This is a genomic window from Bacillus sp. EA-CB0995 (assembly GCF_055814245.1).
On sequence record NZ_CP169269.1, the window covers coordinates 32501 to 90171 of the forward strand.

50 protein-coding genes, 13 tRNA genes and 8 pseudogenes (2 of these 71 running past the window's edge) are annotated in these 57671 nt (G+C 36.8%); 21 read left to right on the forward strand and 50 right to left on the reverse strand.

All coding sequences use genetic code 11. The features are described 5' to 3' along the window. From ACEWFJ_RS00145 to ACEWFJ_RS00210, 14 genes are all read right to left on the reverse strand, one after another. A tRNA-Gly gene (locus ACEWFJ_RS00145) sits at positions 1 to 37 on the reverse strand (it extends 34 nt beyond the left edge of the window). 1 nt (position 38) lies between these two features. Beyond that, positions 39 to 115 (reverse strand) — tRNA-Pro (locus ACEWFJ_RS00150). Positions 116 to 119: 4 nt separating this feature from the next. Next, positions 120 to 196, reverse strand: a tRNA-Arg gene (locus ACEWFJ_RS00155). Between the two features lie 84 nt (positions 197 to 280). Next, positions 281 to 366, reverse strand: a tRNA-Leu gene (locus ACEWFJ_RS00160). Positions 367 to 369: 3 nt separating this feature from the next. Further along, positions 370 to 450: transfer RNA gene (locus tag ACEWFJ_RS00165), tRNA-Leu, on the reverse strand. A gap of 13 nt (positions 451 to 463) precedes the next feature. Further along, a tRNA-Lys gene (locus tag ACEWFJ_RS00170) sits at positions 464 to 539 on the reverse strand. Positions 540 to 544: 5 nt separating this feature from the next. Next, a tRNA-Gln gene (locus ACEWFJ_RS00175) sits at positions 545 to 619 on the reverse strand. A gap of 131 nt (positions 620 to 750) precedes the next feature. Then, positions 751 to 826: transfer RNA gene (locus tag ACEWFJ_RS00180), tRNA-Asp, on the reverse strand. A 2-nt stretch (positions 827 to 828) separates the two neighbouring features. Next, positions 829 to 905 (reverse strand) — tRNA-Met (locus ACEWFJ_RS00185). Between the two features lie 20 nt (positions 906 to 925). After that, a tRNA-Val gene (locus ACEWFJ_RS00190) sits at positions 926 to 1001 on the reverse strand. Between the two features lie 4 nt (positions 1002 to 1005). Next, positions 1006 to 1080 (reverse strand) — tRNA-Glu (locus ACEWFJ_RS00195). Positions 1081 to 1087: 7 nt separating this feature from the next. Beyond that, positions 1088 to 1178, reverse strand: a tRNA-Ser gene (locus ACEWFJ_RS00200). A gap of 8 nt (positions 1179 to 1186) precedes the next feature. Continuing rightward, a tRNA-Asn gene (locus ACEWFJ_RS00205) sits at positions 1187 to 1261 on the reverse strand. A 129-nt stretch (positions 1262 to 1390) separates the two neighbouring features. Beyond that, on the reverse strand, positions 1391 to 1831 hold the full coding sequence (locus ACEWFJ_RS00210; protein ID WP_473690027.1) for a SprT family protein: 441 nt from the start codon (positions 1829 to 1831) through the stop codon (positions 1391 to 1393). A gap of 110 nt (positions 1832 to 1941) precedes the next feature. On the opposite strand from ACEWFJ_RS00210, the gene cmpA reads away from it, so the two are divergent. Next, on the forward strand, positions 1942 to 2061 hold the full coding sequence (gene cmpA, locus ACEWFJ_RS00215) for a cortex morphogenetic protein CmpA (protein WP_377882326.1): 120 nt from the start codon (positions 1942 to 1944) through the stop codon (positions 2059 to 2061). A 122-nt stretch (positions 2062 to 2183) separates the two neighbouring features. Here cmpA and ACEWFJ_RS00220 read toward each other — a convergent pair whose 3' ends face one another. From ACEWFJ_RS00220 to acpS, 6 genes and pseudogenes are all read right to left on the reverse strand, one after another. Continuing rightward, the gene (locus ACEWFJ_RS00220) at positions 2184 to 4352 is read right to left on the reverse strand and encodes a Tex family protein (protein WP_473690028.1); all 2169 of its coding nucleotides are present in this window, start codon (positions 4350 to 4352) and stop codon (positions 2184 to 2186) included. A gap of 65 nt (positions 4353 to 4417) precedes the next feature. Then, the gene (gene ndoA / locus ACEWFJ_RS00225) at positions 4418 to 4768 is read right to left on the reverse strand and encodes a type II toxin-antitoxin system endoribonuclease NdoA (RefSeq protein ID WP_020063273.1); all 351 of its coding nucleotides are present in this window, start codon (positions 4766 to 4768) and stop codon (positions 4418 to 4420) included. A gap of 6 nt (positions 4769 to 4774) precedes the next feature. Beyond that, positions 4775 to 5059, reverse strand: a pseudogene (locus ACEWFJ_RS00230) (antitoxin endoai); the annotation flags it as partial. Between the two features lie 247 nt (positions 5060 to 5306). Continuing rightward, positions 5307 to 6476 carry an alanine racemase gene (alr, locus tag ACEWFJ_RS00235; RefSeq protein ID WP_473690029.1) on the reverse strand — a complete coding sequence of 390 codons (1170 nt, stop codon included), beginning with the start codon at positions 6474 to 6476 and terminating at the stop codon, positions 5307 to 5309. Between the two features lie 202 nt (positions 6477 to 6678). Continuing rightward, positions 6679 to 7626, reverse strand: a complete 948-nt coding sequence (locus ACEWFJ_RS00240) for a LolA family protein (RefSeq protein ID WP_473692294.1) — start codon at positions 7624 to 7626, stop codon at positions 6679 to 6681. 156 nt (positions 7627 to 7782) lie between these two features. Beyond that, the gene (gene acpS / locus ACEWFJ_RS00245) at positions 7783 to 8142 is read right to left on the reverse strand and encodes a holo-ACP synthase (RefSeq protein ID WP_473690030.1); all 360 of its coding nucleotides are present in this window, start codon (positions 8140 to 8142) and stop codon (positions 7783 to 7785) included. An 88-nt stretch (positions 8143 to 8230) separates the two neighbouring features. On the opposite strand from acpS, the pseudogene ACEWFJ_RS00250 reads away from it, so the two are divergent. Then, positions 8231 to 8787, forward strand: a pseudogene (locus tag ACEWFJ_RS00250) (rhomboid family protein). Positions 8788 to 8799: 12 nt separating this feature from the next. On the opposite strand, the gene uvsE reads toward ACEWFJ_RS00250, so the two are convergent. The 11 genes and pseudogenes from uvsE to ACEWFJ_RS00305 form a co-directional block, all read right to left on the reverse strand. Next, a complete protein-coding gene (gene uvsE / locus ACEWFJ_RS00255) occupies positions 8800 to 9762 on the reverse strand; it encodes a UV DNA damage repair endonuclease UvsE (RefSeq protein WP_473690031.1) in 963 nt (320 codons plus the stop codon). Between the two features lie 104 nt (positions 9763 to 9866). Further along, the gene (gene cshA, locus ACEWFJ_RS00260) at positions 9867 to 11414 is read right to left on the reverse strand and encodes a degradosome RNA helicase CshA (RefSeq protein WP_473690032.1); all 1548 of its coding nucleotides are present in this window, start codon (positions 11412 to 11414) and stop codon (positions 9867 to 9869) included. 714 nt (positions 11415 to 12128) lie between these two features. Further along, positions 12129 to 13505, reverse strand: coding sequence for a UDP-N-acetylmuramoyl-tripeptide--D-alanyl-D-alanine ligase (locus ACEWFJ_RS00265; protein ID WP_429714834.1), 1377 nt, complete (start codon positions 13503 to 13505; stop codon positions 12129 to 12131). Positions 13506 to 13564: 59 nt separating this feature from the next. Continuing rightward, a complete protein-coding gene (locus ACEWFJ_RS00270) occupies positions 13565 to 14653 on the reverse strand; it encodes a D-alanine--D-alanine ligase (RefSeq protein WP_429714908.1) in 1089 nt (362 codons plus the stop codon). A 156-nt stretch (positions 14654 to 14809) separates the two neighbouring features. Then, complete coding sequence (locus ACEWFJ_RS00275) at positions 14810 to 16084, reverse strand: MDR family MFS transporter (protein WP_473690033.1); 1275 nt, start codon at positions 16082 to 16084, stop codon at positions 14810 to 14812. A gap of 104 nt (positions 16085 to 16188) precedes the next feature. Next, a complete protein-coding gene (locus ACEWFJ_RS00280; RefSeq protein WP_429720442.1) occupies positions 16189 to 17604 on the reverse strand; it encodes an amino acid permease in 1416 nt (471 codons plus the stop codon). A gap of 388 nt (positions 17605 to 17992) precedes the next feature. Further along, positions 17993 to 19168: a homogentisate 1,2-dioxygenase gene (locus tag ACEWFJ_RS00285; RefSeq protein ID WP_141525037.1), complete on the reverse strand. Its 1176-nt coding sequence runs from the start codon at positions 19166 to 19168 to the stop codon at positions 17993 to 17995. Next, positions 19128 to 20083, reverse strand: a pseudogene (locus tag ACEWFJ_RS00290) (fumarylacetoacetate hydrolase family protein). The gene ACEWFJ_RS00285 and the pseudogene ACEWFJ_RS00290 overlap by 41 nt, the downstream one beginning before the upstream one ends. A 181-nt stretch (positions 20084 to 20264) precedes the next feature. Further along, a complete protein-coding gene (gene hppD / locus ACEWFJ_RS00295) occupies positions 20265 to 21383 on the reverse strand; it encodes a 4-hydroxyphenylpyruvate dioxygenase (protein ID WP_253628393.1) in 1119 nt (372 codons plus the stop codon). Positions 21384 to 21698: 315 nt separating this feature from the next. Next, positions 21699 to 21809, reverse strand: coding sequence for a DUF3948 family protein (locus tag ACEWFJ_RS00300; RefSeq protein ID WP_141525038.1), 111 nt, complete (start codon positions 21807 to 21809; stop codon positions 21699 to 21701). 89 nt (positions 21810 to 21898) lie between these two features. Further along, a complete protein-coding gene (locus ACEWFJ_RS00305) occupies positions 21899 to 22009 on the reverse strand; it encodes a DUF3948 family protein (protein WP_154709425.1) in 111 nt (36 codons plus the stop codon). Positions 22010 to 22335: 326 nt separating this feature from the next. Here ACEWFJ_RS00305 and ACEWFJ_RS00310 point away from each other — a divergent pair, with 326 nt between their 5' ends. Beyond that, positions 22336 to 23205 carry a Cof-type HAD-IIB family hydrolase gene (locus ACEWFJ_RS00310; protein WP_473690034.1) on the forward strand — a complete coding sequence of 290 codons (870 nt, stop codon included), beginning with the start codon at positions 22336 to 22338 and terminating at the stop codon, positions 23203 to 23205. A 148-nt stretch (positions 23206 to 23353) separates the two neighbouring features. Further along, positions 23354 to 23554, forward strand: a complete 201-nt coding sequence (locus ACEWFJ_RS00315; RefSeq protein WP_473690035.1) for a hypothetical protein — start codon at positions 23354 to 23356, stop codon at positions 23552 to 23554. A 105-nt stretch (positions 23555 to 23659) separates the two neighbouring features. Here ACEWFJ_RS00315 and abc-f read toward each other — a convergent pair whose 3' ends face one another. From abc-f to ACEWFJ_RS00330, 3 genes are all read right to left on the reverse strand, one after another. Then, positions 23660 to 25543, reverse strand: a complete 1884-nt coding sequence (abc-f, locus tag ACEWFJ_RS00320; RefSeq protein ID WP_473690036.1) for a ribosomal protection-like ABC-F family protein — start codon at positions 25541 to 25543, stop codon at positions 23660 to 23662. Between the two features lie 132 nt (positions 25544 to 25675). After that, positions 25676 to 25810, reverse strand: coding sequence for an RAxF-45 family protein (locus ACEWFJ_RS00325; protein WP_098309333.1), 135 nt, complete (start codon positions 25808 to 25810; stop codon positions 25676 to 25678). A gap of 314 nt (positions 25811 to 26124) precedes the next feature. Next, entirely contained in the window at positions 26125 to 26265 is a 141-nt protein-coding gene (locus tag ACEWFJ_RS00330) for a hypothetical protein (protein WP_473690037.1), read from the reverse strand. Positions 26266 to 26470: 205 nt separating this feature from the next. Between ACEWFJ_RS00330 and ACEWFJ_RS00335 the strand changes: the two genes are divergently transcribed. Both ACEWFJ_RS00335 and ACEWFJ_RS00340 read left to right on the forward strand, forming a co-directional pair. After that, positions 26471 to 26710, forward strand: a complete 240-nt coding sequence (locus ACEWFJ_RS00335; protein ID WP_473692297.1) for a YciI family protein — start codon at positions 26471 to 26473, stop codon at positions 26708 to 26710. Between the two features lie 34 nt (positions 26711 to 26744). After that, complete coding sequence (locus tag ACEWFJ_RS00340) at positions 26745 to 27512, forward strand: DUF4931 domain-containing protein (RefSeq protein ID WP_473690038.1); 768 nt, start codon at positions 26745 to 26747, stop codon at positions 27510 to 27512. Positions 27513 to 27530: 18 nt separating this feature from the next. Here the strand turns inward: ACEWFJ_RS00340 and ACEWFJ_RS00345 are convergent, their stop codons facing one another. The 4 genes and pseudogenes from ACEWFJ_RS00345 to ACEWFJ_RS00360 form a co-directional block, all read right to left on the reverse strand. Continuing rightward, positions 27531 to 28064, reverse strand: a complete 534-nt coding sequence (locus ACEWFJ_RS00345) for a transglycosylase SLT domain-containing protein (RefSeq protein WP_473690039.1) — start codon at positions 28062 to 28064, stop codon at positions 27531 to 27533. A 473-nt stretch (positions 28065 to 28537) separates the two neighbouring features. Continuing rightward, positions 28538 to 29296 (reverse strand): TatD family hydrolase, encoded by a 759-nt coding sequence (locus ACEWFJ_RS00350; protein ID WP_440604646.1) that lies wholly within the window; start codon positions 29294 to 29296, stop codon positions 28538 to 28540. 723 nt (positions 29297 to 30019) lie between these two features. Further along, a complete protein-coding gene (locus ACEWFJ_RS00355) occupies positions 30020 to 30628 on the reverse strand; it encodes a lysophospholipid acyltransferase family protein (protein WP_429709613.1) in 609 nt (202 codons plus the stop codon). Between the two features lie 448 nt (positions 30629 to 31076). After that, positions 31077 to 32034 (reverse strand): annotated as a pseudogene (locus ACEWFJ_RS00360) (substrate-binding domain-containing protein). Positions 32035 to 32170: 136 nt separating this feature from the next. Here ACEWFJ_RS00360 and modA point away from each other — a divergent pair. The 7 genes and pseudogenes from modA to ACEWFJ_RS00395 all read left to right on the forward strand — a co-directional run bounded on the left by modA (position 32171) and on the right by ACEWFJ_RS00395 (position 38351). Next, positions 32171 to 32974, forward strand: coding sequence for a molybdate ABC transporter substrate-binding protein (gene modA / locus ACEWFJ_RS00365; protein WP_473690040.1), 804 nt, complete (start codon positions 32171 to 32173; stop codon positions 32972 to 32974). A gap of 5 nt (positions 32975 to 32979) precedes the next feature. Next, positions 32980 to 33647 (forward strand): annotated as a pseudogene (gene modB / locus ACEWFJ_RS00370) (molybdate ABC transporter permease subunit). A gap of 259 nt (positions 33648 to 33906) precedes the next feature. Continuing rightward, positions 33907 to 34395 carry an NUDIX hydrolase gene (locus ACEWFJ_RS00375; RefSeq protein WP_473690041.1) on the forward strand — a complete coding sequence of 163 codons (489 nt, stop codon included), beginning with the start codon at positions 33907 to 33909 and terminating at the stop codon, positions 34393 to 34395. Positions 34396 to 34836: 441 nt separating this feature from the next. After that, on the forward strand, positions 34837 to 35688 hold the full coding sequence (locus ACEWFJ_RS00380) for a GRP family sugar transporter (protein WP_098309303.1): 852 nt from the start codon (positions 34837 to 34839) through the stop codon (positions 35686 to 35688). Between the two features lie 176 nt (positions 35689 to 35864). Continuing rightward, the gene (gene proC / locus ACEWFJ_RS00385; protein WP_473692299.1) at positions 35865 to 36626 is read left to right on the forward strand and encodes a pyrroline-5-carboxylate reductase; all 762 of its coding nucleotides are present in this window, start codon (positions 35865 to 35867) and stop codon (positions 36624 to 36626) included. 1 nt (position 36627) lies between these two features. After that, the gene (locus ACEWFJ_RS00390; RefSeq protein ID WP_473690042.1) at positions 36628 to 37461 is read left to right on the forward strand and encodes an aldo/keto reductase; all 834 of its coding nucleotides are present in this window, start codon (positions 36628 to 36630) and stop codon (positions 37459 to 37461) included. Between the two features lie 431 nt (positions 37462 to 37892). Continuing rightward, complete coding sequence (locus tag ACEWFJ_RS00395) at positions 37893 to 38351, forward strand: YusW family protein (RefSeq protein ID WP_253628385.1); 459 nt, start codon at positions 37893 to 37895, stop codon at positions 38349 to 38351. Positions 38352 to 38582: 231 nt separating this feature from the next. Here the strand turns inward: ACEWFJ_RS00395 and ACEWFJ_RS00400 are convergent, their stop codons facing one another. The 3 genes from ACEWFJ_RS00400 to ACEWFJ_RS00410 form a co-directional block, all read right to left on the reverse strand. After that, positions 38583 to 38807 carry a hypothetical protein gene (locus tag ACEWFJ_RS00400; RefSeq protein ID WP_098309307.1) on the reverse strand — a complete coding sequence of 75 codons (225 nt, stop codon included), beginning with the start codon at positions 38805 to 38807 and terminating at the stop codon, positions 38583 to 38585. Between the two features lies 1 nt (position 38808). Next, on the reverse strand, positions 38809 to 39132 hold the full coding sequence (locus ACEWFJ_RS00405) for a YbjQ family protein (protein ID WP_098309308.1): 324 nt from the start codon (positions 39130 to 39132) through the stop codon (positions 38809 to 38811). Positions 39133 to 39329: 197 nt separating this feature from the next. Then, the gene (locus ACEWFJ_RS00410; RefSeq protein ID WP_473690043.1) at positions 39330 to 39863 is read right to left on the reverse strand and encodes a hypothetical protein; all 534 of its coding nucleotides are present in this window, start codon (positions 39861 to 39863) and stop codon (positions 39330 to 39332) included. A 307-nt stretch (positions 39864 to 40170) separates the two neighbouring features. Here ACEWFJ_RS00410 and ACEWFJ_RS00415 point away from each other — a divergent pair. Then, positions 40171 to 41177 (forward strand): annotated as a pseudogene (locus tag ACEWFJ_RS00415) (alpha/beta hydrolase). 296 nt (positions 41178 to 41473) lie between these two features. Here the strand turns inward: ACEWFJ_RS00415 and dctP are convergent. The 3 genes and pseudogenes from dctP to ACEWFJ_RS00430 all read right to left on the reverse strand — a co-directional run bounded on the left by dctP (position 41474) and on the right by ACEWFJ_RS00430 (position 45158). Next, positions 41474 to 42751, reverse strand: coding sequence for a C4-dicarboxylate transporter DctP (gene dctP / locus ACEWFJ_RS00420; RefSeq protein WP_473690044.1), 1278 nt, complete (start codon positions 42749 to 42751; stop codon positions 41474 to 41476). A 119-nt stretch (positions 42752 to 42870) separates the two neighbouring features. Continuing rightward, positions 42871 to 43567 (reverse strand): annotated as a pseudogene (locus ACEWFJ_RS00425) (response regulator). Then, entirely contained in the window at positions 43557 to 45158 is a 1602-nt protein-coding gene (locus ACEWFJ_RS00430) for an ATP-binding protein (RefSeq protein ID WP_473690046.1), read from the reverse strand. The pseudogene ACEWFJ_RS00425 and the gene ACEWFJ_RS00430 overlap by 11 nt, the downstream one beginning before the upstream one ends. Before the next feature lie 88 nt (positions 45159 to 45246). Here ACEWFJ_RS00430 and ACEWFJ_RS00435 point away from each other — a divergent pair, with 88 nt between their 5' ends. From ACEWFJ_RS00435 to ACEWFJ_RS00450, 4 genes and pseudogenes are all read left to right on the forward strand, one after another. After that, positions 45247 to 46314 carry a TRAP transporter substrate-binding protein gene (locus ACEWFJ_RS00435; RefSeq protein WP_473690047.1) on the forward strand — a complete coding sequence of 356 codons (1068 nt, stop codon included), beginning with the start codon at positions 45247 to 45249 and terminating at the stop codon, positions 46312 to 46314. Between the two features lie 378 nt (positions 46315 to 46692). Beyond that, positions 46693 to 46842 carry a six-cysteine ranthipeptide SCIFF gene (gene scfA / locus ACEWFJ_RS00440; RefSeq protein WP_230575902.1) on the forward strand — a complete coding sequence of 50 codons (150 nt, stop codon included), beginning with the start codon at positions 46693 to 46695 and terminating at the stop codon, positions 46840 to 46842. Between the two features lie 103 nt (positions 46843 to 46945). Beyond that, positions 46946 to 48351 (forward strand): annotated as a pseudogene (gene scfB, locus ACEWFJ_RS00445) (thioether cross-link-forming SCIFF peptide maturase). A gap of 385 nt (positions 48352 to 48736) precedes the next feature. Beyond that, positions 48737 to 49243 (forward strand): mismatch-specific DNA-glycosylase, encoded by a 507-nt coding sequence (locus ACEWFJ_RS00450; RefSeq protein WP_473690048.1) that lies wholly within the window; start codon positions 48737 to 48739, stop codon positions 49241 to 49243. Between the two features lie 138 nt (positions 49244 to 49381). On the opposite strand, the gene ACEWFJ_RS00455 is transcribed toward ACEWFJ_RS00450, so the two are convergent. The 4 genes from ACEWFJ_RS00455 to ACEWFJ_RS00470 all read right to left on the reverse strand — a co-directional run bounded on the left by ACEWFJ_RS00455 (position 49382) and on the right by ACEWFJ_RS00470 (position 53091). After that, on the reverse strand, positions 49382 to 50311 hold the full coding sequence (locus ACEWFJ_RS00455) for a putative protein N(5)-glutamine methyltransferase (RefSeq protein ID WP_473690049.1): 930 nt from the start codon (positions 50309 to 50311) through the stop codon (positions 49382 to 49384). 240 nt (positions 50312 to 50551) lie between these two features. After that, complete coding sequence (locus ACEWFJ_RS00460) at positions 50552 to 50974, reverse strand: VOC family protein (protein ID WP_473690050.1); 423 nt, start codon at positions 50972 to 50974, stop codon at positions 50552 to 50554. 257 nt (positions 50975 to 51231) lie between these two features. Continuing rightward, positions 51232 to 51597 carry a VOC family protein gene (locus ACEWFJ_RS00465; protein WP_473690051.1) on the reverse strand — a complete coding sequence of 122 codons (366 nt, stop codon included), beginning with the start codon at positions 51595 to 51597 and terminating at the stop codon, positions 51232 to 51234. 309 nt (positions 51598 to 51906) lie between these two features. Further along, positions 51907 to 53091 carry an FAD-dependent monooxygenase gene (locus ACEWFJ_RS00470; RefSeq protein WP_473690052.1) on the reverse strand — a complete coding sequence of 395 codons (1185 nt, stop codon included), beginning with the start codon at positions 53089 to 53091 and terminating at the stop codon, positions 51907 to 51909. Between the two features lie 507 nt (positions 53092 to 53598). Here ACEWFJ_RS00470 and ACEWFJ_RS00475 point away from each other — a divergent pair. Next, positions 53599 to 55035, forward strand: a complete 1437-nt coding sequence (locus ACEWFJ_RS00475; protein ID WP_473690053.1) for an APC family permease — start codon at positions 53599 to 53601, stop codon at positions 55033 to 55035. A gap of 214 nt (positions 55036 to 55249) precedes the next feature. Here ACEWFJ_RS00475 and ACEWFJ_RS00480 read toward each other — a convergent pair whose 3' ends face one another. Both ACEWFJ_RS00480 and ACEWFJ_RS00485 read right to left on the reverse strand, forming a co-directional pair. Further along, a complete protein-coding gene (locus ACEWFJ_RS00480; RefSeq protein WP_473690054.1) occupies positions 55250 to 55546 on the reverse strand; it encodes an RNA polymerase alpha subunit C-terminal domain-containing protein in 297 nt (98 codons plus the stop codon). Between the two features lie 229 nt (positions 55547 to 55775). After that, positions 55776 to 56654 carry a LysR family transcriptional regulator gene (locus ACEWFJ_RS00485; protein ID WP_473690055.1) on the reverse strand — a complete coding sequence of 293 codons (879 nt, stop codon included), beginning with the start codon at positions 56652 to 56654 and terminating at the stop codon, positions 55776 to 55778. Between the two features lie 193 nt (positions 56655 to 56847). On the opposite strand from ACEWFJ_RS00485, the gene ACEWFJ_RS00490 reads away from it, so the two are divergent. Next, the gene (locus ACEWFJ_RS00490; protein ID WP_473690056.1) at positions 56848 to 57456 is read left to right on the forward strand and encodes an MFS transporter; all 609 of its coding nucleotides are present in this window, start codon (positions 56848 to 56850) and stop codon (positions 57454 to 57456) included. After that, on the forward strand, positions 57420 to 57671 hold the 5' end (the start) of the coding sequence (locus tag ACEWFJ_RS00495) for an MFS transporter (RefSeq protein ID WP_473690057.1). The gene runs 378 nt beyond the window's last position; the window shows 252 of its 630 coding nt (coding positions 1-252); it begins with the start codon at positions 57420 to 57422; the stop codon falls past the right edge of the window. The genes ACEWFJ_RS00490 and ACEWFJ_RS00495 overlap by 37 nt, the downstream gene beginning before the upstream one ends.

The window sequence follows — 57671 nt, forward strand, 5'->3', positions numbered from 1 at the left end:
TTGGAAGGCTCTTGTTTTACCACTAAACTACACCCGCATGGTCGGGAAGACAGGATTCGAACCTGCGACCCCCTGGTCCCAAACCAGGTGCTCTACCAAGCTGAGCCACTTCCCGTAATTGGCGCGCCCGAGAGGACTCGAACCCCTAACCTTTTGATCCGTAGTCAAACGCTCTATCCAATTGAGCTACGGGCGCTTAATGTATGTTGTTTGTTTTTTGCGACTTTATTAATATACCATGGTGGTAAGATTAATGCAAGTGTTTTTTTATTTCTTTTTTTGGTGCGGCCGAGAGGACTTGAACCTCCACGGGGTTGCCCCCACTAGGCCCTCAACCTAGCGCGTCTGCCATTCCGCCACGACCGCATATGCAGGTGAAGGGAGTCGAACCCCCACGCCAAAGGCGCCAGATCCTAAGTCTGGTGCGTCTGCCAATTCCGCCACACCCGCGAAATGAAATAAATGGTGAGCCATGAAGGACTCGAACCTTCGACCCTCTGATTAAAAGTCAGATGCTCTACCAACTGAGCTAATGGCTCTTAAATGGCTGGGCTAGCTGGATTCGAACCAGCGCATGACGGAGTCAAAGTCCGTTGCCTTACCGCTTGGCTATAGCCCATCGATTTAATCGAATAAATTAACATCTTTGAGGATATCACTTAAATTTGCTTCACAAGATTTTCTAGTGACGAAATACACTTTATCATACCCTCTAACAAAAAAATAACTTCCATCTATTAGAAGTTTAAATGGCGGTCCCGACCGGGGTCGAACCGGCGATCTCCTGCGTGACAGGCAGGCATGTTAACCACTACACCACGGGACCATTGGTTGCGGGGACAGGATTTGAACCTGCGACCTTCGGGTTATGAGCCCGACGAGCTACCAGACTGCTCCACCCCGCGATAATATTTATAAATTTATATGGTGGAGGATGACGGGATCGAACCGCCGACCCCCTGCTTGTAAGGCAGGTGCTCTCCCAGCTGAGCTAATCCTCCGAAGTGGTGACCCGTACGGGATTCGAACCCGTGTTACCGCCGTGAAAGGGCGGTGTCTTAACCACTTGACCAACGGGCCAAAATTATGGCAGAGAAGAAGGGATTCGAACCCTCGCACCGCGTAAGCGATCTACTCCCTTAGCAGGGGAGCCCCTTGAGCCACTTGGGTACTTCTCTATATTATATGGCTCCGCAGGTAGGACTCGAACCTACGACCGATCGGTTAACAGCCGATAGCTCTACCACTGAGCTACTGCGGAATAAGAAAGACATTTTTCATCTTATAAAAAATTATTTTACAAGTCAAGCACTTCTTACAATATCTTGTAGTGAGCTGACATGTTTATACTATACTGGATTGATTTTTAACTGTCAAGGTGTTTTTTCACCTACTTCAAACGTCCTTTACACTTTCCACAAACGTAGCGATTTGTATTTATTCTTCTCCTTCTTATGTATTGGAAGCCACACGATAAACAAACATATATGTATTGTTTTTTCTCTTTCCTCTCATCAGGAATTCTTTTGCAAAAACGCGGCGCATCTACCTTATTCAACAACTCACGAAAATCCCTATCCCTATGTTGATACCCTTTTCCCATAAGATGCAAATGATAATGACATAGTTCATGTTTAATTACCTCGATTAACTCCTCTTCCCCATATACTAGGTAATAATGATAATTTAGTTCTATATTATGAGTTCTTAATATATACCGCCCACCTGTCGTACGTAAACGTTTATTAAATATTGCTTTATGCAAAAAGGGTCTTGCAAAATACTCTATCGATATTTTCTCCACTAATCCCTGAATATCTATTTCATGCATTCTTATCTCTCCTACTTATAACTAAAATAAATTCACACGTCTTATCTGTCCCCTGCATACATTAAATAGTACATATACCCATCCTCATTTCTGTAAAAGGAGGGATTCATATGCCAGCATGGCTTCGTAAACAAATGCGGCGTGCTTATTATGAAAAAAACCGATATCAAATCAAATTACTTAACGAATGCTGGTTTTTTTATAAAAAAAGCAATATCCTTAGTAAATAAAGGGAGCGGAACATCCCTCCACTCCCTTTCCATGTATCCGACACTTAATAGATAGCAGCTCCTCTTAGCAAATTAACTCTCAGTGTAGAATGAAGAAAGCCACAATGATTCCTTTTACTTCATCACTCTATTGGTAGCATAGATAAAGCGACGCGTCCTTTTTTCATATCAACCTCATCGACCCACACTTTTACAATTTGTCCGACAGACACGATATCTAATGGATGTTTTACAAACTGCTTACTCATTTTTGAAATATGAACTAATCCATCTTGCTTCACACCAATATCAACAAAAGCACCAAAATCGACAACATTACGAACCGTACCTTCCAATTCCATGCCTCGTTTTAAATCTTCTAGTTTTAAAATACCTTTTTTAAGAAGCGGCTTCGGTAATTCATCACGTAAATCTCGCTCTGGACGAATAAGAGCATCAATAATATCTCGCAAGGTCGGTTCACCAATATTTGTTTGCTCTGATAACGATGGAATTTCTACTTCTTCTAAACACTTCTGCAGATGAGGTTGTCCAACATCTGCAATCGATAACCCTAAGCTTTTCAATAACAGCTCTACATTCTTATATTGCTCCGGATGAATACTTGTTCGATCAAGTGGATTTTCACCTTCTAGAACACGTAAAAAACCGATACATTGCTCATATGTCTTTGCACCTAATCGCGGTATATCTTTCAGCTCAGCACGTTTTATAAATTTCCCGCTCTCTTCGCGTTTTTTTACAATGTTTTTCGCAACTGTTTTTGATAAACCAGAAACATATTGCAATAAGGAAACAGAAGCAGTATTTACATTCACTCCAACTTGGTTTACAGCTGTTTCAACAACAAATGTTAATGATTCATTCAACTGTTTTTGTGATACATCATGTTGATATTGCCCTACACCAACAGACTTTGGATCAATCTTTACTAATTCTGCAAGCGGATCTTGCAGACGTCTTCCAATGGAAACAGCGCTTCTTTCTTCAACTTGTAAATCAGGAAACTCTTCCCTTGCTAAGTCTGATGCTGAATATACACTCGCACCAGCTTCATTGACAATAATGTAAAATACATCACGCGTAACTGCTTGTAATACATCTACTACAAATTCTTCCGTTTCACGAGAAGCTGTACCATTTCCAATTGCAACTACTTCTACTTCATACTTTTCTAAAATTGAAATACATTTCTTTTTCGCTTCTTCATATTTCCTAACAGGCGGATGTGGATAGATAACGTCGATATGAAGTACTTTTCCCGTATCATCTACAACGGCAAGTTTACACCCCGTACGATATGCTGGATCTACAGCTAATACAAACTTCCCTTTCATCGGCGGCTGTAACAATAAATTCCTTAAGTTCTCTGAAAAAATATGAATCGCTTGTTCTTCCGCTCTCTCTGTTAACTCTTTACGAATTTCTCTTTCAATAGATGGTTGAATTAAACGCTTGTAACCATCTTCAATCGCCTCTTGCACATAAGAAGTACTTGGCGCGTATGATTTATGAATTACTTTTTTATGTAAAAACTGAAGGATTTCTTCAACCGGAGGAACGATTGCTACTTTTAAAATTTCTTCTTTTTCACCGCGATTCATAGCTAATACACGATGAGGTACAACTTTTTGTACTGGCTCTTCATAGCTGTAATACATTTCGTATACATTCTTTTCATCTTTTTCTTCATCTTTTACAACTGCTGAAATGGTTCCTTTTCTAAAAGTAGTATTACGAATCCAACTGCGATAAGATGCTTCATCAGATACGTATTCTGCGATAATATCTTTTGCACCTTGTAACGCTTCTTCTGGTGAATGAACTTCTTTCTCTTCATTTACGAATACTTTTGCTCTTTCCAACGCATCATCCTTCGCAAACGTTAATAACCAATCCGCTAAAGGTTCTAACCCTTTTTCTTTTGCAATCGTTGCTTTTGTTCTTCGTTTTTCTTTATATGGACGATATAAATCTTCCACTTCTTGTAGTTTTGTTGCAGATACAATGTTACGACGCAGCTCTTCTGTAAGCTTTCCCTTTTCATGAATTAAACGCAACACTTCTTCTTTACGATTTTCAAGTTGAGTGACATACTGCCATCTTTCTAAAATCGAACGAATTTGCACTTCATCTAATGAGTTTGTCCACTCTTTTCGATAACGAGCAATAAACGGAACTGTATTACCCTCCTCTGTTAATTGAATAACATGACGTACTTGCTTCTCTGAAAAATTCAATTCTTTCGCTAACATTTTCATTAACTCTTGACGGTCATCTACCATTTCCATTTGCAACAAAACCTCCTTAATAATAAAAAAAGCTGCTCTTAAAAGAGAGCAACTTCAATGTTGAACTAAAAATCTATCAGTCCTAAACTAATTTGCAGAGCTTCATCTACACGATTCATCATCAGATCGTCTAACTGAGTGATTTTGTCCGTTAAGCGCTGCTTATCGATTGTTCGAATCTGTTCGAGCAAGATAACAGAATCTCTCTCAAATCCATACTTTTTTGCATCAATCTCCACATGGGTGGGCAATTTCGCTTTCTGAATCTGTGCAGTAATGGCCGCCACAATCACAGTAGGACTAAAACGATTCCCAATGTCATTTTGAATGACCAGAACCGGACGAACGCCTCCTTGCTCAGAACCAACAACTGGGGAAAGGTCTGCAAAATACACGTCGCCGCGTTTTACAATCAAAAGATTACCCCCGCTAACTAAGCGTTCTACTGTATGAGCTGCTTCATACTCCGCTAAGAAAGCTTCAGATGCAATACCAAGATTAATTTTTCCCATTTCAATGTACCCACGTCGCATTGATTCATGCTGGTAGCGCTTCTTTGTTTTATGTTGGCGCAATAGCAATTGTGTTGCCTGGCAAATAAGTTCATGGCGATTCTTATTCTCTTGTTTTCCAATTCCGTCTAATTCTGTTACCACTTGTTTTGGCAACCGAACAACGATTTCAGTAGTTACACTTGATTCGGACACAAAAATACACCTCCACCGTCAACTACACACACACATATATATATGACACCTATTGTAATAATACCATTGTATGAAGTCTGTTGCAAAGACTTCCTGATTTCTTGTTTTATGTTTTCCAATTTGGAAATAAAACATTCACTTCCTTGTACTTTTCTATGTCCTTCTTCCAAATTGAGTTTCTTAACTTGTCAAAAAGGGACATACTCACCTTTTTATAAAGGTACACTTGAACTATAGAATTCTCATCTTATATGTCATTTAAATAATTTACAACCTCTACAACTTTTCCATTTTTTACATATACACGTGGAACACGAAAACTAATTGTTGCAATAATTTCATAGTTAATTGTCTCTGAATACTCGGCAACCTCATTAGCACTAATATACCGATCATTTTGTCTTCCAATTAGAGTAACTTTTGTTCCAAGCGGCACTTCATATGGTACATGAATCATCATCATATCCATTGTAACCCTGCCTACAATCGGCACTCTTATATCATTTACAAGCACCTTGAACCCCTGCAACTTACGTAACCAACCGTCAGCATATCCAACAGGCAATGTGGCAATCCATTCTTCTGTTTTCGCTCGATAAGTAACGTTATAACTAATTCCAGCATCTTTTGTCACCTGTTTTATATGTGTAACCGTTGTATGCCAAGATAATGCAGGATCAAGCTTAATCGGTAAAAAAGGATGGATTTGCATAGATGAGAGCAACCCATACATTGCAATCCCTATTCTGACAGCGTTAAAAGTAACACTTTGAAAACGTAAAGTTGCCACACTATTAGCTGTATGAATAAATTTTGGGGTTAATCCAAATTCTTTTAGCCAACTTAGTTGTTCCAAAAACATATTATACTGCTTATCAAAATAAGCTGTCTCCACTTCATCAGCTGTTGCAAAGTGAGTATAAACCCCTTCTAACTTTAAAAAAGGCGCATTTTGTAAACTTTTTAGAAACCTTTTCAATTCATCTTTTCTACGAATTCCAATTCTCCCCATACCGCTATCAAATTTAAGATGAAAATGGAGTGACCTTGAAGAATCCCACACCTTTTCCGCTTTTTCTATCCATTCTTTTTGAAACACAGTTAATGTAATCTCATTCTCCGCTGCCACATTAACGTCTTCCGGACGTGAAGAACCTAATACTAAAATAGGAACTGTAATTCCAGCTCTTCTTAAGACAAGAGCTTCATCCAAGAATGCAACAGCTAATCTTGTGGCTCCTGCTGCTAACGCTGTATTTGCAACTTGCACTGATCCATGACCATACGCATTTGCTTTCACAACAGCAAAAATCTCCACATTTTTCGGAATGATGGATTTAATACGAGTCAAATTATCATAAATCGCATCTAAGTTTACCTCTACCCACGTATCACGATAAAATGGCGATTTTTCCATCCAGAAAAAACACTTCCTTTATACGATATGCAAAGCTTATTCTTTTATATTCACTTTTTTCTTACCTTTATTCCATCATATTAAGCGCCGCTTTCATCAACAGATTCTACACATCAAAAATACTATTTGTTAAATCGTGATAAGGCGGGCTTTTACGGGATAAAAAACGTGGTGTACTCTGTAGCCACCACGTCTTAGTCGTTTACTTCACTTGTTTTTGAGTCACAGAGCGAGCTACCATTAACAACTCATCTTGTTTTAAACCTTTTGATACAAGCATATACTCGACTCCATTATGTGACCATGTAACAGAATCTTTTGTTAATGCACCAATTGCGAAACCTAAATCAACAGGCTCCCCACTCATATTTTGCAATGCGATAGTTGGTGCTACCTTCGCTTTTTCTTGTATTAATGTAAAACTCTTCTTATTGTCAGTGTACGTAAGGATACTACGTTTACCACTGTCTGTCTTAAATTCTTTCTCCTCTTTTAAAGTCATACCTTGCGGCGTATCACTTGGGTATAACACAGCAAACGGCTTCTCTCCTTGCGCTGTCGTTTGTATATCGACTTGCGCTCTAGACATATTTTGTTTTGTATCAAACGCGCCTTTATCAAATTTTGTATCAAACTTTACTTTAGAAAAATCTACTTGCACAAGAACATTTTGATCATTGTCCATCAATTTCACCGAAACAGGTGCTAAATCTTTTTTATTAAATGTAATTTGTTGCCTTGGCAACATATTTTGATGATGATAGTTTGTTTTCGTTTCAAACACATAATATTTGTCTGTTTTCTTAAATGAACGGTCCTTATCGCTCAAAATATCCCTGACAAGTGATTCATATAAATATGCTTGGCTGCTATTTTGCGGCCAATCACTTTGAAAACGAAAACTTTTATTTAAAGACGGGGTAAGAACGAATACACCTTCATCATTTCGTAAAATAATCTGGCTTTGATCTTTCTTTGCATTTTTCAAATTCACTCGGTAATACGAGGGTTTTTTATACCAAACCTCAACATCGTATACTTGCGGTTCATTTCCTGTTTTAATCGATAATTTCGCTTCTGCTTGGTAGCTTTTCATATCTTTTACTCTTTCATTCAAATCTTGCACAACATCTTCCTTCTTCTTCTCCATACAGCCCGCTAACAGAAAAACGGTCAACAAACCGACAATAAACAAAAATAGCCGCCTTTTCATATGTTCAGCCCCTTTGTCTCAATAAGTAAGTGGAAGAAAACCTCTTCCTTAACGCTACTCAAATATATGAGACAAAGAGATGAAATATGCAGACTAGCTTGACGGGCTTTCTAAAATGACTTGCGCCACCGCAAACTCTCGGCTATGGCTAATCGAAAGATGAATAGTATGATTTGTATTTGCAAGTAAAACCGGTTTTCCTCTTTCATCATTCGTGATTTCAATATGTAAAAAGCTAACCTCTTTTCCAATTCCAGTACCAAGCGCTTTCGAGTATGCTTCTTTTGCCGCAAAGCGTCCTGCAACAAATTCACTACGCCTCTTTCCTTTTAACGAACGTGCTACTTGGCACTCTTTTTCTGTTAAAATACGCTCTATAAATTTCGGTTGCCCCTCTATCATCTTTTCAATTCTTTCAATTTCAATAATATCGATTCCAATCCCTACAATCATATCCTTACGTTCCTTCCTTCTATTTTCTTTCTCATTTTCATATTGTAAGAATAACAGACAATCTGTTAACAGCAAAAGGGGTGGAGATATGAATACTCCATTAAAATACTCATTTACTTCTTTCCCACCGATTACTACTACCTTACTTTTCATACAACTTGTTTTACTACTATTAGGGAATAAGGTACTATCAATCGGAATCGCCTGTAATGAGTGTATCGCTGAAGGGGAATGGTGGCGAATTATTTCTGCATTATTTATCCATACAACATTTTCTCATTTTCTATCCAATAGCATTTGCTGCTTAGCACTCGGTTTTTCATTAGAAAAACAACTGCAGAGCATTCGATTTTCACTTGCGTTTCTTATATCTGGAGTCACCGGAAATATCATCTCTTACTTTATACTTCCAATTCAGTATGCTCATACAGGAGCTTCAGGTGCCATTTTTGGGTTATTAGGTCTGCAGCTTTACATATTCTATATGCAATACCACCCTACTAGAAAAAAGAAACTCTTCTCTTTATTATTATTTTATCCATTCTTCTAGCGTTTACATTTCTCGACAAAACGACAAACCCAATTAGCCATCTCGTTGGATTGCTCACGGGTGCCTGCTTAGGACCATTACTCATAAAAAAATAGGTGGTGCATCGCTTACTTTACTAAAAAGCTTGCACCATCTACTATCTCTATCCCACCCTTATCTTTCATATCTCTCATCAACTGAAAGAGCGCTTCGTCTTTTTGTTTCGCTTCTATCATACAATGTATTTCTGGAACACTCTCTTTTATATATTGCAAGAAAGAAAAAAATTGATCAGAATCAATAAAATCAGCATGGGCCCTTAGATCATTTCCTTCTCGTGGACTAGAAATATGCATTTTAATCGGCAAAGGAGATTGCTCCCACGTTTGTACAACACGTTCCCAATGAGTTTCCCACTCTTCAAAGCCGTGATTTGCCATATGATGATGCAAATCAAAAACTACTGGGATTCCAAGTTTTTCTCCTAAGTACAATGTCTCTTTTAAAGAAAATGTTGTATCATCATTTTCTAACATAATCATCTTTTGAATCCCCACTGGAACAAGTGACCAGTTTTCAATGAATTGTTCTAGTGCTTTCTCTTTATCCTCATACGCACCGCCAACATGTAAAACACAGCGATGCGTTCTATCAATCCCCATTCCCTTTAGCAACTTCCCATGCATCTGCAATGTTTTCACGGACTGCTTTAAAATCGGAGGATGTAATGAATTTAAAACAACAAAATGGTCGGGATGAAAATCAATTCGCATTCCTTGACGCTTTGCATATTCTCCAAGTTGTTTTAAGTTTTCTCTTAACGGCTTTATATAATCCCACTCTAACAACGCCTCATGGTTTGCCAAAGGAATGATTTTCGAACTTAAGCGAAAAAATGAAACATCATGTCCATAATTATGTTTTAATAACCGTAAACAATTCTCTAAATTAGAATTAGAAATCCTCTCCAATTTTCTGATTGCCGCTTCTCTGTCCTGTATTCGCTGAAACTGCGCGTACGTCATTGTTTGCGAAGGAGAAGCATTCTTCAAATGGACACTCATTGCAACATACCCAAGCTTGACAAGCATTCCATTTCCTCTTTTCAAAGACAAGTTTCTATGTAGTATACCCAACTAAAAAAACAAAAAAGACAGCCTTTATGAAAAAGACTGTCTCTCTTCTATGAATTTAATTAAGCTTGTGGCTTACGGCTTGTGTGCTTTCTTTCGCCACCGCGTCCTCTAGGAGCTCCAGAACGACCTTCACGACCTTCACGTCCTTGACCTTCTCCTTTACGACCTCCACGATTGCGGTTGCCATCGCGATTACGACCGCCTTCACGATTACGGTTACCATCGCGGTAACCACCTCTTCCATTTCCGTTCCCGTTTCCGTTTCTCTTTCTAGAACGATCTTTTGAAACTACAGGTGGTTCTGATGTTAAAGAAACTGGCGTTGCATCCGGCTCTTTTGTCATCATTTTTAAAGCAGCTGCTACAACCGCTACAGAATCATGCTCTTCTAACAGCTCTTCTGCAATACGTTTGTAGTATGATAAGTTTTCACTTTCAATCGTGCTTTGAAGTTTTTCAGCGATTAAACGTTGTTGTCCTTCTAAAGCTTCATCTAAAGTTGGTGGAGTCAGACGATCCATTTTGCGTTTTGTTGTACGTTCAATATTCTTTAATTGACCTGCTTCACGTGGTGTTACAAACAGCATAGCAAGGCCTGTTTTACCTGCACGGCCAGTACGACCAATACGGTGTACGTATGATTCTGGATCTTGCGGAATATCAAAGTTATATACGTGCGTTACACCTGAAATATCAAGACCACGCGCCGCTACGTCTGTCGCAACAAGAACTTCGATTGAACCTTCTTTAAATTTACGTAATACAGAAAGACGCTTCGCTTGTGTTAAATCACCATGAATTCCTTCTGCTGCATAACCACGTAAATTTAACGCTTCTGATAATTCATCAACACGACGCTTTGTACGACCGAATACGATTGCAAGCTCTGGAGATTGAATATCTAATAAGCGTGTTAACACATCAAATTTCTTTTTCTCTTGCACTTCTACATAGAACTGCTGAATGTTTGGCATTGTTACTTCTTTAGCTTTAACCTTAATATGTTTAGGCTCGCTCATGAAGCGTTCAGCAATGCGACGGATTGGGTCTGGCATTGTTGCTGAGAATAATAATGTTTGGTGTGTTTCAGGCACATCCGTTAAAATCGCTTCAATATCTTCAATGAAGCCCATGTTTAACATTTCATCTGCTTCATCAAGAACAACTGTCTCTACGTTTTGCAGACGAAGTGTTTTACGTTTAATATGATCTAAAATACGTCCTGGCGTACCCACGATAATGTGTGGGCCTTTTTTCAACGCACGGATTTGACGGTTAATATCTTGGCCGCCATAGATTGGTAAAATGCGAACGCGCTTATGTTGACCAATTTTGTATAGCTCTTCACCCACTTGAATTGCTAACTCACGAGTTGGCGCGATAACGATACCTTGAACGGTATCTTGATTTGTATTTACTTTTTCTAATAATGGTAATCCAAATGCAGCTGTTTTCCCTGTACCTGTTTGAGCTTGACCAATGATGTCGTCACCTTGTAAGGCTACTGGAATTGTTTCTGCCTGAATTGGTGTTGCCTCTTCAAATCCCATGCTTTCAACAGACTTTAGCAAAGCACTGCTTAATCCTAATTCTCGAAATGTTGTCAATGTTACTTCTCCTTTTCTATCTAAAATAGCCCAGATTATTCCTTCTTCTAATATTCACAGGATATACAAGTAAGGTTGGACTAAGTCTTCTTCAGACAAAATGCGTCATCATCGCAAGATTGCCTGACAATTATAATAAAACTAGCTTTTGAAAACTGAATGTAGAAAGCCGCAACAAAAATATGCGCCATATAAGACATTCAAACGTAAAGCTAGACAAAAGTAGTCCCAAAAAAATTTATCGACGGGATAGAGGGGTTAGGCGGAAATCACTCCCAACTCCACTAACGCCAAGCGCCGAGCAAAAATGCCTGACACGCTAGAAACCCCCACTTCAAACAATTATAACTTTCAAGTGGCAGGAGTATTTATCCTAACTATCCATTCAAAAAAGACATTTTCCTTGTTTGCGGAAAATGCCCTTTCCCTTATGTTCACGTATATAAACGGGCCTACCTTTATCACCAAAATACTCTACAACGTTATTGCACCCTATCAATTATAAGTTTTGTATGTGTAAAAAGCAAACCCAACTCTCTCCTTATTTTACATATGGGCTTTCCACCCTCTTGTTGTAAGCGCTTCTTTATTTTATCCCATATTAACGGGCAGTAAGCTACCTACTAATAAAAGCTTTACTTTATCCCGTATTAACGGGCAGTAAAACCCCCACCACAGAATTGAGAGAAGCGAAGAAGATCACTGATGGAAGTTTTACTTTATCATCGCAATAACTTCTTCTAATTTCATTCCACGAGATGCTTTTACTAATACAACATCTTTCACATCAACGACTGCTTTTAAATCTTTAACAAGTTCTTCTTTATTGTCATAAGCTTTCACGCGTTCACTAGGAAAATTAATTCTTGCACCTTCTGCCATTTGTGCCCCAAGCGTACCGTACGTAAATACATATGCAATACGAGCTGGATCAATTAATTTTCCAACTTCATAATGAAATTGTACTTCTTGGTCACCAAGCTCTAGCATATCACCAAGCACGAGGATTTTTTTAGAAAACCCAGCTAATTCATTCATTAAATGAAATGCTGCTTCCATCGCTGTCGGACTTGCATTATATGCATCATTAATAATCGTTAGCCCTGCATCTGTTTTCACAACTTCCATACGCATGCCTGTCATTTTCAAATTCACTAAACCTTGTTTCATTTCTTCCCATGTTACGCCGAAAAATTCAGCAATCGCCATCGATGCTAATGCATTATATACATTATGCTTCCCAAGAACGGGCAAATAAAATACTACATTCTGCGCTTGATTCATTGTAAATTGTGTACCTGACGCTTCTAATTTTACAGATACCGGGTAATAATCGTTCGCTCTTGCATCACCAAACGTAATTGTCTTTGCTGATAAATTCATTCCTGGTACGCGTGTAGTTAACAATGGTTCATCTCCGTTATAAACAAATACGCCAGTATCTTGTAATCCTGTGACAATTTCTAGCTTGGCTTCTGCAATTCCATCACGAGAGCCCAAATCCATTAAATGCGCTTCCCCAATATTTGTAATAATCGCTGCATCAGGGCGAGCAAGCTTTGACAAAAATTCAATTTCTCCAAGGCTTGACATCCCCATCTCTAATACAGCCATTTCTGTATCTTCTTCTAAATTTAAAATCGTCAGAGGAAGTCCAATATGGTTATTAAAATTCCCCTCTGTTTTTTGTACTTTAAATTTTATTCCAAGTAAACTTGTCACGATATCCTTCGTTGATGTTTTTCCGTTACTTCCTGTCACACCAACCACTTTCACGTTTAACTGGTCGCGATAGCTCTTCGCCAATGCTTGCAGCGCTTGTAATGTATCTTCTACAAAAATAACCGGTAAATTTGCTGGCGGGTTCGCTACATCTTTCTTCCAAAGCGTTGCAACTGCACCACTTTCTATTGCTTTCTCTATAAAAGCATGACCGTCAAAACGTTCTCCTTGAATTGGAATATATAAGTTTCCTTGTTCAATCTTTCTTGTATCAATGGAAACACCTTTTATAGCTACATCATTCCATTGCTCTGCTAAGCCATTTCCACATACCATTTGCTCAATTTGCTTCATTGTTCTTTGTATCATAAAAACACTCCTTACAAGGAAGAAACACTATTCATTTGAATAGTGCTTCTCCTTTCTTGTTAGATTGTATATTTAATTTTTTGTTTTTCATCGTGACGCTCAATCGCTAGACGTACTAGCTCTTGAATAAGCTCTGGATACGGCACTCCCGTATTTTCCCATAAAAGAGGGAACATACTAAAAGGTGTGAATCCTGGCATTGTATTTACTTCATTAATAAATACATCGCCATCTTTCGTTAAGAAGAAATCTGCACGCGTTAATCCCGCACCATCTAAAGATTGAAATGCACGAATCGCATACTCTCTAATCTTCTCATATTCCGCCTCTGTAATTTCAGCAGGAATAACCATTGCTGTATCGCCATCAATGTATTTTGATTTATAGTCATAGAATTCTTTTTTCGCCACAATTTCGCCTACAACAGAACATTTCGGTTCATCGTTTCCTAATACACCAATTTCCACTTCACGACCGATAATATTCTCTTCTACGATAATTTTACGATCGAATTGGAACGCTTCTTCAAATGCATTCTCTAACTCATCACGATTTTTGCATTTATTAATTCCAACGCTTGAGCCAAGATTTGCTGGTTTCACAAAACATGGATAGCCTAATGTTTCTTCAACTTTTTCATACGCTGTTGTGCGATCTTTTTCCCATACACTGCGAATAAACGAAACATATTTTGCTTGTGGCAATCCCGCTTCTGCGAAAACATTTTTCATAATAACTTTATCCATACCTGCAGCCGATGCTAACACACCATTTCCTACATATGGAATATTCATAAGTTCTAACAAGCCTTGTACTGTTCCATCTTCACCATTCGGTCCATGTAATAACGGGAAGATGACATCGATTGCATTCTCTTTATCAGAAGCTGCCATCGGGATAATTTCTGAACTTAATGATAAAGGAGAAATTGCATTTTCTTCTCCATTCAATTGCAATTCTTGAACGCTTTTTACTTCACCTTCAATACGCTCACCGCGCACCCATTGTCCTTGTTCAGTAATATAAATTGGATGAACCTCAAATTTTTCTTGATCTAACGCTTTGCTAACAGCAAGAGCCGTTTGTAAAGAAACTTGATGCTCTGCTGATTTCCCACCATATAATAAACCTAATTTAATTTTCATAATGAAATCACCCTAATCGTCTGTTTTCATTTTTCTATTGTAGCACTTTTTACGAAAATAGGTAGTTCCTATTTAAAATAACCAGGCTGACGAAACATTTTTTCTAGTTATATACCTAATAATATGAAAAAAGGAACCTATTCGTGTATGATGAAAACCCTATGACGTTTGTTTCACCACATTATCCTTTTGTCTTTGTTCTACAAGTCGATCTAATGATATGTAAACAAGTCCTGCTATCACACATCCAATCCCTAAAATCGTAAATAAAATGTGACCTAACAAACGATCAAGTAAAATACCACCCAGTAAAGGCCCAAACGCATTGCCTGTAATCCATTGTAAGCTAGCTGCGCCCATATACGTGCCTCGTAAATGTTCTGGCGCTAAATTTGCTACAAACGTCATTTGCACAGGAGACATGACCATTTCTCCTAATGTATAAATTGCATATACAATTAATAATGTAACAAGAACTACAGTAGCATTCGTCCCTGCCCCTCCAAACCACTTCGGAAGCCAACCAATGGCAAGAAGACCTATCCCAAACAACCAAGCACCATACAGCATCGTTTTCCCTACCGGTTTATCTGTCGCCCATTTCGAAATTTGAAATTGAAACAAGACCACCAAAAGTCCATTTACTGCCATTAAATAAGAAAACGGATTATTCGTTCCAAATATCCCTTTCATTTCATTATCAAAATGAAGCGGAAGCATACCTTCTGTTTGCGAAAATCCCATCGAAATAACAATTCCGGCTAATAAATAGATTAGTAAAATTTTATCTTGAAACACAACTTTCCATACAGATTGCCTCGGTCCCTCTTCCTCATTCATTTGTTTTATTGCGCCCTTTGGCATCGTTTCTTTAATAAGCAGCAACACTAGCATCGCATAAAATAACATAGAGGATGATGCAATAATAAAAATAACATTTTTAGAAAGCAATGCAACCGAAGCACCTATAATCGGTCCAATTGCCGCTCCAATATTATGCCCCATCCTCAGTAAACCATATGCTTCCGTTCGCTTTTCAGGTTCCGTTACATCCGCTACCATCGCAGAAGCTGCCGGATGGAACAGCGAATTACAAAGCCCTAAACAAATAGATAGAATGGCATACGGTATAAAACCATCTATAAATAAGAAACCAAGCATTAAAACCGCATTGCTGGCCATTGAAAATATCATAATTGGCTTTCGTCCATAAATATCTGCAATTCGTCCACCTATAAGGGAACCAAAACTTGCTGCAATAGGAGACAGCGCCATAATAATTCCCACTTCTAGTAGCGAATCCACTTTATCCTTTAAATATAATGCAAAAAACGGCATTAACATCATCATTGCAATTCCGTTTAATGTTTCTCCAATAAATCGAATCCAAACATTACGATCCATTCCCTTTAACTCTTGCCATGTCTTCTTCACATTTCCACCCCTTTTATCACCCACCATTCATCTTATATTAATTTTAGAAAAATGTAAATTTTCAAAATAAAAAAGCCGTTCTTTTGGTAAGAACGGCTTTTTACTTATAAATTCACAGTTTTTTTATCATCTTTTTCTTTATTTAATGCACTATGCTTTTTGCTATATAAGAAATAGACTATAACTCCAATCGCCAACCAAATACCAAAACATTCCCATGTAATCGCTGGTAATTGAAGCATTAAGTATAGACAAAAAATCACTGCTAACGCTGGTAAAAACGGTACAAGCGGCGCTTTAAAGGCACGCGGTAAATCCGGATGTGTTTTTCTCATTACAATAACTGCTATTGCAACAAGTACGAATGCCGATAGAGTTCCGATATTCACAAGGTGAGCCAATACACTTAGATCAACAAGCCCTGAAATAAGAGCTGCTACAATACCTGTTATCCACGTATTTAAAAATGGTGTTTTAAACTTCGGATGTACTCTGGAAAAACGTTTCGGTAATAGACCATCACGGCTCATTGCATACGATACACGCACTTGACCATACATCATAACTAACATAACGGTTGTAATCCCTGTAATAGCACCTACCGAAATAACACCCGCCAAACCATCTTGTCCAATAAATTGAAGCGCAAATGCTACTGGATCTGATCTATCCAATTGACCAAACGGTACAATACCTGTCAAAACAAGTGAAACCGCAATATATAGGACTGTACAAATTAATAGTGATGCAATAATACCAATCGGTAAATCACGCTGCGGACGTTTTACTTCCTCCGCTGCCGTTGAAACAGCATCAAAACCAATAAAAGCAAAGAATACTGTCGCTGCACCTACCATTACACCATTAAAGCCAAATGGCATAAACGGTGTCCAGTTTTCTGGTTTTACGTATTTAAACCCAGCGAAGATGAATAATAGTACAACGGCTAATTTAATGAATACCATAATGTTATTTACGCGGGCACTTTCACGAACACCTCGTGATAAAAGAATAGTCATAATTAAAATAATAAGAACAGCTGGTAAATCAATTATTCCACCTTTTCCTGCCCCTGGAGCAGAAGCTAAAATCGTGGGAATATGAATTCCAAATCCATTTAATAAAGACTGAAAATAAGCTGACCATCCATTAGCAACAGCTGATGTCGCTAATAAGTATTCAAGCATTAAATCCCATCCAATTAAGAAGGCAAATACTTCTCCCATCGTTGCATATGTATACGTATACACACTACCAGATACCGGTACGCTGGAAGCAAATTCAGCATAACAAAAGGCAGCAAAGGCACAAACTAGTGCAGCTAATGCAAACGATAAAATAACGGCAGGCCCAGAATGTTTCGCAGAAACTACCCCTGTCAGCACGAAGATCCCTGTTCCGACAATTGCTCCTACGCCTAACATAGTTAAGTCTAATGCCCCTAATGTTCTATCTAATTTTTTCTGACTCCCTTCTTCTAACAGTTGTGTGAGCGGCTTTTTTTGAAAGATTTGCTTCATTCTCTGCACCTCAACATTTTATAATTTTCTGAAAATTTTAATATTTATTTTTATTGTACTTATTACATCTTTTTTCGTCAATAACTTCTGTCGAATTTAACAGAAAATTCATATTTCTTCATAAATAAAAAAATTTGTACGAAACAGATTGAGATTTTATACATTTTCTCTATCTCCTATCAATCTTCTTTAATCCTTCAAAAAATTTCAGTCAGTTACCATACTACTCGTTATAGTAAGATAGAAATAATAGGCCATATAGTTATATTTTTATATCATTTTATACTGTATTTTTGGTATTTTATATAATGTCGATTCTTTTATTAAAACAAGCACGCTCATTTATGAGCGTGCTTGTTTTGTTTTTCATACATAATAGGCATTCACCTTATACAGTATATGAGCCTTGTTCTAGCCAACTATACATATATTGTCCATCTTCCATCTCATGTGCATGTTTTATCACGCGTAGCGGACGGAATGTATCAATCATAACAGCTAGTTCAATAGTTTCTTTTTTACCAAGACTTGCTTCTGTTTTTCCAGGGTGCGGGCCATGTGGGATTCCACTTGGATGAAGCGTGATAGACCCTTCCTCTACACCTTTTCTGCTCATAAAATTCCCTTCCACATAATAGAGCACTTCATCACTATTTACATTACTATGATAATACGGCGCTGGGATTGCTTCTGGATGATAATCATATAGACGCGGAACAAATGAACAAATGACAAAGTTATGCCCTTCAAATGTTTGGTGTACTGGTGGTGGCTGATGAATGCGCCCTGTAATAGGCTCAAAATCCTCAATATTAAATACCCATGGATATAAATGACCATCCCATCCAACAACATCTAACGGATGATGCTGTAAAACGTGCTTATGCATATATCCTCTAGACTTTGTCATCACAACAAAGGCACCTTTTTCATCATACGTTTCTAACGTCTCTGGACCACGAATATCACGCTCACAAAATGGACTATGTTCTAATAATTGTCCATACTCATTGCGATAATTACGCGGTGTGGTAATTTGACTATTTGCTTCAACAACGAGGAATTTCGATTCTCCAACTTCAGGGATTACACGGTAAATCGTACCGATTGGAATGATAATATAATCTCCTTTTCGATAATGAATCGTACCGAACATTGTCTCAATTTTCCCAGATCCATAATGAACGAATAGCATTTCATCTCCATCGCCATTGCGATAAAAATAGTCCATTTTCTCCGTCGGATTTACAACCCCGATTATTAGATCTTCATTTCCTAATAGAAAATTCCTTCCGTTCACGGCATCTCCTGTTTTTCTATATTCTTTCGTACGAAAATGACGATGCGCTAACGCCACGTCTTCTTCATATTGCATATGACACGATTGAGCTAAAGAAGCATGACCGACTTCAGTTGGCATGTAATGATGATACAAAATAGATTGCGTACCAGAAAAACCTTTCGTTCCCATTACTTGCTCACGATAGAGCGACCCGTCTTGTTTACGAAATTGTACATGTCGTTTACGAGGAAGTTCCCCCATGCGACGATAATACATGCTCATCCCCCGCTTTCTTTTCTGCTTTTACCGTATTACGCAATGTTCCTAAGCTAGTAATCTTTAACTCTACCACATCACCAGCTTTAAGCCATTTTTCTGTTCCAAGCTCTAAAATACAGCCGCTTCCAACTGTACCAGAACCAAGTATATCTCCTGGGTACAACGTAACATCTTGGGATGCTCGTTCAATCATTTCAGCAAACGTATAATAGATATCTTGAAAATTACCTTTTGACCATTGTTCTCCATTAATATGAGCTGTCATTTCTAAATTATAACGATCATCGCTTCGATATACGTCTAATTCATCTTTCGTCACAATATACGGCCCAAGTGAGGTAGCAAAGTCTTTTCCTTTTGCTGGTCCAAGCCCGACTTTCATTTCATGCGCCTGTAAATCTCTAGCGCTCCAATCATTCATAATGCAGTAACCAAAAATATATTCATGAGCTTGTTCACGCGAGATATTTTTACCTTCTTTACCAATGACACAAGCAATCTCTAGCTCATAGTCAAGTTTCTTTGTTGCACCTGGGCACAAAATAGCTTCTTCCGGCCCAATAACAGCACGATGATTCGTAAAATAAAACACCGGAATATCATACCACTCTGGAACAACATCTAAACCACGGCGACCACGCGCTGTTTTTACATGTTGTTCAAATGCATAAAAATCACGAATACTCCCTGGGTTTGGTAAAGGTGCACAAAGCTGTACATCCGTAATATGATAAACACCGCTCGTTGGTGTGCCAATCTTACGAACTATTTCCATATATTCATCTGATTTCTCTAAAAAGAAATCATTGTAGAAGGAAGTACCCCTCCACTTGCTGTATGCATATCAATAACCTTGTCACCTTCAAGCCAACCAGCTCTCATTTCTTCTGAAGGAAGACGAAATGTAATAAACTTCATCGTTTTCTCTCCTCGCTTTGAAAGTAAAGCAGCGGGCGGAAGGAGTATCTCTCCTAACCGTTATCCCGCTCCAACGTAAAACTTGATACCTATCTATTTACTGAGAAATCAAAGAAGATAACTATCAATACGAGTCCGATTGATTCAACTAACTATCAATTTGGAACTGCTAAGTTTCACTTTATAGATTTCCTCTGCGTGCCTGCTCTCTTTCAATCGATTCAAATAATGCTTTAAAGTTTCCTTCACCAAATCCCCTTGAGCCTTTACGTTGAATAATCTCAATAAATAAAGTTGGACGATCCACAATTGGCTTTGTGAAAATTTGTAATAAGTAGCCTTCCTCATCACGATCCACAAGGATTTTCAGCTCTTTTAATTTTTCAATTTCCTCATCAATTTGACCAACACGTGCTGTTAATTCTTCATAATACGTATCTGGCGTATCTAAAAATTCCACGCCGTTTGCACGAAGCGCAGAAACAGTTTTTACAATATCATTTGTTAATAACGCAAGATGTTGTACGCCTGCTCCGTTATAGAACTCTAAATACTCTTGGATTTGTGATTTTCTTTTTCCTTCTGCTGGTTCATTGATTGGAAACTTAATACGACTTCCGTTTGTCATTACTTTCGACATTAAAGCAGAATATTCCGTACTAATATCATCATCGTCAAAATGAATCATTTGTTTAAAGCCCATTACATTTTCATAATAACTTACCCATTCTTCCATTTTTTCAACATTACCAACAACATGATCAACAGCAATTAGTCCTGTTTCTTCAAAAGGAGTAGTAGATTCTAGTGGTTCATATCCTGGCATAAACGCACCTTTATAATTTTTACGCTCTACAAGCGTGTGAATTGTATCACCATATGTGCCAATAACTGCCTTTTTAATTGTTCCATGTTCATCAGATAGCACTTCTGGCGGAGCAATTGCAACTGCACCGCGTTTTACAGCTTCTGCATATGCTTTCTCTACATCTTCTACAAGAAGTGCCACATCTTTTACACCATCGCCGTGCTGTTTCACAAACTCAGCAATGCGGCTATTCGTGTTTAAAGCACCTGACACAACAAAACGCATATTTTTTTGCACAAGTACGTAAGATACTTTATCACGGTTTCCTGTTTCTAAACCGGAATATGCAGCTATACGGAAACCAAATGCTCTCGCAAGGTAATAGCTCGTTTGTTTTGCATTACCAACATAAAATTCTAAATGATCAACATCACGTACTGGAAAAAAATCCTCCATTTGTGCTGCTAAAGTGTCCATAGACTTTTGTTCCATATTTTCCTCATCTCCCTGTAATATAATTTTCCAACTATTTCTCCTAAAAGAACGCAAGCGCTTCCAAATATCAGTAAAAAATAAATTGCACCGCAATTATTTTTTGTCAATTTTAATTTTTCTATTTTTTCTGTCAAATACCTCCCTTTTTCTTGCATAGAAAATTCGACTTTTTTCTGTTTCTCTCCTTATATTATATAAAGTGAAACTTCCATCAGTTCCTCTTTACTGATAACTCAACGAAAACACAAAGAGGGACTCCGTTTTTTCGAAGTCCCTCTTTTCATTCACGTTCAAATTTACACAGAATTTAAATTATACTAAAGCACTTGAAAGAAACATGATAAGTGCTGTTAATGCTGTTGCCACTCCTGCTGATCCTAGTAAATCCATTTTTGTTAATTGTAATACTTCTTTAGTTTCCATTATTCTCATGCTCCCTTTAATAGATTTCTGTATGTAACTTTCATTTTGTAATAGTTTTCCGCCCTACTATGTACAAAAATTACTATGAATTATGCTAAAACGCTTGAAAGAAATACGATAAGCGCTGTTAATGCTGTTGCTACTCCTGCTGATCCTAGTAAATCCATTTTTGTTAATTGTAATACTTCTTTAGTTTCCATTACTCTCATTCTCCTTTTTATAAATCTTTATATTAAATTCCCAAGAAATAATTTATTTATAGTTTTTAACTTAATGTCATATTGGATTATATAATGTAACGTTTGTAACATTAATGTAACATAACTTTTTTACTTAAGCAATAGTTCGTATAAAATTATTATGTTTTTTTAACAAATATAAAGCGTAGGGAGAAGATACCTCTCACATTTTTACCTTCTCAAGCATATTAAGTAGTTAAAATAAGCGAGTATATCTGTGTAACATTAATGTAACAGTTTCGATATAACATTTAATTTAGTATGATTGAAACAAAGAGGTGATCAGCTTGAAATTAATCGCACTTGATATGGATGGTACGCTCTTATCATCTAATCTAGAAATCTCCAAGGAAAATTTAGAGGCAATACGCAACGCTGAAGAAGCAGGACATATCGTTATGATTTGTTCTGGTAGAGCAAAAGAAGATATTTTAAAACTGCTTGAGCAATACCGCTTGTCTCTTCCACTAGGAGCTAGTAATGGAGCAGTAGTATACGCTGATGGAAAAGTAATTCATTCGCGCACTTTGCAAAAAGAAAAAGTATATGAAGTTGCAAAACAGCTCGAAGCTGGGGGATTTCCGTATAAGCTCTATACAAATAAGGGTGTATATGCACCGTATAATTGGAAAGAACAAGTAACAAAATCTTTTCAACTAAACAAAGATTCCCTTGATGTTACAATTGAAGAAATTGAGCGAATTAGCGAGAAGCAACTAAAAGCTAATTTAATTACAACTTTTCAAAGTATTGAAGATGTAGTATCCGACTCAACCATTGAAATTTCAAAGTTTTTTATCCTTACATTCAACAAAGGGGAACGTATACAATTGCTACAATCTTTAGAGAAAGATACGGCAATTATGGTGACAGCTTCCGCTCCAACAAACTTAGAGATTATGGACAAACATGGTCATAAAGGCAATGGATTACAAGAAATGGCAAAACATTTTCATATTCCTTTACAAGATACTGTTGCCATTGGAGATAACTTTAATGATGTCCCAATGTTAGAGGTGGCAGGTTTATCAATAGCAATGGGAAATGCAGAACACGATGTCAAACAACTATGTGACATTGTAACAGCGACAAACGATGAAAATGGCGTAGCTTATGCAATCGAGCAATACATTTTACAAAAAACGCAACAAAGATAATAGAAAAGGAGAAACCATTAAATTGGTTTCTCCTTTTCTCGTAATATATGGTTTTGACCAACATACAAGAATCCTACTTAAAAAATCATTCTATTATCGATAGATCCAGCATACGATAATAACAGTTTCTTAATAAAGGAGAGAAAACATGGACAAGTTATTCCTAGATGTTTTGAACTATATTTGTTTAATGCTCATTATATTAGGAGCATTACTCTTATTTCCTTTCTTCCCGACACTCGTCCTCTTTTTAGTGTTTCTCTTCATGTTCGGGATTGCTATTATCATTTCACTTGGGCCATCAGAAGAAAAACAAAAAGAAAGCAGAATTCAGCGCGCAAGGCTGTAAATTCTGCTTTCTTTTTGTTCAATCATAACGTATTCTTGTTAAACCGACGACAAAGAAGATACCAGCAAACAGAAGTAACACGCCAATATATCCTACACCAGCTTTTTAATTCTTCATATCCATACTATTCTCTAAATCCTCATATAATTTTGTTCTTAATAATTCTTTTTGCTCTTTTTCTTTATATAGTTTCTCCAATTCTAAAACATTTCTAGTTTCAGCCATTTTGCATTCTAACTCGTATATACTTTGCTCCACATTCATAAGCTGTTCTTCCAAATTTATAATGTCTTTATCTATAGGTATTTGTTTTGACACAGCTACTATTTTTTCCTTTTGTACAACAGTTTGTTGTTCTTTTTCTCTGCTCTCTTGCCACTTTTCACGTGCCCAAGCATAATTCCCAGCAAACCCATACACTGTTTGCTTATCAATCCAATACGTTTTCGCAAATAATTTATTTAAGAAATAACGGTCATGGGATACAGCCAGGATGGTTCCATTATACTGTTCAAGCGCTTCTTCTAATACTTCTCTCGATTCAATATCAAGATGGTTTGTCGGTTCATCGAGTACAAGAAAATTAATATCTTGATGCATGAGCTGTGCCAATCGTAAACGCATTCGCTCGCCCCCGCTTAATTGATTCACCTTTTTAAATACAGCTGGTCCGTAGAATAGAAAGCGAGCAAGTATATGACGGGCTTCTCCCTCTGTTACTGCTACCTGTTCTCTGAACATTTCTAATACCGTTTGTTTGCTGTTAACAATCATATGTTGAGACAAATAGCCGAGCTTTACTCCACTCCCAATACGAATTTCACCTACATCTGGATTCATTTCTTGTAGTAATAAATTCAATAATGTTGTCTTTCCTGTACCATTACGCCCAACAATCGCAACGCGCTCTTGAAAGCGAACATGTAATTCTACATTTTGAAATAAGATGCGTTCACCAAAATTCTTTCCGACTTCTTTCATGATAACAACATCTTTCCCGCTGCGTTCTTGTCCTTCAAACTGAAGCCCCATTTGTTTATGCTCTAAGACAGGCTTCTTCAATTTTTCCATACGCTCTAAAGCACGTTCCATATTGCGGGCGCGTTTATGCAGCCCCTCATTAGGAGGATTCGCTTGGTTAGCCCACTCCCTAAGTCTTTTAATTGCCTCTTTCATTTTCTTTATTTTCTTTTGCTGCTCTTGATACGCTTGGAACTCTTGCAGTAATCTTTCTTCTTTCTCCTTTACAAACTGTGAATAGTTCGTATGATATACATGCAATTCCCCATCTTCTAAATCAAAAATCTTCGTTACGATCTCATCCAAGAAATACCGATCATGTGAAATCACAACGACTGTCCCATTGTATTCCTTTAAAAATTGCTCAAGCCATTCCACCGCGAATAAATCTAAATGATTTGTCGGTTCATCGAGAAATAGTAAGTCTGGCTTCTTAAGGAGCATATAAGCTAAGCTCACTTTCGTCTGTTCACCACCGCTTAGCTCTATAAAACTTCGCGGAAATAATTCTGTTATTTGCAGTCCATTAGCGACTTTCATGATATTCGCTTCGATTTCATAACCACCTAAAAAGGAAAACTGCTCCTGTATTTCTCCGTACTCTGTCATCATTTTTTCCGTAACACTCGCCTCATGTTCTTCTGCCATTTTCTGCTCAAGCTCCCGCATTCTCCTTTCTAATACTTGCTCTTTCTCAAATGCAGAACTTAATACATCATATACAGTCATTCCTTCAGTAAACTTCGGAATTTGAGCAACATGACCAATACGCGTACCTTTCTTCATATGGATCGCACCGCCATCCACATGTTCAATTCCCGTTAACAGTTGAAAAATTGTTGTTTTACCACTGCCGTTACGACCAACTAAACCAATGCGGTCGCCTTCCTTTATCTCAAACGATATATTTTCAAATATGATATTTCCACCAAATGTCTTCGCTATATTGTTTACACTACAAATCATCATCTTTTCCGTACTCCTTTCAACGTAAAAAAGCCATGAGTAAAGAACCTTACCCACGGCTTTTATTTCAAAATAGAAAAGGGAACCACCATAGTTCCCTTTTCACACGTTTCTATAAAATGGGTGAAGAGACCTCTATCGTTCAATAGTTGTTATGAAATTGCTAAAAAAGGGCATACGTATCCCGTTAGCAACTACACGATGAAAAATTGCACGACAAATGTAGATAAAATCTAAAAATTGCGTGCGTACAACTATAGAACGATTCATCTCTTTCACCTCTTTCGTACGGAATTTTATACTTACCATTTTATTATACTCTCCTAAAATACGTTTGGATAGTCATTTTTCTGAAAATAATGTAAATAGACACATTCATACATAAAAGACAGCTGTGGTTCAAAAATAAAAGGAGGCATAGCATATGATAGATATTGTAAAAACTGTTATTCAAATTTTAGTTGATGCAAAACCAATTGTTGATGAAATTAACAATTCATGAAAAGACGACGAAAAAGTAAAGACGAGATATCCTAAATTAGGCAGGGTATCTCGTCTTTGTTTTGCTCTACCGCAAATTGCTGTTATACAATTTTTTTATAATATGCGTGCTTCTCCATCAGTTCCTCATGCGTAACTTCACCTGTAATATGCCCATCCTCTACTACAAGAATTTGATCTGCTTGTAGTATTGTCGATAAGCTATATGCGATGACAAACATCATTTTATTGGAAACGATACATTTCTTTCTTCTTTCATATGATAACTCTATTTTCTAATTTTTCCCTAATCCCACTATAAAGGATTTAAAATGACTTTTCACGAATATGTACTAGTTGGAATATGGCAAATAGGGGAGAAATATGTTTTTAACAATGGAAAATTATATCCAACCACTTGAGGTTGTAGAACATTATCTGTAGGAGCATATTCAATTTTTAGATAAATACTACGACCTAAACAAGTTTATATTTTCAGGGCGCCGTAACCCTCGCGTTGGCGGAATTATTTTAATGAATGCTGTATCTGAAGAAGAGGTAGAAGCAATTATTACAGAAGATCCTTTTTATATTCATAACATTGCTCGTTATGAAATTATTGAATTTACACCAACAAAATACGCAGACCCTTTTCAAATATTCATTAACGATACGCCAAATATAGGATAATTTTTCATATACATACGGTTACAGGGGGAGAAAAATGGAGACTCAACAACAGCTATTCTTTTTAAATCAGATTGGACAACAAAAGCCAAACAGCATGCAAAATAAAGAAACATCCTGCCCATTTTGCGATCAAACACAACTAAGCAATATTTTAGAAACGGATGAAACAATTATTTGGCTAAAAAATAAATATCCGACATTACAAAATACATTACAAACAGTCATTATCGAAACTGATAATTGTAATGATCATATTGCAACCTATACACAAAAACATATGCGAAAGCTTATCCGATTTTCAGTTAAGCACTGGTTATCGTTAGAAGAAAGCGAAAAATTCCAATCTGTCATTTTATATAAAAACCATGGACCGCTATCAGGGGGAACAATCCACCATGCACATATGCAAATTATCGGTATGGAACATGTCGACTATCGACAAAATGTAAGAACCGAACATTTCAAAGGAATCATTGTAAACAAAGAACACGGAATCGAGTTGAATATTTCTACTCATCCAATTATCGGTTTTACAGAGTTTAACATTATAATAGAAAATACGAATCTAATTGATATGATGGCAGATTATATTCAAAAAACGGTACGCTACGTATTACACGATTTTCATAAATGGTGTAATAGTTATAACATGTTCTTTTATAGCTTAGATGGAAAAATTATATGTAAAATTGTTCCCCGATTTGTCGTTTCACCACTATACGTTGGATATAACATCCCTCAAGTTTCTACACAATTACAAGGAGTAAAAGAACAGTTAAGGACATATTTCATAGAAAAATAGAGTAGGTCATCATACAACCTACTCTTTCATAACACCTTTATTTTTATAATACGCATTCTCTAACCCGATATTGTAATTCATATTTTTATCCGTCCACTCCGTTCCAAGATTACCAGGCCAGCCGGATGTGTTTGCTATATATTTTAGTAACTCAAATTCTGTTAAACCTTTCTCTACACCTCTTTTATATCCTTTTGCCAAATGAGGCATAGCAATTTGAGCATTTGTTCGCGGATCTTTTAATTGCTCATCTGTTACATTCTCAGGAGCAATTCCACCACCGCGATGCAATTGAAATAGCCCAAATGATGTTCCATGATCTCCAACGGCTCTTGGATTTAGACGACTCTCATGCTCGGCAATTGTAAGAGGTATCCATTCTGGAAGATTATATTTCTCAGCCTCTTCGCTAATAATTTGTTTCATCTGTTTTGCTTCTTCTGAATCAACATAACTTGTTGAATTTATAACTCTGTCCATTCCTTCTGATTCGCCCCGAAAAAACGTATATATTCCCACTACAATTAAGAACCCTACAAAGAACTTCTTCACGTATCTTACCTCTTCTTTCGCTGAAATTTGTCGCCTTTCAGCCTTACACATATACAATTGCTTCATTTCTATCATACCAAGAATATTCTACACCACCATCCTTCTTAAGTCTGATTTTGTGATGCAAAAGATATTAAACATACATGAAAATGTAACATTTCTCTATCAATCATTGAAACTAACTTAAATCACATACCATTTATAGAATTACATTCACTATTTTTCTATAAATTACAATTTCACTCAATATAAGGTGAAACTTCCATCAGTGGGAGCTTACTGCCCGTTAATGCGGAACCAACATGGCCTTCATGTGAATAAGCCATTTACTGGAGATAATTCTGTAGATTTATTGAAAAAATACGGATTTTTTATCATTATCGGATGTATAGCTCTTATCTTCTGGTTATTAATCAGGCGTGACAAAAGATTTAAGTAATAGAAAAGATTCAGGAAACCCTGAATCTTTTCTATTATATTTTATAAAACTGAACTGTGTTTTTATAAATAGTTTCCGCTGTATCTTCAAGGGATAGTCCTTTTATTTCACTCATACTCTTTAACACTTGTAAAATCATATATGGATGTGTCATTTCATCATTAAATTTCCACGGTCCATCCGTTTCTACCATAAGATGCGATAACGGATAAAAAGCAGCAATATCCTTGATTTTTTCTTTATATACAATGTCAGGTGTAATAGAAATGTAATACCCATTCCCTATCATTCTCTCCATCGTTTGTTGACTTCCCTTAAACCAATGAAAGTGAGCTCGGCATATTTGATAAGATTCAAGTAAATCACAAACAACTTCTGCGTCATCATATACAGCGTGCAGTACAATTGGCAAATCATGTTTTTGGGCCAAGTATACGAATCTTTCTAGTATTTCAATATATGGTTTCAACCACAACTTGGGATTCTCTTGCCGTAAATAATAAGGCAAACCAACTTCTCCGATCGCAACAATGTGATGTGCTTCTTTTTCAATCAGTTGATAAATTTTTTCGCATTGTTCAAAATCAATGTCTTGCTCGGGATGAAATCCAAGTGCTGGATATATAGACGGATAATTCTTCGCTAGCTCCAACGTCCGTTGACAAGAATGATAATTCATCGACACAGCAATCATTCCTGCTATTTCCTTCACCTTTTGTATATCTTCAATTAACTGTAATTGCTCTTCTTTTTTATATTGATCCAAATGTATATGACTATCAATCCATCTCACTTCTATCACCTCTTTCTTTCATTGTAATATGACTTTCTAAAATGTATATAAAATAAAAAAACAAGAAGGCTTTCCTTCTTGTTCGTCTATTTATTAAACAATTAAATTTGTAATCACGTCAAAAATTCCAATACATACAATCGCAACACCAAAGTAGCTAAAACATTCTACAAATGGAAATTTAGCCATTTCTTCTTTTTGCATCCCACTTGTCTCCCTTCTATAATCTCCCTAACTTCTATGTCTATTTGTATTATGAGTGAAATATGACAAAAGTGCCATCGAATTTGCTTACTTTAATCTTACATTTTTGTAAGGTTTAAAAAAATAGCCACATCTCTTTTAAGATGTGGCTTACAGTTAGTTGGTCGTTAATCCTTTTCATCACATTATTACTTTAGACAGAAAGATATATTTCGTTCTTTCTACCTTTATTGTAATTGATACTACTCATTACAACTATCGAGTTACATTACATGTACCTTACAAAAATGTAATCATGCTGTAAGCTAATTCGATAGTTATAACTCCTCGTATTTCGTACAATGTAACCAGAAACAAGGCAGCACCCAATCACGATGAAGCGAAAACTGTTTCTACTACATTGGACCAGTAATGATACTGCCGCAATGAGCCTTGTATAAATTTGTGTCCCCCTTTCCCCTTATATAGATAAAATTGAAAAGACGACCTTCTATGCCAGGTCGTCTTTTCCTATTTCCATTATGCTTTTTTATCTTCTTGCAATCTTTCTTTTAACTGTGCAAACGTCTCATTTAATTTTTCTGTCATTAGTTGCATCACTTCTTTACGATCCATCTGCGATGATTGCTCCACTTGAATCGGATCACCAAAAATTAACTGCGCTCTTTTTCCGCGAAACAATTCTTTTAAATTTTTAGGTCCAACATATGCCGCTGGAACTAACGGAGCATTAGAACGAAATGCAATTGTAACAGCGCCAGCTTTTAATGAGACAGCTTCTGCTGTTCTCGTTCCGCTCGGAAAAATCCCAACAACTTTTCCTTCTTTTAATAATCTAGATGGAATTTTCAGTGTACTTGGTCCTGGATTTTCACGATCAACCGGGAAGGCATTTACATTCTTAAAAAACCAATTCCCAAATTTACTTTGAAACAATTCCTTTTTCGCCATGTAATGAATTTTCGTTGGTAACATTCCCGTTGCTAACATTACAACATCCATCCAGCTTGTATGCGTACAAGCTACAACATACGCTCCGTCTTGCGGTAATTTTTCTTTTCCATATACTTCTACTTTTCCGAAAGTTTTAAATATATATTTCAACGACCTTGTAATGAATGTATACATTCGATCTGTTCCCTTCTACAATTCAATTTTTATAACTGTATTTACTTTTAATTATAACACTAAGTATTAATAGTTGGTAATAAAAATAAGTGACAAATTTTAAAATATTATTCTTACAAAAGCTATAGTCCTACCATAAGCTAATTCGTCAGTAACTTCTCCTCATATTACGTTGGACTTATAAGCGGTGCAGCTCTTCTTTCAACAATTGTGTGTACTTGTACATGTTCTATAGGTTCCCCGTTCCCCTTTATATAAAGTGAAGCTTCCATCAGTGGGGATTTTTTCATTCCCCACTGATGGCTAGTTGAACCAATCGGACTTTTACGGGCAGTTAGCTCCCACTTATCTTCCTCGCTTCTCTCTCAATCTTGAGGTGGGGGTCTTACTGCCCGCAAATAGCGGGATAAATGAAAAGGGCTGCTTGTCATCATACAAGCAGCTCTTTTTAATTTGTTTCATACATAATTTTACCTGTTTTACTTATATCATAACCACCGATAGCACGCAGTTCATTTTGAAATTCAGGAGACTGTAATACTTCTTTTACCGTTTCAATCAGCGCAGTATTTTCTTCTGTTTTTAAAATCACTAAATCATAGCGCTCTTGTATAAATGGCACAAAATCTATATTTACAATTTGTGCTACCTTTTCTGTTCCTATCCCTACATCAGCTTTTCCATTCGCTACTTGAGAAGCAACACCAATATGGTTTGACTCTTCCCAGTCATACCCAACAATACTCTTTTTGGATACTCCATTTATACGTAATTGTTCATCAACAAGAACACGAATACCAGATCCTCGTTCCCTATTTACAAATTGAACGGATGCATCACATAAATCATGCAATGTCTTTATACGTTTCGGATTTCCTTTTTGCACATAAAAACCAGATGTTCTTGATAATAAATTAATAACAATACAAGGTTGTCCAACTAAAATTCGTTTCACATACGGAATGTTGTATTCTCCTGTATCCCCATCGAACAAATGGAGACTCACAATATCTCCTTTTCCTTGATACATTTGAATTAAACTTGTTAAGCTCCCTTGATATGCCCTTAGTATATTAGGAGCTTTCAAATGATTTTCTAGATGTTTGGTTAACATATCTAGAGACAAATCTTGTCCACTAATAATACAAGAATCGGATTTGTTTGTTTGATTTATTACCTGTATAGATGATGAATCAGCTTGTATCTTCCCTGTTTTCATCTCTGTAATATATCTCTCTAAATCACTTGCATCAATACGCATTTGCCGACCAACTCGATAAGAGGGCAAATTACCTTTTTTTATCAAATCATACACTGTTAATTTTGATACTTTTAATCGTTTCGCTACTTCTTCTGTTGTGTAGGAATGATGATCCATAAGCCGATTCCTCGCTTTCTGCCTTCATTGTAACAAAAATAACAGTTTTTCTTCTATTTATTTTTACTATTGTGAGAAAAATCACAACATATCTAATTATAACTATTTATAATTAGATATAATTAGTTATAATTGGAATGGGATGAAAGAAAGGAGAAATAAAGATGAACAAACACATATTTCGTTTTATTTGCAGTATTTTATTTGCACTACTTCTCGTAATAAGTACCGGATGTACAAACACAAGTAAACAAGAAAAAACAACTGCTAAAGAAGAAAACGTTGAACTTACTATTTCTGCTGCAGCTAGTTTACAAGACGCACTAAAAGACATTCAAACACAATATGAAAAGAAAGAACCAAATATAAAACTGTCATTTAACTTTGGAAGTTCTGGCGCTCTTCAGCAACAAATTGAACAAGGAGCTCCTGCCGATCTATTTTTCTCGGCCGCAGAAGACAAATTCGAAACGCTTGTAAGCAAAGGAATCATTGATCAAAAAGAAGGAAAAAATCTGCTTGGCAATGATTTAGTATTAGTTGTTCCAAAAGGTAGTAACATAAAAGATTTTCAATCATTAAAAGAAGATCAAGTGACGAAAATTGCATTAGGCACACCTGAATCTGTTCCAGCAGGTAAATACGCAAAAGAGGCTCTTACTCATTTAAACCTTTGGAACGACCTCCAAAATAAAATAGTATACACAAAAGACGTACGCCAAGTATTAACATACGTAGAAACAGGAAGCGTTAATGCAGGGATTGTTTATAAAACAGATGCACTTATTTCTAAGAAGGTAAACATTGCTAACACAGCACCAACAAATTCACACGAACCGATCCACTATCCACTAGGCATTATAAAAGCAACAAAACATAAAAAGGAAGCAACTGCTTTTTATGAATATTTACAGTCTAAAGACGCTATAGCGATCTTTAAAAAATATGGTTTTACAGTGCTGCAGTAGTCATTATGGTATTTGATGCATTTTGGTCACCTATCATTCTTTCACTAAAAGTTGCTGCGCTTGCTACTATAATCGTGATGGTGTTCGGAACGATAATTGGACGTGTTTTAGCTCGTTCGTCAAAACGCTATAAAATTTTTTAGAAACATTTTTCTTATTGCCAATGGTATTGCCGCCTACTGTAATTGGTTTTTTTCTTATTATCATCTTTGGAAAACACAGTCCGATTGGTCAATGGATAGAAGCTTTGTTTCAGCAATCTATTATGTTCACATCTTGGGCTGCTGTTATCGCTTCAACCGTAGTTGCATTTCCACTTATGTACCAATCAGCAAAAACAGGGTTTATCATTGCTAATGAACAAATTGAAGATGGAGCTAGAGACCTCGGAGCAAATGAAATACAAGTGTTCTTACATGTAACATTACCACTTGCGTTCCCTTCTCTACTTAGCGGAATGATTTTAAGTTTCGTACGTGCTCTAGGAGAATTTGGTGCAACACTTATGTTTGCCGGAAACATTCCCGGTAAAACACAAACGATTCCAACGGCTATTTATATGGCAATTGACGGAAGCAATATGTCACTTGCATGGGCACTTGTTCTCACAACTGTCGGTATGTCGTTTATCTTTTTGTTGCTCATTCAACTTATAAACAAAAGAATAAAGTGAAACTTCCATCAGTGGGGGATTTTCTTCATCCCCCACTGATGGTTAGTTGAACCAATCGGGCTTTTACGGGCAGTTATCCCCCCACCTATTTTCTTCTCTTTTCTCTGAATCTTGAGATGGGGGCTTACTGCCCGTTAATGCGGGATAACATCTTCCTAACAGCAGCTTTCGACAAAGCTGCTCTTTTTTGATTATTTCCCACGAAATGAGATGAAAATACGATTTCCTTGTAGAATTATAGAAGAAAAGGAGAGATTTCATGTTTAATCAAACACTTTGTTTTATAAGAAAAGATGATGAAATATTAATGCTCAATCGACAGAAAGCACCGCTACAAGGCCTTTGGAATGGCGTTGGCGGTAAGATGACAAAAACTGAAACACCAACCGCATGTATTCTACGCGAGATTGAGGAAGAAACAGGCCTATCCTTAACAGAGCAAGAAGTTACATATAAAGGAACGTTATCCTGGAAAATTGACAATACACACTTCAGGGGATTATACCTTTTTACCGCAGACCTCCCAGCTCATATTCTTTACCATACTCCAAAAAAAGTAGCTGAAGGTATTTTAGACTGGAAACATATGTCTTGGATTTTATCTGAACAAAATCAAGGAGTAAATTCTTTAACGAAGAAATTTTTACCCACGGTTTTACAAGAAGATGGCGTATATGACCATACTTCCGTTTTTCAAAATGATCAGCTCACACAATACGAAAAACAAGCATGTGCACATATAAAATAGCCTCTGATAAAGTAAAACTTCCATCAGTGGGGGATTTTCTTCATCCCCCACTGATGGTTAGTTGAACCAATCGGGCGCATGCCAGCAGTTATCCCCTACCTATTTTCCTCACTCCTCTCTGAGTCTCTCTACCTTTTTATACCTTTATAAAATATTAAAACTTTTCACATTCATATAAATATACATTCTATTTGAATTTACTTTCTAAATGAGATACTTTCCTGTTATTATATGAAGGTGCGAAAAAAGGAATAAACGAAAACGCATAAATTATATTGAAAACGCATTTATATAATAATAGTGCTCTTCTTATTCACAGCGCTACTTCATAGATGTGGAGTCGTGTTTTAACAATCGGTAATCCTCTACTTCTTAAGTAGGAAATTACCGATTGTTAGAACGGAATACATTTTATTGATATAACAAGAAGGGAGTCTTGTAATGGACATTTTATTAGCACTTCTTCCTGCATTAGCATGGGGAAATATTTTAATAGTAAGTGTAAAAATGGGCGGCGGTGCATATAGCCAAACAGTTGGTATGACTATTGGCGCTCTATTCTTCGCTACAATCATATATGCATTTACAACACCTGCATTATCTTTAACTATATTAATTGTTGGCTTTGTTTCAGGGTTATTCTGGGCTTTAGGACAAGTTAATCAATTAAAAACAGTAGAAAAAATGGGTGTTTCAACAACTGTTACAATTTCAACAGGTATGCAGCTTGTAGCTACTACTATCTTTGGGGTTATCGCATTTCATGAATGGACAACTACTACTACAATCATTCTGGGAACGATTGCAATCCTTTTAATTGTGATTGGTGTTGTTTTTACTTCTTTAGATGATAAAGAAAATGCACAGCCACCTGGACAACTAAAAAAAGGAATCGTTACTCTAATTACTTCTACTTTTGGTTACCTTGTATATGTAGTCATTATTCGTTGGTACAACGTTGATGGTTGGTCTGCTATTTTACCTCAAGCAGTTGGTATGTTTGTTGGAGCTGTTATACTAACAGCTAAACATAAACCTTTCAATAAATATGCAATTCGTAATATCTTATCTGGTTTATTATGGGGTACAGGTAACTTATTCTTATTCCTTTCTCAACCAAAAGTTGGTGTTGCAACAAGTTTCTCGTTATCCCAAACTGGAATTATTATCTCAACATTTGGTGCAATTATCTTCTTAGGTGAAAAGAAAACAAAACGCCAAATGGTATTTATCGCACTTGGTAGTGCATTAATTATTGGCGGTGCAGTTCTTCTTGGTATGACAAAATCTTAATTATATATCCTAGTTTCGGAAAGGATACTTTCTGAGACTAGGATTTTTTTATGTGCAAGTCTTTTCTTTTTACAATTATCTTTCATCAATGTTATCGTTTTGTTACTACATTTCCTACAGGAAGGATTAAAGGATATGCAAAAAAACAACGAATTTTATTTATTGGTGCAGGCCGTATGGCTGAAGCAATATTTACTGGTCTACTTAAAACGAGTAAAGAATACATCGAAGAAATTATTGTATCTAATCGAAGCGATACAGAAAAACTCAAGCAATTAGAGCAACGATATGGCGTATCGACCACAAATGATTGGAAACAGTACATCAAAGCTGTGGATACCATCGTTTTAGCAATGCCGCCAGCTGCACATGAACAGTTATTAGCGGAATTATCTCCTCTTCTAACTCATCAGTTTGTAGTGACCGTTGCTGCTGGAATTGGTCCATCTTACTTAGAAGAAAAACTTCCTCAAGGTACACCAGTTGCCTGGATTATGCCAAATACAGCTGCGACAATCGGACAGTCTATCTCCTTATATACAATGGGACATTCCGTAAATGAAGAACAGCAAGAAACGTTACAACTTCTTTTAAAAGGCATTGGTACATCACAACTCTGCACAGAAGAAGAAATTCATCAACTAACTGCTGTTACTGGCAGTGCACCAGCCTTTCTTTACCACTTTGCTGAAGGTCTAATTGAAGCAACAAAAAGTTATGGGATTAATGAAGCAACAGCAAAACATCTTGTCATTCAAATGATTGCTGGTTCTGCTGCTATGCTCGAACAAGAACAAGATCCAGCTATGCTGCGTGAACAAGTGACAACGCCAGGTGGTTCAACTGCAGAAGGTTTAAAAGTTTTATATGAGTATAATTTCTCAAAGATCATTCACCAAGCAATTGAAGCAACAAATAAAAAAGCTAGGGGGAATTAACATGAAATTAACGAGCTTACAAGATTGCACAACTTTACATAACGGTGTGAAAATGCCATGGTTTGGTTTAGGTGTCTTTAAAGTAGAAGACGGCTCAGAGGTTATTGATTCTGTAAAAGTAGCTATCAAAAACGGATACCGTAGCATTGATACAGCGGCTATATATAAAAATGAAGAAGGTGTTGGACAAGCAATTCAAGAATCCGGTATTCCACGCGAAGAACTATTCATTACATCAAAAGTATGGAATAGCGACCAAGGCTATGAATCTACACTACAAGCGTTCGAAACAAGTCTACAAAAGCTTGGCTTAGAGTACTTAGATTTATACTTAGTACATTGGCCTGTAAAAGGTAAATATAAAGAGACGTGGAAAGCATTAGAAAAGCTTTATAAAGATGGTCGTGTTCGTGCTATTGGTGTTAGTAACTTCCAAGTCCACCATTTACAAGACGTACTAGAAGATGCGGAAATTAAACCAATGATTAACCAAGTAGAATATCACCCACGCTTAACTCAAGAAGAACTGCATACTTTTTGTAAAGAGCATGGCATTCAATTAGAAGCATGGTCACCATTAATGCAAGGTCAGCTTCTTGATCATCCAACTTTACAAGAAATTGCAGCAAAGTATAATAAATCTACTGCCCAAGTAATCCTGCGTTGGGATTTGCAAAATGAGGTTGTTACGATTCCAAAATCCGTAAAAGAGCATCGTATTATTGAAAATGCAGATATCTTTGACTTTGAATTAACTGCTGAAGATATGAAAACAATTCAATCTCTGAATGAGAATCACCGTGTTGGTCCTGATCCAGATAACTTTAATTTTTAATGTATAAGGTCATCAAGCACATGTTTGATCCTTTTCGCTTTGATAAAGTGAAACTTCCATCAGTGGGGGGCTTTTCATCCCCCACTGATGGTTAGTTGAACCAATTGGGCTTTTACGGGCAGTTTATCCCCCACCTATCTTCTTAGCTCTCTCTGCATCTTGAGGTGGGGGTCTTACTGCCCGTTAATGCGGAATAAAACTATCAATAAAAAAGGTATCCCCTCACAGGATACCTTTTTCTTTATGCTTCATTTCCTCTTATTACAGTTTGATTTTTCTTCAATGATATAGATATCTTATATCCGACCACAACAATTATCCTTTGTCTTTTTAATTTACTTTCAATATTGTAAAAAATCATTACTTTTTCTTACATAAAAATATAAAAAATGGAAAAACTTTTATTGAAAAATAATAAGGAGGCATACAACATGAGAATCTTATTTTCAATCCTTTTAGCATTCATGCTAGTACCTGCAATGACAGGATGTACAACAACAAAACAGGATACAACTACTAATAAGAAAACGACAGAAGGAACAAAAGATGCAGTAAATCAAGATTTAAAATTAAGTTTTAATGAATTCAATTTAAAGGCAACTTATCAAGATACAAAGAAAGACTACGAAGCAGAATACAAACAGAAAAAAGCAACTGACAAACCCGAAGCAAAAGTAGACGATAGTAAAACAAATGAAAGGTTGGCTGGAGATGAAGCAATGAATAAATTGGCTCCACTCTTACAACAGCTTAAATTTGATAAGGACACAAAAGACCAAGATGTCGTTGATCAAGTAGTAGATGTATTCCAACTCGATAAAGATTATCAAAAATTCGACTTAAAAGTTGTCTTTACAGATGGAACGAAAAAAGAATATAAAATGCCATAATAAAGTGAAACTTCCTTCTGGGAACGGTTTTTTCCCAGAAGGTTAGTTGAACCAATCGGGCTTTTACGGGCGGTTACTCCTATATACTCTTCATTTCCCTTAAATCTTAATCTGAGGACTTACTGCACGTTAATAAGATAAACAAAAACAAAGCAGCTCTTTTAGCTTCCGTCTAAAAGAGCTGCTTTTATATAGTGAAAGTTATTTCTATTGATTCCATATAACAATAAACTAACACTTTTTATGAAACCTTTTTCCGTTCATTTCGTTATAGTATACTTCATATTTCTCTCTCGTAATTGGATCAAAATATATTTCCCCTGTAAACAAATACCCATTTGGTACTTCTGTGCCATGATTATCTTGTAATCTTTTATCTTTTCTTTTAGCAATCATTAAAATAATAAGAAAAATAATTACCTGTACACAGAAATATATGAAAATGCCTTTCCACATACTATTCAACCGTTTCTACAATAACAGCTGTACCATATGCTACAATTTCACTCATATTATGACTAAGACTGCCTGAATCAAAACGAACCATAATAATTGCATTCGCTCCCATCGCTGCAGCATTTTCAATCATACGATCTAACGCATATTTTCTTGCATCCTCAAGCATTTCTGTATACTGTGAAATCTCTCCGCCAAATAAACCTTTGAATGCAGCCATAATATCTTTTCCTAAGCCTCTTGCCCGTACCGTTAATCCAAACACAGTTCCTAACGTCTTTTTTACTTCGTAACCTGGCACACTTTCCGTTGTTACAACAATCATTTCGTTCAACCCCTTTAAAATTTATTATTATTATCAATAATGATAATAATATATGCAAAGAATGTCAAATATTCCTCTATCTTAAAATTTATTTACAAAACAACAAAAAACCCCCACCTATCTTCGATTTCTTAAAATCTTGAGGTGCGGGTTTTATAGTCGTTAAGTGCAAAATATAACTTTGTTTGTAAACAAAGTTATTTCGCTCCCTGTTCTTCTTTTTTAAAACGATCATAATAATTAACTGCTGTAGAAAAATGTACTTCAACATCACGAATTAATGCAGAATTTTCTTCTTTCGCTAATTGCGCTAATTTTTTCATCGCCTGTTCTGTTTCATCTAAAAAACCTACATACAAGGCGTTTTCCTGTTCTTTTGATTTTGGAACCCGAATTTCTTTACGCACATTCTCAATATCTGCTAACGTATTTTCTGTTACCTTTTGTACGTCTTCTTTAAACTTCGGAGATTGTAATGTGCTTGCAGATCCTTCTTTAGCTTCTTTCCAAAGCTCCATAGCCTGATTTAATTCGTCATCAATTTTTTTCTCATATTGACTATGTACGGAATTATACACTTTCACATCTTCCGGATTGTCTGCCTTTTGATCTTTTTGATCTATCTGTTCTAAGTTTTCTTTCGTTTCTTTTTTTACTTCTTTATTACTAGTACATCCTGTTAATAGTAATGCACTACTAAGCAGAATCGCACCCCAAGCTTTTTGTTTCATTTCAAACTACTCCTTTTATCCACTGTATTTCTTCTATATATTATATCGACAATGAGTAGAAAATTACACGTTTCTGCTTTCTTTTGTACCTATGACGATATTCTTTTCACAATATTGTCACCTTATCTACATTACTTATACTAAAAACCTACACGACTACTACCTTTAAAAAGAAAGTTTGAACATCCTTACACAAAAAGATGATATAGAATATTCAGCCACAAAAGCAGGGTAATCTATTCCTTTTAATTAAAAAATTGTAAAATCATACAATATGCTATTTTATACAATTGGGGGGTATGACATTTTGTTCTTTTCGAAAGCAATAGACTTATATGCCTTATATGGTTTGCATAAGAAACGCAGCAAAAAATTTCAATTTTCTTCTCTTCCTAGTAAAGTTTTAGAAACGAAAGACATCCAAGAGTTTTATAAAACCAATTCCATCAATATTCAATTTAAAATAAAAGATTTTAATAATCAAAATTATAATATCTGTAAATTCGAATATAAAAGCTCGATTCAATCTGGTATTTCATGTAATGATATTGTGACTGGAGAGGCTTTTTTACACCAAAATGATGCCTCACCTAACATTATTTTTGTTCATGGTTGGAGAATGGATTCAAATGAAAGAGTAAAAAAATATTTCATAATCAAATAATGAATTTGAAATGGAATATGTATTATTTTACGCTACCATATCACTTCGAAAGAAAGCCAGAATGTTCACTATATAGCGGAGAATACATGATTAGCGCCAACATTGAACGAACAGTCCAATCATCTCAGCAAGCTGTAGCTGATTTAAGAGGATTAATACAATGGATTAAGAAAAACAAACAAGGACCGGTAATTTTAGTCGGTATGAGCCTAGGTGGATTCATTACAAATTTAATGGCTTTAGTTGAATCTCAAATTGATGTACTAGCTTCTATTTTTTATGCCAATCGTCTTTCTTATTCCATTTGGAATACAAAGCCTGGGAAATATATTAAAGCAGACTTACAAAAACACGGAATTACTTATAATGATTTAATACAGTATTGGAGAATTACAGAACCTAACCAAACGGTTCCAGTAATGAACAAAGACAACATCCTGTTAATTTCCGCCAAAAACGATCAGTATGTCCATATCGAAGACACTGATTACTTATGGCAGTCCTGGGGAAAACCTACACGATATGTATATAATGGCGGACATGCTGGAATTGTCCTTAATCGCAAAAGAATTGCGACGGATACCATTAACTTTATCCAAAAACGGATAGCTGGGGAAAGAAACCATTATGCAATGGATTCAATAAAGTGAAACTTCCATCAGTGAGGGGTTTTTTCATCCCCCACTGATGGTTAGTTGAACCAATCGAGCTTTTACGGGCAGTTATCCCCCACCTATCCTTCTTAGTTCTTTCTGCATCTTGAGGTGGGGGTCTTACTGCCCGTTAATGCGGGATAAAATGAAACTTCCGTCAGGGGGGCTTACTGTCCAAAAATAGCCGGATAAGCTAATTTTAAAAAAACTATCCACCTATTGTAGTGGATAGCTTTTTTTCCTTATATTCTTCATTCCTTTTAAAACAAACGATCCTTCCTACTACTTATGCATTATACAGCTTCCTTTGCCTCCGTTAATGCTTTTGTACCAGAAACTGCTTCTGCATGTTTTGCTTCATCAAATTCGTTTTCACTCTTTGCAACAATCATCGTAGCAATCCCGTTTCCAATCAAGTTTACAATAGCTCTGCCTTCACTCATGAAGCGATCTACTCCAAGAAGTAATGCTAATCCTTCTAAAGGAATAACCTTTAATGCTGATAAAGTAGACGCTAATACAATAAATCCACTTCCTGTTACACCTGCAGCTCCTTTAGACGTTAACATAAGCACTAAAATAATTGTAACTTGCTGCCCAATTGTTAAATCGATACCAAATACTTGTGCTAAAAAGACAACTGACATGGATAAATAAATAGACGTACCATCAAGATTGAAAGAATAACCTGTTGGAATAACAAGACCAACAACAGATTTTGAACATCCATATTGCTCCATCTTGTTCATCATTCTTGGCAATACAGATTCAGAAGAACTTGTTCCTAATACGATTAGTATTTCATCCCGAATAAACTTTAAATAATTCCATAAACTAAATCCATATATCTTACAAATAATATTTAAAACAACAAAAACGAATAGGAACATCGTTATATATACCGACATCATTAATTTCCCAAGTGGCAGAAGCGAAGCAAGTCCAAAGTAACCGATTGTATATGCCATAGCACCAAATGCCCCGATCGGTGCAGCTTTCATTACATAGCCAATAATGTTAAAGAATACATGTGAAAGTTTGTCTAAGAAATCAATCACTGATTTTCCTTTTTCTCCAAGAGCCGCTAGCCCTATACCAAATAAAATCGAAAAGAATAATACCTGTAAAATATCACCTTTCGCAAACGCATCAACCATATTAGAAGGCACGATATGGGTTACAAAATCAACCCAATTAATGCTATGTCCTCCGCCTTGTGTATATTTTGATACGTCCCCTTTTGCAAGTTCATTAAAGTTAAGACCTTCCCCTGGCTTCATAACATTTACAACAATTAAACCAACAATAAGTGCGAATGTAGTCACAACCTCAAAATAAATAAGAGCTTTACCGCCGACCTTACCAACCTTTTTCATATCTCCCATTTTGGCAATTCCAAGTACAATTGTTAAGAAAATAATTGGTGCGATTACCATTTTTACAGCATTAATAAATGTGTCGCCTAGCGGCTTCATTTGTTTACCGACACTTGGCCAAAGTAACCCAACTAACACACCAAGCACAATAGCCGTTAATACTTGAAAGGTTAAGTTTTTAAAAAGTCGTTTCACCTTTCTTCTCCCCCTATATTTTCTAAATTTTCTATCCGTTTATTTCTAACATAATGATAGCGTTTACATTAAAAAGAGAGAAGTTTATGGTCATAACGAATATTTTGTTCATTTTGGTCTTAGTTTTTCATTTCATGAAATACATAACGATTAATTGGTCTTCCAACTCCACCATATTGAACTGCCAAATGAATTACGCCCTTTTTTCTAAATAATCTAAGTAACGCCGAGCCGTCACTCTAGCTATACCAATTGCACGTGCCACTTCTTCAGCAGAACGAGGTTCTTCTTGCTTTTTTACATACTTTACAATTTCATTTAATGTAAATTCGTTCAAACCTTTTGGCAAATTGCTCACTGTTTTTTCAGAACGCCCAGAATATAGTAATAAATCTAGTTGCTCTTGCGAAATAACCCCAGAATCTCTCAAACTCGTTCTATATTGGCGGTATTTCTCTAACGCTTGCTGAATACGATACAACTTAAAAGGCTTAATAATATAGTCTAGTGCTCCATTTTGAAGCATGAGTTTAATTGTTTCCCTATCTTTAGCAGCAGACACAACAATTACATCCGTTTCTAATTCTTGCTTTCGAAATTCCTGCAGTACTTTAATACCATCCTTTTTAGGCATAAAAATATCCAAAATAACAAGATCTGGATTCATTTTTTTGACAAAACGAACCCCTCCTCACCATCGCTTGCAACAGCTATTACTTGAAACCCTTCTACACTTCTTATAAATTCTTTATTCACTTCCTGAACCATTGGATCATCTTCTATCAACACTACTTTAAATTCCTCTTTACATGCCATACCATTCCGCCTCCATCTCCATTGGAAAAGTAATGATAAAAGAAGTTCCTTCATCTTGAAAAGATGAAATTCTAATTTCTCCTCTTCCCTTTTCAACAATTTGTTTTACTAGAAAAAGACCATAACCTGTCCCGCTACGCTTATTCACAGTAAACCCTTTCTCATATACCCTTGATAAATACTCTTCTTTTATTCCGCAGCCATTATCTTCAATTAATATCGCGCACATGTCGTCTGACTGCTCAATACTAATATCAATTCTTTTATTCGTGGCCTCAATTTGTTCAAATGATCCGAATGCATTTTCTATTAAATTCCCTAATAATACAACGAAATCATGTTGATCTAATTGGTACGGAAAAGCCTCCAAATAACTATTTTGATCAATACTCACCTGAATTCCGAGCTCTTTTCCTCTACTTACTTTACTTAAAAGCAGACCTGCAACAGCATCATTTTTAATTGTCTCATTTAAAAAATTTGTTACATTCTCCTGCTCTTCTGAAGTGTTATATGCAAGCTGTAATGCCTTATCAGCTTTACCAAGCTGAATTAAACCTGCTATTGTATGAAGTTTATTCATATGCTCATGGCTTTGCACACGCAATGCTTCTACAAAGTTCTTCACCCCAGTTAATTCTTCCGCAAGCTTTGTTACCTCAGTACGATCTTGAAAAATTGCTACAGCTCCAATTAATTCATCATCTTTCTTAATAGGGATACGATTACTTAAAATAACCTGTCCGCTGACTTTTATCTCTTCATTGTATACTGCCTGATTTTTCTCCACGATTTCTGGAAGCCTTGTATCCTGTAATACTTTACGAATAGGCTTTCCTACAACATCTCCATCTACATGAAAAACTTGCTTTGCTTTCTCGTTAAAAACTGTAATAATTTCTTGATTATCAATCGCAATCACACCTTCATTCATCGAATGAAAAGTTGCTGTCCTTTCTTCAAGTATCCGTTTAATCTCATATGGCTCTAACTGAAACATTTGTTTTTTTATATGATTGGCAAGCATTAATGAACCTATCAATCCAAATATTAAAGTTAATATGACTATAAAAAGAATTTCTCCTTGTAATTCAACCATAATCCCCCAAAAGCTTGGTATTTTATTTCCTACAACGACAACACCAATTTGATTTAAGTCTTGATCTTTAATAGGCATAAACGCACGAATTACGGTACCTATTTCTCCCTTTGCTTTTGAAAAATAAATATGCTCTGCAAATGCTGGTTCTTCATCTGCTCCTTTTGAAGGTTTCCCAATCATTTCTTTCACAGGATGCGAATATCGAACTCGTTCCATATTCATAACTACAATATAATCTGTTTCATTAATTACTCTAATCTTTTCAATAACAGGATTTAATGTAATCCATCCATTTGCTTCTTGCAGTGACTTCTTTACATCTGACATTTCAGCTACCGTTCGCGCTGTATTCATAGATCTAATTCTTAATTCTTTCTCTTCTTTTTGTTGAATATTTGCGATTATAACCCCACCGCCAATCATGAGCGAAAATATAACTACAGCATAAGAAAGAATCGTAATTTTCCAACGGATCGGTAATTCCCTCACTTTTGCCCCTCCTTTCTTCTAAAAGCATCTTTACGAATAGAAATCTTCTCGATATGCTTACAATAACAACCTCAAAAGGAGGACTAAGATGAAAAAAGCAGCTACTTTTATACTTCTTTTCATCACTTTAATTGCAAGCGCTTTATTTATTAAATATCAGAGTTATTTTTCTCAAAATGCACTCTCATACGATAACGAACAAGAAGGACTAGAAGACCAAATCGTCTTTAAATTTAGCCATGTTGTAGCAGAAAACACACCAAAAGGACGTGCTGCCAACAAATTTGCTGAACTCGTTGATGAAAAGTCAAATGGTAAAATAAAAATAGAGGTCTTCCCTAACGGAAGCCTATATTCTGATATAGAAGAATTTCATGCTTTAAAATCTGGGCAAGTACAAATTATTGCTCCTTCTACATCAAAACTTGGAGCGTTCTCCCCTGAATGGGGCGTACTTGATTTACCATTTGCTTTTTCAAGTTATGAAGCCTTACAAGAAGGCTTAAACGGAAAAATTGGGGAACAATTACTTCAATCCTTACAAAAGGATGGAATAAAAGGGCTTGCCCACTGGTCCAACGGCTTTAAACAAATCACTTCAAATAAAGGACCCATTTATACCCCCGAAGATATAAAGGGACAATCTTTTCGCATCATGCAAAGTAATGTAATCAAGTCCCAATTTGATTTATTAAAAGTTCACACATATCCTGATTCATTTAATTCTACATATCAATTAATTGAATCAGGAAAAGTTGATGGCGAAGAAAATACCATTTCAAATATCTACTCTAAAAAATTCTATAACGTCCAAAACTATTTGACAATTACTAACCATGGGTATTTAGGATATGTTGTCATGATGAATCAAAAAACCTGGGACAAACAAACGAAAAAAACAAAGCAAATACTAATGGAAGCAATGGAAGAAACGACTGCTTGGAATAATCAACAATCCATTCAAATGAACAAAGAACAACTTGAACTCATGAAACAAAACTCATCAATTCAAATTCATGAATTAAACGACGAACAACGAAAAGAATGGGAAAAGACACTATCACCTATATACGACCAACTTGCTCCTACGATTGGGGAGAATCTGATGGAGGAGTTGAAGAAATTACAGCGGAAGTACGAAACGCATGTTCCGTAATAGCAAAACTCATAAATATTCAAGGATAGATACCTAAAAAATTCGTCCTTTCTTAAGAAAGGACGAATTTACTATTATAACAGGGAATCCCAAATCATAATTACATGCGAACGTTTCGCACTCTCGAAACTCTTCAAATCGTGATGAAGAAAAAATAGAAACGAAATCAAGTGGATTTTCCGCAGTATCAAGACAGCAGGAATGATTGACGTGAACCCGCGGTGTTGTTAAAATTATTGTTGGAATTAATGTGAAAGGATTCACAAGTTTTGACCTTTATTGTGAAATTATTCACAAATGTTACTTCTAAATGTGAAAAGTTTCACAATATTTAACTCTTATTTCTTCAAAAAACATTTTAAAAAGGAGTTGTGCGTTATGAAAAGAATCGTAACACTGAGCACTCGTAAACTGAAGGATACCGCAAAACACGGTGGATGCGGTGCATGCCAAACATCTTGCCAATCTGCTTGCAAAACGTCTTGCGGAGTTGCAAATCAGAAGTGTGAAAACACAATGAACAGATAGGAAATAAGAAATGTACCGCCCAACTGCTTTCCAGATGGGCGGCAATTTTTATCCCGCTAATAGAAGTTTCACTTTATGGACAAAAGGAGTTTGATTATTAAGTATGATTCATCAATATAAATTAAATGGATACAATATCGTGCTGGATACCTATAGTGGATCGGTGCATGTTGTCGATGACCTCGCCTATGAAATTATCGGGCTTTATGAGAATACTCCTGCAGAAGAAATCGTGACGATGATGCTAGAAAAGTACAAATATGATTCCAACATCTCCGAGGGGGACATTCGGGAAACAATCGCGGATGTCGAAGAGCTAAAAAATGATGGACAACTCTTTACTGAGGATGAATTTAAGGACCTCTCAATCGATTTGAGAAATCGTCAAACTTATGTAAAGGCTCTCTGCCTCAATGCCGCGCATACCTGTAACCTATCATGCGAATACTGCTTCGCCAGCCAAGGAAAATATAACGGAAATAGAGCAATCATGAGCTATGAGGTTGGACAAAGAGCCATCGATTACCTATTAGAAAACTCCGGTCATCACCGAAACCTCGACGTCGACTTCTTCGGTGGAGAACCACTCATGGCATGGAAGGTTGTCAAACAGATTGTCGCTTACGCAAGAAGCAAAGAAAAAGAGAACAAAAAGACTTTTCGCTTCACCTTCACTACGAATGGCATGCTACTGAACGATGAGGTCACTGATTTCTTGAACGAGGAAATGTACAATGTAGTACTAAGTCTTGATGGAAGAAAAGAGGTTCATGATCACCTTCGCAAAACAGTCACCGGAAAAGGAAGCTACGATTATATCGTTCCGAAATTCCAGGAATTCATCGAAAAGCGCGGAGACAAAGAATACTATGTACGTGGAACCTATACTCGCAACAATGTTGACTTCACTAATGACATTTTTCACATTGCAGACCTTGGTTTCGACAAACTCTCGATGGAACCGGTCATCTGCGATCCACGGGAACCATATGCGCTCACTGAGGAGGATCTCCCAGAGATTTACAATCAGTACGAAATTCTCGCCAAGGAAATGCTGGAGCGCGAGGAAAAAGGCAATGGCTTTACCTTCTACCATTACATGCTTGACCTCTCCGAGGGCCCTTGCATTCAAAAAGAATTTCCGGCTGTGGCTCAGGAACGGAATATCTCGCTGTCACACCATGGGGCGAGATATTCCCTTGCCACCAGTTCGTCGGAGATGAAGAATATAGCATGGGAAACATCTGGGATGGAATCACAAAACCAGAGACGCAATGCCAATTTAAAGAAAGCAACTGCTACTCGAAGCCAGAATGCCAAGACTGCTGGGCGAAACTTTACTGTAGTGGCGGTTGCCCTGCCAATGCGCTGCATGCAACCGGCTCCCTCAAGGGAACTTACGATTTCAGTTGTGACATCTTCCGCAAGAGAGTCGAATGTTCCATGATGGTTAAAGTAGCCGAATCTATCAGAGCTATGGAACAAAGTGAACAGGTCATAGTGGAATAAACATAAAGATGCAACAAGAGGCTGAGCATAAATCAGAAAAAATCTAGTTTATGCTCAGCCTTTTTGAAAATATTTCAATGTCTTTGTTTAAATTTAAGAATTCACATCTGATATGTCTATCCTTAGACCAGCTTAAATCTATCTCTAAGAACAAGAATGATATAAACACTTTTTCAATCTAAAATACTTTGTATGTAATCGAAAATACCGTTAACATAACAGCAAGAAGCAGCATGAATTTTGTCCATTTTTGATTCACTTACACTTCCCTCTTACATCTTCCTATAGGAAATTTAATCCAACACACTAAGAAGCAACTGAAAAGATTGTGGTAAAATAAAAAAACTTTATCAGTTTGTATTCCATATAAGGAGGCAGTGTATTCTTGAAACTAGTTAATGATCATATTAAGAAAGGGTTAAAAGTTTTGTTTGTCGGCTTTAATCCAAGCATTCGCTCAAGTGAAACAGGGCATCACTTCGCTAATCCTAATAATCGTTTTTGGAGAATTCTCCATGAAGCAGGACTAACACCGAGAAAATATGATGCTTCAGAAGACTATAAATTATTGGATTTGGATATGGGTCTTACAAACATAGTAGCAAGATCAACTAAGGCAGCAGATGAGATTACCAAGGAAGAGTATAAAGAAGGAAAAGAAATTTTAAAACAGAAAATTACACAGCTAAAGCCCGAAGTAGTCTGTTTTGTTGGAAAAGGCGTTTATCAAGAATATAGCGGCCGAAAGATAGCCCCATGGGGACAACAGTCTGAGTCAGTCATACCTGGAACAATCGATTTTGTTGCCCCCTCCTCAAGCGGGTTAGTAAGAATGAGGCTTGAAGACATTGTGAAGATCTATAAGCAGTTGGCTAAATTAGTATGCAAGTAAGACACCGGTAGGTATTTAGTACCTTCGTTTTTTTGCAATACAAAGGTATAGACAAATACAACAAAAAATACAAAGGCTTGTCAGCAGTTATCCCCCACCTATCTTCTTTGTTTCTCTCTAAATCTTGAGGTGGGGGTCTCACTGCCCATTAATGCGGGATAAACAGGCAGGCCTAGTTCCGATGACAACGGTGGCATCCAGTTCACTAGAATAGGCCAGCTGCGGTATCAACCCATTACGAGCAAAGATCTCAACAGTTTGCTTTGCCTGCCGTTCACTAGTCTCGATCAGCAAATGGCCGCCAGGTACTAGCCAATCTGGCGCCGCCGCAGCCACCCGTCGCTGGACATCAAGCCCGTCCACACCTCCGTCAAGTGCCACACGAGCCTCATGTATGCGAGCCTCTGGGGGTAGCATCCTAATCACCTCGGTAGGTACGTAAGGTACGTTGGCGACCAGGATGTCGACGCGGCCCCGCAGTGTGGCGGGCAGCGGCTCGTAGAGGTCACCTTCGTACACGTGACCACCGGTGGCAGCAACGTTGCGCAAGGCGCATCGCACCGCGGCAGGATCGATGTCGGAGGCATATAACTCAATCCGTTCCTGCACTGCCGCCAGCGCGGCCCCCAACGCGCCCGAACCGCAGCACAAGTCAACCACGACGGCTCCTTGCCGTATGAGGACGGCGGCCTGGCGGACGAGAAACTCTGTGCGGCGTCGAGGTACGAAAACGCCCGGGTCCACCGCTATCCGCAGACCGCAAAACTCCGTCCAGCCGATAACGTGTTCAAGGGGCAAACCAGCTACTCGTCGGTCTACCATAGCGGCGAGATCCTCCGGCGTCCTAGCCGCAGAAATGAGCAATCGCGCCTCATCTTCGGCGAAAACACAACCAGCAGCCCGAAGCTTGGTGACGATGTTTGTACAAATGGCATCATTCACAAATGATCCTACCTCGGCATGGGATGTCACATCTTCATTTTTTGAAGTTTCATTCTTAATTATGAACTTACTTTCATCAACACAATTGATTTTCCCGAAGTTCAAAGATGCTTTCTTTAAGTCCATAAATTTCCCCCATTCCCATCTTCATCATCTGCCTGTTAGCTTAATAAATTAAATTGCAGTTCAGTTTAATGTGTTTTTCCAGTCTACAACTTTATTTTCATCGGAGAGCTGGAATTTTTCTTATTACTCTTTATAAAAAAAACACACCAAAGGAGATGTCATCATGAGATTCCAAAGGTGTGTTTTTAAGTGACTTTATATTAAATTAAATAACTTTATTGTTACTCAACATGAAAAAGACTACAATTCGTTTTCATGTTTGTTTCTCCTATAATTTTGTGAATTACTTTTTTCCATAACTGCAAAATAATTGTTTTCATTATCAGCAAAGTTAAATACTCTACCAGAAGGCATACTTACAATTTCTCCGACTGTAATTTTTTTATCTGAAAAGTCTTTATATAACTTATCAAGATCTTCCGTGAAAAACATCATTGAAGGTGTATTAAGATTTAATTCAGGCTGCATTTTAGCAATTAATTCTTTATCGTGAAGAACGATACTCGTTCCCGCTTCCTTTGTTGGATAAATTTCAATCCATCTAAATCCTTGGCCGTTATCTGCTTCAGAAACTACACTAAACCCTACTTTTTCTGTCCAAAATTGCACTGCCTCATCTTGGTTATTTACATATAGCATAATTTGACCGACTTTATTAATCATTTGCTTCTCTCCCTTTCTTCTAGTTTAGTTAATATTGATTTTTTTCGTTTGAGCATTTCATTATACTTTGGTATTCATATCATATAACTGCTTAATGATTATATCAAATACAAGGCCTAAACAATTTTTTCACGGTTCCATCTATAGCCTTACTTAAAGATGAACAAATAAAGTTAAGCAATTACAGGTGTTTGTTTTAGAAACCTGCTCTGTTAGAGTAAATTTAAAATAATGTTTGATCAAAAATACCTAACTTTTTATGCTTTAGTATTGGCTTCAGACACTCCAAAAAGAAGTCCTTGATTATCTAAACAATAAGCAAAGTAACCCATATTAGGAATAGCTGTTTTAGGTACAACTACTTGTCCACCATTTTCAGTAACTTTTTTTATGTATTCATCAACTGAAGGTACTTCAATAGAATTAGTAGTTCTGGTAACACCGTCAGGGGACTTCATCAATCCACCATCGATACCAGGTTTACCGCTCTCACCCGTAATAATAAACCAATAGTCTTGTGGTCCAGGCATCTTTTCAAACTTCCAACCAAAACTATTTGTATAAAATTCAATTGCTTCTTCAAGGTTGGGAACTTGAAATTCAAACCTTAAAACTTTACTCAATTTCATACCTCCTTTTGTTTTTTACATAACAATTATACAAGAACATACGTTCTAATGCAATTTCAATTAGAATTACTTTCATTATTAAGGGATGTTCAAAAAAAATTTATATTTACATGTACTTTTTATGAAATATCCAAAGGGGGAAAACGATACAACTTTTTTATAAACATCGCGACTTTATGCAAATGTTACTTTAAAATAAAGTTTGATCATTTTTGTAATCCTTCCCCCTATTAAAACGCTCAATTGCGGAAAATCAACAATATTATTAAAGGCGTACTGAAACTCCCCTCTTAAATATCTATATCAATAATCTTTCAGTTCAATCTCATTGGAAGCTTTCACTATCATTTTCGTAATCATCTTAAACATTGCACCCATAAGGATAGGTACACGCAACATTAAATTGCGCAGCAAGATTTTGGATTTTGAGCTTTCAATCATGCCTCCAGCAGCTGTTAGCCCTATTTTTTGATTTTTCTCAACAAAATTTCTCATCTCTTTTTCGTAGGCAACAAAGGCGCGGTCGTAATTGCCATGCGCAGCTTTCAGTTCACCAGCTAGTACATAAGCTCCGACAAGTGCCAGACTAGAGCCTTGACCCGAAAGTGGTGATGGGCCATACGCCGCATCACCTACCAATGTAATCCGACCCTTTGACCATGTCGGCATATGAATCTGGCAAATCTCATCAAAGTAAAAGTCTGTCGCTTCTTTCATAGTTTTAAGTAGATGCGGAGTTTCCCAACCCATATCATCTTGGAAAGCATTGTCTACAAGTTCCTTTTGGGCTTCCACATCATAGCGATCGTACTTCAGTGCCTCTGATTTAAACACGAACATCCCCTTTGCTTCAGTATTATCACGGGCACTATACATACCTACAGTTTTGCCTGGCATCGTATAAAGCAGCTGGCGGTGGTCGAGGCTAAGGTAATTCTCAAGGGTAAAAATCGAGATATAACAGCCAAGAGTACGTTTAAATTGTTCTTTGTCACCAAAAATTAAGGTGCGCACATTGGAATGGAGCCCGTCCGCACCGATGACCAGATCGAATGTCTGCGGCTTGCTACGAATAAATTGGACTTCTGCACCTGCTTCAGCCTCATGTATAGCGGTAATCGAATCGTCCCAAATATATTCGACCGTATCCTTGGTCAAGTCGTACAAAATACTACTAAGGTCTTCGCGCATGATTTCGATATCCAGCCCCTGCTGATTCCCCATACTCGCTTCGCTTATTTTACCTTCGATTTTGCCTTTGCTATTCACGAAGTAAACACCGGTCATGTGCGTGTCAGCTGCACGAACTTGATCGAGTATCCCCATCCGCTTAAGCACCGTAATGGCTACACCACGAATATCAACACCATATCCACCTGGGCGCAATACGGGCGCACGTTCTACTACAGTCACGTCGAAGCCGTAGCGGTGAAGCCAGTAAGCTAATGCCGGCCCAGCAATGCTCGCACCGGAAATAAGGACGCGCATCGTTTGTTCACTCCTATCCTAATTAAAGTCATACAACATATCCACAGTATATTCACGGCCTATTTTATATATGTAACGCAGTAAAATAATAGGAATCTAAGAATTTAACAAAATATCCTCAAAAACAGCTAAACTCAAAAATGAAACAATAATTTTTCTTTTTTTCATTTTCTTACCTCTTTTATTTAAATTTGGTGAAACCTGTTTCATTATAAAAAAGGAATGTTGAATAATTTTTAGAAAATTGTAAAAATAATGTAAACGCCTTAAACGAAATATGAAATTTTGAATAAACTATGCAAAATTTCATAAAGGGATAACATTTTAAACAATGAAGAGCTTACAAAGTTCAAGCATGACGCGAATTATATAATTGGTATGGTACTTGCAATAGAGGAGAGTGAATAAAACCGCTCAAAAAAAGACTGAATTTTCAGTCTTAAAAGAAGGGAGGGAAATAAGCTAGGAGAGTATACAACGCACAGGAAAATCGAAAGGGGGCTTTTTATGCAAACAAAAATCAAGCAGGAAACGAATAACATGGAGCAATATCACTACAAGCAAGAATTACAGAGGTCCTTAAAGTTTTTTAGCTCTTTTGCAGTCGCGTTTTCATTTATGTCCATCACAACGGGCATTTTCACAAATTTTGGTTTTGTTTTAAACAATGCGGGGCCCGCAGGTATTTGGACGTGGCCAATCGTATTAGCAGGACACTTGCTTGTCGCTCTTGTTATTGCCGAATTGGCAGGAAGAATGCCACTCAGCGGCTACTCGTACCAATGGGTGACGCGGCTGGCAAATCAAGGATTAGGATGGTTTTCCGGCTGGCTCGGATTTTGCTTTTTTGTCATTGTCATTCCTGCCGTCGATTTCGGCCTGTCTCCACTCATTGCTGATGTATTCGGCTGGAATATCGGGGGAAAAACCCTTTTGTATATTGCACTCGCAACCCTGCTGCTACAGGCTGCCCTCAACATTTTTGGCGTAAAACTGGCTTCTCGTCTCAATGACATTGCAGTATATACCGAAGTGATCGGTATGGTGGGCATTCTTGTTATTCTTGCTGTTGTTGCGCTATTCACAACTCCGAATTGGGATATGCTAACAAATATCGGCGAGCAGAAAAGCGGCACGTTCCTTGGCGGCTTTGTGATTGCTATGCTAATGGGATCTTGGACCATGGTCGGCTTTGAAGCCGCGGCGAATCTTTCGGAAGAAACAATTGACGCGAGTAAAAATGTACCACGTGCTGTATTTTTCGCGTTACTGATTGGTGGTATCATTGGGTTTGCTTTTCTTTTTACTGTTACAATTTCCATTACGGATTTAGCCGGTGTGACAGCTTCTGCCAACCCGCTTCCACTTATTATTAAAACAAAGCTCGGCCAATTCATCGGCACTTTGTTTATGCTTCTTGTTATCATTTCCATTTTTGCATGTGGATTAATCGGAATGGCTTCCGCCTCCCGTATCATTTATGCAATGGCGCGGGACGATGTATTTTTTGCTTCACGTTCTTTTAAAAAGGTGAACCCAGGAACATCCGTACCGGTAAATGCGATTTTGCTTGTATTAGTTCTCGATATTATAGCGATCCTATTCTCTGATTCTTTAACTTTACTAGTCGGATCAACATCTGTTGTTCTTACCGCTTTATACTTCATAACAGTTTTGGCTTACTATTTGCGTAGAAAAGATTTACCTGACGCGGAGACGTTCAATTTAGGGAAATGGAGAGCACCTGTCACGTATGGCGCTTTAATATGGCTCGTGTTCGAAATGGGAGTATTGACTATCCCTGATATGTTTCATGGAGTGGCAATTGTAGGCGGAACACTATTTGCAACGGGAACTCTTGTATATTTTGCGTTGTTCCGAAGCAAGATTAAAGCAGGAAAAATCGGGATTCAAAATACAAACATTGATGTAGGGCACTCGTAAGCAATCCCCACATTACTGAATGTGAACCCTGAAAATGGACAAACATCAAAACACTGAAATTACCTGTTCGCTATATTCTTTCGTGGACAGGTAGTTTCATTTTTCTTGAATTCGCGCACAATTAATTGTAGTAATTAAGTGTTTATCCCAGATTTAAGTTTCAGTTTTATAAAAAAGTTTGATTATTGTCTATCAATGATATTCTGCAATCGTTCTATTTTGGTCTGAATGATAACCCATTTGTCTGCAAAGCAGTCTTAAGTTTAGGTAAAGAACTTGGTCCCATACCATGAAATTGCAAAATCTCGTCTTCACTAAAGTTTGATAGCTGTTGCAAAGAAGTTATTCCATTGTTTTCTAATGCTCGTCTAGCTGGTGCTGATAGTAATGAAAGAAATCCGTTGTCAGGTTTCCGTTCTTTCTCACAAATCGGGCAGGTTGGACAATCGCTACTTTTATAGTACTTGTGCCCTTTGTTGCAAGTTCTTAAGCTTTTCTTTGAAGTTGCCATTTTTGACGTCCCCTTTTCTTAAGAATTATATTGTTAGCTTTTCAACATTCCATCAGCTAATCTATCGATATGAATAACACCGTTTTCTAGAATCTTAAAAAAATTGTCTTTTCTACATCACTAACAAGATTAGTTTTCACATCTTAATTTAACAATAATTATAGCACTTTTTTATTTCAGATATTCTTTTCGTTTTTACCATAAAAAATAACTTGCTTGAGGAGGTTAGCTAAAATAGTTCGATAAATCTACGTGCTGCTTTGGAAAGATATCGTTGTTTAAGCCAAACTAATGCTATCTCTGATTGAAGAGAAGAATCTAGGATGTCCAATACCCTAATTCCAATATTACGAAATGCAGATACTGCAGATTTAGGAAGTATACTTGCTCCAATGCCAGCTTCAACTAAAGAAAGAAGTATATTAATATCTGGACATTCGCACAAAATATTTGGCTGGAATTCGAATCGTTCACATTCTTCTATAATTCTTTCATACAGCCCTTCTCCCTTCGTTCTGTGGACTAGCAATAAAGGTACATCTTCAATCTCTTTCATTTGAATAGCTTCTTTTGAATGGAAATTCCCCCAATCTTTCGGTACTACAAAAACAAATGATTCCGTTTCCAAAGGGATCATAGAAAGACCTTCCATTTCTAAAGGAAGACGAACAATAGCAAGTTCGATATTGCGGTTTTCCAACTGTTTACTCAATTCAACTGGATCTCCTCCCCGCAGTTTAAATGAAATCATTGGATAGTTTTCATGGAAATATTGAATTCTTTTAGGCAGATAAGAAACACATGAGACAACTATACCAATGGATAGAGAACCTCTGATTCCTTCACCAGCTTCTTTTACTTCTAATATCGATTCCTCAAATAAATTTAAAATATTCCGAGCTTTTTTATATAGAATTTTACCTGCCTCAGTGAGTTCCATAGTCTTACCATTTCTTTTTCGTTCTAATAGTACGGTACCAATCTCCTCTTCCATAAGTCGAAGTTGCTGGCTTAATGGGGGTTGTGCCATGTGAAGTTTTTTGGCAGCACGAGAAATTTGCCCTTCTTCAGCAATAATAAGAAAATAGCGTAATTGTCTTATGTCCATCATGTACCTCCGATATATATATGATTTTGATATATATAAATAACATTATAGATATTTTTCATATAATTATAGAGATGATAATATGAGTAAGCAAATAAAATCGCATTAAAATAACTCAGGCATGGGTTTTAATGTTTGTCTGATGAGAAAGACAAACACGTAGGAACTTAATATTACATGGGAGGTGGAAATATTGGATAAACCCCGATTATGGACAAGGAATTTTATCAGTATTGCCATTACTAATTTTCTTGTGTTTACAACATTTTATTATTTGTTGGTTACACTGCCGATATATGCTTTACAAGAATTGCACGGTGCCGAATCTGAAGCAGGACTTATTACTACAGTTTTTTTGATTGCATCCATCCTAACACGCCCACTTGCAGGTAAATGGATCGAAAAGTCAGGAAAGTATATCGTTTTTATAAGTTCCCTCCTTGTTCTTTTCGCAGCTTCAATTTTCTATTTTAGTCCACACTCTGTTATTGGCTTACTAATTCTTCGCTTTTTTCATGGAGTTGGCTTTGGAATGGCCACAACGGCCACTGGAGCAATTGTTGCCGATCTCATCCCGGAATCTCGCAAAGGAGAAGGGATGGGGTACTATGGACTAACGCTAAATCTTGGCATGGCTATTGGTCCCTTTTTGGGTTTGACTGTTATGCAACAAGCAGGGACAAATGTAATGTTTATCATAATGCATTATGTGCTCTCTTTGCACTCGTTGCAGGATTATTCGTTAAATTACCTACGAAACCTTCTATGTCAGAACGGACAATTGAACGAAAAACAGGTATGAAAATTGGAGATTATTTGGAAACCTCCGCCATTCCTGTATCATTGGTTTCAGCTTTCTTTGCACTGATTTATTCGGGAATTGTTTCTTTCGTATCCATATATGCTAAAGAGCAAAGTTTAGTGGAAGCTGCTGGTTATTTCTTTGTTGTGTACGCAGTTGTCCTTTTAATTTCCCGGCCATTTACTGGAAAATGGTTTGATTTATTTGGGGCAAAT

What these genes read in the sequence shown, in the direction of transcription:
- ACEWFJ_RS00240 (WP_473692294.1), bottom strand. Translation starts at nt 7,626, where the DNA reads ATGGAGAAGAAGAAGGAAGATGTTGTGCAAGATTTGAATGAAAGAGTA.
- ACEWFJ_RS00485 (WP_473690055.1), bottom strand. Translation starts at nt 56,654, where the DNA reads ATGGACATAAGACAATTACGCTATTTTCTTATTATTGCTGAAGAAGGG.
- ACEWFJ_RS00285 (WP_141525037.1), bottom strand. Translation starts at nt 19,168, where the DNA reads ATGAGCATGTATTATCGTCGCATGGGGGAACTTCCTCGTAAACGACAT.
- cmpA (WP_377882326.1), top strand. Translation starts at nt 1,942, where the DNA reads ATGCCAGCATGGCTTCGTAAACAAATGCGGCGTGCTTATTATGAAAAA.
- ACEWFJ_RS00315 (WP_473690035.1), top strand. Translation starts at nt 23,354, where the DNA reads ATGGACAAGTTATTCCTAGATGTTTTGAACTATATTTGTTTAATGCTC.
- ACEWFJ_RS00355 (WP_429709613.1), bottom strand. Translation starts at nt 30,628, where the DNA reads ATGTATACATTCATTACAAGGTCGTTGAAATATATATTTAAAACTTTC.
- ACEWFJ_RS00380 (WP_098309303.1), top strand. Translation starts at nt 34,837, where the DNA reads ATGGACATTTTATTAGCACTTCTTCCTGCATTAGCATGGGGAAATATT.
- ACEWFJ_RS00480 (WP_473690054.1), bottom strand. Translation starts at nt 55,546, where the DNA reads ATGGCAACTTCAAAGAAAAGCTTAAGAACTTGCAACAAAGGGCACAAG.
- ACEWFJ_RS00210 (WP_473690027.1), bottom strand. Translation starts at nt 1,831, where the DNA reads ATGCATGAAATAGATATTCAGGGATTAGTGGAGAAAATATCGATAGAG.
- ACEWFJ_RS00375 (WP_473690041.1), top strand. Translation starts at nt 33,907, where the DNA reads ATGTTTAATCAAACACTTTGTTTTATAAGAAAAGATGATGAAATATTA.
- ACEWFJ_RS00280 (WP_429720442.1), bottom strand. Translation starts at nt 17,604, where the DNA reads ATGAAGCAAATCTTTCAAAAAAAGCCGCTCACACAACTGTTAGAAGAA.
- ACEWFJ_RS00475 (WP_473690053.1), top strand. Translation starts at nt 53,599, where the DNA reads ATGCAAACAAAAATCAAGCAGGAAACGAATAACATGGAGCAATATCAC.
- ACEWFJ_RS00340 (WP_473690038.1), top strand. Translation starts at nt 26,745, where the DNA reads ATGGAGACTCAACAACAGCTATTCTTTTTAAATCAGATTGGACAACAA.
- ACEWFJ_RS00435 (WP_473690047.1), top strand. Translation starts at nt 45,247, where the DNA reads ATGAAAAAAGCAGCTACTTTTATACTTCTTTTCATCACTTTAATTGCA.
- ACEWFJ_RS00410 (WP_473690043.1), bottom strand. Translation starts at nt 39,863, where the DNA reads ATGAAACAAAAAGCTTGGGGTGCGATTCTGCTTAGTAGTGCATTACTA.
- ACEWFJ_RS00395 (WP_253628385.1), top strand. Translation starts at nt 37,893, where the DNA reads ATGAGAATCTTATTTTCAATCCTTTTAGCATTCATGCTAGTACCTGCA.
- ACEWFJ_RS00305 (WP_154709425.1), bottom strand. Translation starts at nt 22,009, where the DNA reads ATGGAAACTAAAGAAGTATTACAATTAACAAAAATGGATTTACTAGGA.
- ACEWFJ_RS00325 (WP_098309333.1), bottom strand. Translation starts at nt 25,810, where the DNA reads ATGAATCGTTCTATAGTTGTACGCACGCAATTTTTAGATTTTATCTAC.
- modA (WP_473690040.1), top strand. Translation starts at nt 32,171, where the DNA reads ATGAACAAACACATATTTCGTTTTATTTGCAGTATTTTATTTGCACTA.
- ACEWFJ_RS00330 (WP_473690037.1), bottom strand. Translation starts at nt 26,265, where the DNA reads ATGATGTTTGTCATCGCATATAGCTTATCGACAATACTACAAGCAGAT.
- ACEWFJ_RS00405 (WP_098309308.1), bottom strand. Translation starts at nt 39,132, where the DNA reads ATGATTGTTGTAACAACGGAAAGTGTGCCAGGTTACGAAGTAAAAAAG.
- ACEWFJ_RS00460 (WP_473690050.1), bottom strand. Translation starts at nt 50,974, where the DNA reads ATGATTAATAAAGTCGGTCAAATTATGCTATATGTAAATAACCAAGAT.
- ACEWFJ_RS00300 (WP_141525038.1), bottom strand. Translation starts at nt 21,809, where the DNA reads ATGGAAACTAAAGAAGTATTACAATTAACAAAAATGGATTTACTAGGA.
- ACEWFJ_RS00400 (WP_098309307.1), bottom strand. Translation starts at nt 38,807, where the DNA reads ATGTGGAAAGGCATTTTCATATATTTCTGTGTACAGGTAATTATTTTT.
- ACEWFJ_RS00265 (WP_429714834.1), bottom strand. Translation starts at nt 13,505, where the DNA reads ATGATACAAAGAACAATGAAGCAAATTGAGCAAATGGTATGTGGAAAT.
- abc-f (WP_473690036.1), bottom strand. Translation starts at nt 25,543, where the DNA reads ATGATGATTTGTAGTGTAAACAATATAGCGAAGACATTTGGTGGAAAT.
- alr (WP_473690029.1), bottom strand. Translation starts at nt 6,476, where the DNA reads ATGGAAAAATCGCCATTTTATCGTGATACGTGGGTAGAGGTAAACTTA.
- scfA (WP_230575902.1), top strand. Translation starts at nt 46,693, where the DNA reads ATGAAAAGAATCGTAACACTGAGCACTCGTAAACTGAAGGATACCGCA.
- ACEWFJ_RS00470 (WP_473690052.1), bottom strand. Translation starts at nt 53,091, where the DNA reads ATGCGCGTCCTTATTTCCGGTGCGAGCATTGCTGGGCCGGCATTAGCT.
- uvsE (WP_473690031.1), bottom strand. Translation starts at nt 9,762, where the DNA reads ATGCTTGTCAAGCTTGGGTATGTTGCAATGAGTGTCCATTTGAAGAAT.
- ACEWFJ_RS00455 (WP_473690049.1), bottom strand. Translation starts at nt 50,311, where the DNA reads ATGGACTTAAAGAAAGCATCTTTGAACTTCGGGAAAATCAATTGTGTT.
- proC (WP_473692299.1), top strand. Translation starts at nt 35,865, where the DNA reads ATGGCTGAAGCAATATTTACTGGTCTACTTAAAACGAGTAAAGAATAC.
- ACEWFJ_RS00390 (WP_473690042.1), top strand. Translation starts at nt 36,628, where the DNA reads ATGAAATTAACGAGCTTACAAGATTGCACAACTTTACATAACGGTGTG.
- acpS (WP_473690030.1), bottom strand. Translation starts at nt 8,142, where the DNA reads ATGATTGTAGGGATTGGAATCGATATTATTGAAATTGAAAGAATTGAA.
- ACEWFJ_RS00220 (WP_473690028.1), bottom strand. Translation starts at nt 4,352, where the DNA reads ATGGAAATGGTAGATGACCGTCAAGAGTTAATGAAAATGTTAGCGAAA.
- hppD (WP_253628393.1), bottom strand. Translation starts at nt 21,383, where the DNA reads ATGGAACAAAAGTCTATGGACACTTTAGCAGCACAAATGGAGGATTTT.